This is a genomic window from Kitasatospora sp. NPDC017646 (assembly GCF_044329365.1).
Taxonomy (GTDB): domain Bacteria; phylum Actinomycetota; class Actinomycetes; order Streptomycetales; family Streptomycetaceae; genus Kitasatospora.
Map to the genome: position 1 here is coordinate 111,643 of NZ_JBIRJC010000018.1, position 50,444 is coordinate 162,086.

A 50,444-nucleotide genomic window follows, 5' to 3' on the forward strand; every position below is an offset into this window, starting at 1 on the left:
TCGGCGTTGGTGCCGACGGCGATGCCCGGCGCCAGCCGCCCGCCGGGGTCGGCCATCCGCACCGGGCCGCCCCAACTGCCGTCCGCCTGGCGCCAGTAGGTGTAGAGGCCGTCGGCCCGGACGACGAAGACCTGCGGCCGGCCGTCCTGGTTCAGGCGCGACGACCTGCATGACCAGCGGTCCGGCGCCGGTGACCGTGGGCGGCCCGACGGCCGCAGTGGCGCGGGTCGCCGTCCCCCGGGTGAGGACGGGCGCGGTGAGGGCGGAGAGCGCGACGGAGGCGAGGAGTTGCCGTCGTCCGATCGCCATTGTGTTTCCCCCCGGTTCGAGATCGGGATGTGATCACGCCAAGAGGAGGCTAAACGGAATGGGGAACCGGCAAACGGCATTGACGGCATTCCGCAATCGTGTGGCGGAAAACGTCAGTTGACGTGCGATCGAGCTCGTCCGCCATTTCCGCGCAGTTCCGGATCCGGTTCAGCTGGGGTCGGCGTCGAGCACGGCGCTGGTGATCCGCCCGATGACCCGGTCGGCCGGTTCGAGGGTGGTGGCGGAGCGGCGGGAGGCCAGGAATTCGCGGGGCGAGCAGCCGACCATGCCGCGGAAGGTGCGGTGGAGGTGGGACTGGTCGTAGTAGCCGCAGAGCGCCGCCAGGTCGGCGCGCGCGAGCCGCTCGTCCGGGGCGGTCAGCAGGCGCAGCGTCCGCTGCAGCCGCAGGATTCCGGCGGCCTGTTTGGGCGCCAGCCCGAGCTGTTCGCGGAAGCGCTGCTCCAGTCGGCGGCGGCTCCAGCCGGTGCCCTCCACCAGTGCGCCGACCGGCACCAGGCCCCAGGAGCGCCGCAGTTGGTGCCAGGCCCAGGCGACGTCCGGCTCCCAGGCCGGTCCGTCGGCCAGCAGCGCGGTGAAGTGGTCGTCCAGCAGGGCGAACCGGGCCGGCCAGGTCGGGGCGTCGGCCAGCCGGGCGGCCAGCCGGCCCAGCCGGGGGCCCAGCACCTCCCCGGCGTCCGCCCACTGTCCGCCGAGTTCCCCGGCCACCGGTCCGAACGCGCGGAAGGCGCCCTGCGGGGTGAGCGAGACCGCCAGTCCGTGCAGCACACCGGCGTGCTCGGCGATCGTCGCGGTGCGGCGCAGTCCGGCGGCGATCGAGCCGAAGGAGATTCCGGGGGCGGGCGAAACGGCGTCGGTGAGCCGCATCGTGCCCTCGAAGGCGAGCGCCACCGTCACGACGTCCGTCGGCACCTCCAGCCGTCGGCGGGGGCGGTCCAGGGACATCCGGTAGCCGCGGTAGTCGAGGACGTAGCGGCGCAGCGGTGTGGCGGGCAGGCCGAGCGCCATCGTCGGACCGGCGGTCTGAAGGGTGTCCTGGGCCACGTCAACTCCCTCGCTCGGCCCGGCGGGTGGACGGGTGCACGGATCATCCTAGGCGGATCGTTCACCGCGCCGACCGTCTCATGACGTGGATTTTCCTTTCTCGGGAAGCGAGATGCGGGCACAATTGCGTACATGGGAAAACAGTACGAAAACATCAGCGGCCGACTGCGGCAGTTCATCGAACGCCAGCCCGTCTACTTCGTCGCCACCGCGCCGCTGGCGGGCGACGGACACGTCAACCTCTCGCCCAAGGGCCGCTCCGGCACCCTCGTGATCATCGACGAACTCACTCTCGCCTACCTGGACTTCGGCGGCTCGCAGGCCGAGACCATCGCCCACCTGCGGGAGAACGGCCGGATCACCCTGATGTGGTGCGCCTTCGACGGCCCGCCCACCGTGGTCCGGGTGCACGGCCGCGGCGAGCCCGTCTTCCGCGACGACCCGCGCTTCGCCGAACTGCTCGACCGCTTCGAGTCCGGCGTGGACGGAGCGGGCCTGCGGGCGATCGTCCTGGTCCGGGCCGAGCGGGTCAGCGACTCCTGCGGCTACGCCGTGCCGTTCATGGACTACCGCGCCGACCGCGACCTGCACGCCCAGTACTTCGAGCGCAAGGGTGAGGAGCAGTTCAGCGCCTACTGCGAGGGCAAGCCGCTCGTCAGGACCAGCATCGACGGTCTGCCCGCCCTTCCGCTGCCGCTCCCGTCCCGGTCGTCCGGCGGACAGACGGCCTGACGGCGTGACGGCCTGACGGCCGGTCGGGCCGTTGCCCGAGGAGGACCGTCGGCTACCCGTCGACGGGTGGACGTGGGCAACCGGCGAGAGCTTCATCGACCCGGGCGTGCGGCTCACCGGCAAGCGCTGGAAGGTCGACCCCCGGCGCGGGAGCGCTCCAAGGAGCTGCCATCATCGATCACATGACTGACCGTCATATGGAAACGGGAGCTTCCGTCATGCCGAACCACCCCGTCATCGCGCAGATCGAGCGCGCCGCCGCCACGACCGGAGCCCTGATCGCGGGCATCGGTGCGGAGCAGTGGAAACTCCCCACGCCCTGCGCGGACTGGGACGTCACCGCCCTGGTGAACCACCTGGTGGGCGGGATCCATCTGTACGTCGGCCGGCTGACCGGCACCGACCCCGGAAAGGCGCACGAGGACGACTGGCTCGGCGACGACCCGGTCGCGGCCTACCGGTCCGCGGCGGCCGCCGACCTCGCGGCCTGGCGCCGCCCGGGTGCGCTCGACCGCAGCGTCACCATCCCGCTCGGCGACCTGCCGGGCGAGTTCGCCGCCACCGTCCACCTGACCGAGCTGGCCGTGCACGGGGCGGACATCGCGGTGGCGACCGGGCGGGAGAACCTGCTGGACGCCGAGCTGCTGGAGGGTCTGCTGGCCGCGATCCGGCAGCTGGGCGTCGACCGGTACCGCGTCCCCGGCATCTTCGGCCCGGAGGCCACCGCCGCCGCCGACGCCCCGGTCCACCTGCGCCTGCTCGCCCACCTGGGCCGCACGGTCGCGGTCTGACGGCACCCGAGCCGCAGCGGCGGCCGGCGCTGTCGCCCTGAGTGCGGTCCGGGGCCCGACCGGACCGAGCGGGGCCGGTCCCCGACCACCGGGAGGTCGTGGCCGTGGCCCCGGTCCAGCAGCCGGCTTCGTCGGCAGGGCGGGGCGTGACGCGACGAAGCCGCCGCGCCCTTCGTGGGTGCGGCGGCCTGCGTGCGGTTGGCGTGCGGGCTCACTCGCCCAGGCCGGCCTTGCCGGGGCGGATCCACCCCGGAGGCCGTGTGGGGCCGCGCACGCGTCGACAGTGCGTGACGGCCCGGCCGGCCCCGCGTGCCGGATCGACGGCCCCGCCCGCCCTCCGGGTGGCCCGCACCACAGCCCTGACCCGGAGTGCCCCCGGCGTCCACTCCCGGTGGCGGGCATAGCCTTCGGCCCATGAACAACGAGAGCGATGCGGCGGACACAGGGGCCGTCGACGACGTCGGCCGACCGGACGGCGGTGCGCCCGGGGGCCGGGGCCCTGCGGAACGCGACGGCCACGAGCCGGCCGTCGCGCCGAGCGGCTTCGAGCTGGGGACCGACGGGCCCAAGGTGATCCTGGCGGGCCTCGACGGCTCCGACTCCTCCTGGCGCGCCACCGCCTACGCCGCCGGACTGGCCCGTCGGCAGGGCGCCCTGCTGGCCGTGGCCTACATCCAGCCGATACTCGGCGCCGCGACAGCCCTGGCCGGTGCCGCGGTGGAAGAGACCACCCAGGAGGTCGCCGACGAGCTACTGGTCGCGCTGCGCGAGGCCGAGCACCGGATGCGCGAGGTCTGGCGGGTGCAGTGGCGCTTCCTCACCATGCGCGGCGACCCCTATACGGGCCTCGCCAAGCTCGCGGACGAGCTGCGTGCCGACGCCGTGGTGGTCGGCGTCTCCGAACAGGCCGGGCACAAGGTGATCGGGTCGGTCGCGGTCCGGCTGGTGAAGGCGGGCCGCTGGCCGGTCACCGTCGTTCCGTAGCGGGCCCGGCACGGACCCGGCAGCGACGCGGCACGGGCTCGACGGGGAGCCGGTGCGGACCCGGTACGGGCTCGACCGGCCACCGCCCGCCGCACGGTCGGTAAGCGGCGGGTAGGGTGCGTGGCCATGACGGAAACGCCGGGCGCGCACCCCACCGAGCCGGCCCACCCGACCGGCAACGACCTGCACCTCGACCTGCCCGCCACCGGCGGCCGCCGTTCCGCGCTGATGGCCGCTCTGCGTGAGGCGATCCGCTCCGGCCGACTCGCCCCCGGCACCCGGCTGCCGCCCTACCGGGCGCTCGCCGCCGACCTCGGCCTGGCCCGCAACACCGCAGCCGAGGCCTACACCGAACTCGTCGCCGAGGGCTGGCTGACCGCCCGCCAGGGCTCCGGCACCACCGTCGCCGAACGCGCCGCACCCGTCCCGTCCGACCGGGCCCGCCGCCCCACCCGCCGGTCCGGGTCCGTGCACGACCTGCGCCAGGGCCAGCCCGACGCCGCCTCCTTCCCCCGCACCGCCTGGCTGGCCGCTGCCCGCCGGGCCCTCACCGCCGCGCCCAACGAAGCCTTCGGGCCCGGTGATCCGCAGGGCCGGCGCGAACTGCGGACCGTCCTCGCCGACTACCTCGCCCGCGCCCGCGGGGTGCGCACCGACCCCGACCGGATCGTGGTCTGCTCCGGCTTCGCCCATGCGCTGCGGCTGCTCTTCGACGGCGCCGCGGCCGTCCTGCCCTCCGCCGACCGGGGGCCGCTGGCCGTCGAGGCGTACGGGCTCGGCTTCCACCGCGGTCTGCTGGCCGCCGCCGGGGTCGCCACCGTGCCGCTGCCCATCGACGAACGGGGCGCCAGGGTGGACGACTTGGCACGGCACCCGGACCTCCGGGCGGTCCTGCTCACCCCCGCCCACCAGTTCCCGACCGGCGGCCCGCTGTACGCCGGGCGCCGCGCCGCCGTGGTCGACTGGGCGCGTGGGCGCGGCGGACTCGTCCTGGAGGACGACTACGACGGGGAATTCCGCTACGACCGCCAACCGGTCGGCGCCGTCCAGGGGCTCGACCCCGACCGGGTCGTCTACCTCGGCAGCACCAGCAAGAGCCTCAGTCCGGCGCTGCGCCTCGGCTGGATGGTCCTGCCGGACCACCTGGTGGACCGGGTGCTCGCGGCCAAGGGCGAACGCGAGGCCTGGGCCAGCGCGTTGGACCAGCTGACCCTGGCCGAGTTCATCGACTCCGGAGGCTACGACCGGCACCTGCGCCGGATGCGGCGGCGCTACCGGGACCGCCGGGACCAGTTGGTGGCCGCGCTGGCCGCGAACGCCCCGCACATCGGGGTGTCCGGCATCGCGGCCGGTCTGCACGCCGTCCTGCGTCTCGCCCCCGGCACCGAGCGCTCGATCCTCAAGGCCGCCGCCTACCGGGGCCTGGCGGTCGAAGGGCTCGCCGACTACCGCCATCCGGCGGTCACCGCGGAGGCGATGCCCGCCGTCGACGGACTGGTGGTCGGCTACGCCACACCGCCCGACCACGCCTACCCGGCGGCCCTCCAGGCGCTCTGCGACATCCTGCCGCCGGCGGCCTGAGGCGGCCTGAGGTGGCCCGAGCGCGGGTCGGGGAGCGGGGCGGCCAAGGATAGGCCACCAGCGGTTCCGCCGGGCCCGAAAGCGGTCGATCGGTCCCCGGCGTCCGCCCGCCGCTCCTCCACCCGTACGGCTTCGGGCGGAGCACGGTAACCGGGTCGGTGCCGGCCCCTACTCTCCTTGGACATGCGCAGAACACATCTGAGCCGTGCCGCGCTCGCCGCGGGTCCGGCCCTCGCCGTCGGTCTGCTCCTGCCCGCCGCACCCGCCCGGGCGGACAGTCCGCTTCCCCTGACGGCCGTCTCCGACCGGCAGACGACCGTCCGGGGCGGGGAGTTCACGCTGACCCTGACGCTCACCAACCCGTACGACACCCCGATCCAGTTCGTCTACCAGAGCGTCCAGGAGACCTACCCCACCAGCCTGGAACCGGGGCTGAAGTTCACTGCCACGGCCTGCGGCACCCAGACCAACGGCTGCAGCGACAACGTGCACGGCGGCATCGCCCGCTACGACGTGCCGCTCGCCCCCGGCGCCAGCAGCAGCTTCACCATCACCTACACGGTGGCCCCGGACTCCGCGTGCGGCGCGACCCGGATCGACTTCTACTCGTACCTCTACTACGAGTACAACGGCGGCCTGGCCAGCAACTCGGGCATCGTCGACATCCCGGGCACCCAGGTCGTCTGCGGCTGACCCCGCACCGGGCCCCCTTGCCGTACCACCCCGGCGCGGCCCCGCCGCCGCGCCCCCCGTACACCCGTCAGGTGCCGGCCACCCCCGTACCGGCACCTGACGGGCCTTCCGCGACTGTCGGAGTCGGGCGGCAGGATCGGGCCATGGACGCACGGATGCCGAACGACCCCGACCACCCCGCCGACTTCCCGGCGGGCGCGCCGGAGCGCCCGGCCCCACCCGCCCGGCCGGGCACCGGCCGCTGCTGCAGGTCGAGGGGTCGGCGGCGGACGCGGCCTGGGGCGAGCTGGTCAACGTCTCGGTCTGGATCACCGACGAGGACCTGGCGGCGCGTCGGTTCGACCGGGTGCGGCACGGAATGGAGGTCGCCTGAGCGGTGTGCCGGGTTGAGCACTCGGCGGCGGATGGGGGCTGAAAGCGGGAGATTCACCCTATCGGGGGGTAGTCGGTCACCGTACGGGCCCGGTCGGGTTCTGGTGATCTAGGGTTCCGGATGGGCCGCCGGGCGATGGCGGTCGCGCTCCCGACACACGCCAACTTCCCCACCAGCCAGCGGATCTGATGATCCGTTGTGGCTCGCTCCCGGGGCGGAGCGGTACGGCCCTGGACGCGTGATCCGACCACACGAATGGAGACCCTGCCGATGCCCGTGGACACGAGCCCGGAGACACAGCAGGACCGGCAGCAGAGCCTTGCGACGGCCGCTGCCCGCAATCTTGCCACCACGACCAAGTCCGCACCGCAGATGCAGGAGATCACCTCCCGCTGGCTGCTCAAGGTGCTCCCGTGGGTCGAGGCCCACGGTGGCGCGTACCGGGTGAACCGACGGCTCACCTACACCGTCGGCAACGGCGTGGTGGAGTTCATCAAGACCGGCTCCCAGGTCCGGGTGATCCCGGCGGAGCTGGGCGAACTCGCCCTGCTGCGCGGTTACGAGGACGAGGAGGTGCTGACCGCCCTCGCCGATCGCTGCCAGCAGCGCGACTTCGGCCCCGGCGAGGTGCTCACCACCCAGGGCGAGGCGGCCGACCGGATCTTCCTGATCGCGCACGGCAAGATCAACAAGATCGGCACCGGCAAGTACGGCGACGAGACCGTGGTCGGCGTGGCCGGTGACGGCGACCGCTTCGGCGACGACGCGCTGCTGAACCCGGACGCCGTCTGGGAGTACACGGCGAAGACCGCCACCGCCGGTGTCGCGCTCACCCTGAGCCGGGACGACTTCGCCCGCATCCGGGACAACGCGCCGACCCTCCAGGAGCACCTCCAGTCGTTCCTGGCCCTGCCCCTGCAGGCCCAGAACGAGCGCGGCGAGGCCGAGATCGCCATGTCGGCCGGTCACCACGGCGAGTACGAACTCCCCGGCGCCTTCGTGGACTACGAGCTGAAGCCGCGCGAATACGAGCTGAGCGTCGCGCAGACCATCCTCAAGGTCCACACCCGTGTCGCGGACCTGTACAACCACCCGATGAACCAGATCGAGCACCAGCTCCGGCTGACCATCGAGGCCCTGCGCGAGCGCCAGGAGCACGAGATGATCAACAACCCGGAGTTCGGCCTGCTCAACAACGCCGACTTCGATCAGCGGATCCAGACCCACTCCGGCCCGCCCACCCCGGACGACCTGGACGAGCTGCTCAACCGTCGCCGCGACCCCGACTACCTGCTGGCCCACCCGCGCACCATCGCCGCGATCGGCCGGGAGTTCAACGCCCGGGGCATCTACCCGCACCACGTCGACCTCGGCGGGCAGCAGGTGCCGGCGTGGCGCGGGGTGCCGATCCTGCCGTGCAGCAAGATCCCGATCACCAAGGAGAACACCAGCTCGGTCCTGGTGATCCGTACCGGGGAGGACAACCAGGGCGTCATCGGCCTGCACCAGACCGGCCTGCCGGACGAGTACCAGCCCTCGCTCTCGGTCCGCTTCATGGGGATCGACGAGAAGGCGATCATCTCCTACCTGGTCAGCGCCTACTACTCGTGCGCGATCCTGGTGCCGGACGCGGTCGGTGTGCTCGAGAACGTCGAGATCGCGCACCGCCGCCACTGAGCGCGGAGACCGGCGAGCGCGGGCCGTAACCGGTCGGCGCGAAGATCGTTTCACCTGATGACGGACGGCCCGCCCCGGTGGTGGGCCGTTCGCCTGATCGCGCCCGCACGCGCATGGTCGTGCCCGATCGATTCTGATCCGGATCCAACCGGGGCTGCCCGTTTCCGTCGGCCGGTCGACCGCGTCCGTCCCGTCCTCCCCAGGCGAACCGAGAGGTGTGTGGAGCCCATGCCGCAGCGCCGGCAGTTCCGACGGATACCGAAGCACGGCGGCGGCTCGGCGGGCCCCGGGCGGCGACGGGTGCGACTGATCGGCGCGGCGGTCGGCGTGGCGGCGATGTGCGCACTGGTCGGTGGCGCCACCGCCTCGGGCGCCGAGCGGCCCGGCGGGAACCCGTACGGCTCGGCCGTGGACACCTGCGTGTGCAGTGAGACCGACGTGTCCACCTCGGTGGGACCGGGCGGGAGCGTCGACGTCGGGGTGGACGTCGACGTCCAGGTCGGCGTCACCGTCGCCCCCGACGTCGGCCGCCACCACGACGACCGGCCCCCGCACGACCACCACCGGTGCCACGGGCGCGGTGGGCTCCACCATCACTGCCACCCGCACCCCTGCCCGAGCCCCACCCCGACTCCCACGCCCAGCCCGACCCCAACCCCTACGCGCACCCCCACGCCGACGCCGACGCACACCCCAGTGCCCACGCCGAGCGCGACACCCCCCGGCCCCACCCCGGTGCCCTCGCCACCGGCGTCCGTGCCGCCGCCGCCCGCTCCCCGGCCGGCCGCACCGCCCCCGCCGGTTCACCCCGCGCCCGCCGCACCCGCGGCTCCCGCCCCGCAGGCGGCTCCGCCCGCCGCGGCGCCTAGCCCGGTCCGCCCCAGCCCGCTGTGGCCGACACCCTCGGCGCACCCGGTGTTCAAGGCGTGGGCCGCCAAGCCGTCGGCGGTCGAGCAGCACCACCACGGTGCCTCGACGACCACCACGATGCTGCTGATCTTCGCCCCGGGCATCCTGGCGGCGGCCGCGCTGCGCCCGGGCCGTGGCGGAGGCCGCGGCCGTTCCGGATCCTGACGAGCACCCCGGTCCCCGGCCGCCCGGGGACCGCACGTCCCCGACGTGTCCCGGGCCCGACGCGCCCGTTGGGCGCCGGGTTTCCCCGTTCACGTCACGAGCCAAGCCAGAGAAGGGAGTTCCCATGTCCGAGTGGGTGGCGCTGGTCATCGCCATGGCGGCGGCCTGTGCCGTTGTGGTGGCGGTGGTGGTGCTGAGGCACCGCACCGCGGGCGTCGAGGAGAACGTCGACGAGACGCCCGACGTCATCGAGTACATCACGATGATGATCGGCGTGGTCTACGCGATCGTCCTCGGCCTCGCCATCGCGGGTGTCTGGGAGGCGCGCGGCGCCGCCCAGGACGACCTGTTCCGTGAGGCGCAGTCGCTGCGGGAGGTGAGCGACCGGGCGGTGGTCTACCCGGTCGAGTTCCGCGACCAGGTCCGGGCCGACATCGACGCCTACGTCACGTACGTGGTGAACGTCGAGTGGGACTACATGGCCAAGAACGGCGAGATCACCGACAAGGGCACCGAGTTGCTGGGCAAGGTCCAGAGCGAGGTGGCCGGCCGGGCGCCGGCCTCGGACCTGGAGTCCCAGGCCTACCAGCCGATCATGGACCGGATCAGCCAGGTCTCCGACGCCCGCAACCAGCGCGGTCAGAACGCCGGGCCGACCATGCCGGGAGTGGTGTGGTTGGGTCTGATCGGCGGGGCGGTGGTCACCATCGGGATGCTCTTCGCGCTGCAGATCAGGCGCACGCCGCGGGAGTTGATCCTGGCGGGCTGCTTCAGCGTGCTGATCGCCTTCCTGTTGTTCATGATCTGGGACTTCGACGACCCGTTCGCCCGGAGCGTCTCGGTCACCACCCAGCCCTTCGTGGACCTCTTCCCCTCGCTCGGCCTCAAGAGCTGAGCCGAAGGCGTGACGGGCACCGGTGGTCCCGTCGGGGCCACCGGTGCCCTGGACCAATATTCGCCGTCAAGGGTGTCCACCCCCTGGACCGCCCGGGGCGGCGGAGGACGGCGGACCGGTAGGTTGACCGGGACGGAACAGGCCCGCCGAACGGAGGACCGCATGGACAGTCAGGGCTGGGACGACCGCTACGCCGCGAGCGACCTGGTGTGGGGCACCGCGCCCAACCAGTGGGTGGTCCGCGAACTGACCGGCAGCACCCCCGGCCGCGCCCTCGACCTGGCCACCGGGGAGGGCCGCAACGCCATCTGGCTGGCCACCCAGGGCTGGGAGGTCACCGGCCTCGACTTCTCCGCCGTCGCCCTGGAACGCGCCGAACGGCTCACCGCCGAACTGCCCGACGAGGTCGCCGACCGGCTCACCTGGCGGCACGGCGACGCGCGCACCCAGGAGGGCCCGGTCGGCGGCTACGACCTCGTCCTGATCGCCTACCTCCAGCTCCCCGCGGAGGACCGCCGGGCCGCGCTGCGCGGCGCCACCGAGGCGCTCGCCCCCGGCGGCACCCTGCTGGTCGTCGGGCACGACCTGACGAACCTCACCGACGGCGTCGGCGGTCCCCAGGACCCGGCCGTGCTGTTCACCCCGGAGGACGTCCTCGCCGACCTCGCCGGGTACGGCCTGCGCACCGTACGGGCCGAGCGCGTCCACCGCACGGTGGGCGAGCCCGGCCACGGGGGCGGCCTGACGAGCGTCGCGATCGACGCGCTGGTGCGGCTGGAGCGGGGCGCCGAGTGACGGACCGACCCTCCCGCCGCGCGCTGCTCACCGGCCTGGTGGCCGCCGCCCCGCTGGTGCTGGCCGGCTGCTCCTCGGGCGGGAAGAAGGACAAGGCCGACAAGAACGGCCCGGTGGCCAGGGCCGGTGATCCGGGCGGCGCGGCCTTCGTGATGGTCATCCGGCACGGCGAGAAGCCCGACGGCAGCCAGCCCGGTCTGGACGAGAACGGCGAGCACGACGGCAAGTCCCTCACCCGGCGCGGCTGGGACCGGGCCAAGGCGCTGCCCACCCTGTTCGCCCCGCTCGCGGCCGGCCTGCGCACCCCGGCCCGGATCTACGCCGCCACCGACCAGGGCCCGCTGGCCGGGGCGCACCGGATGTGCCAGACCGTCACCCCGCTGGGAACCAAGCTCGGGCTCGCCGTGGACACCACCTACGCCGAGTCCCAGGAGTCCGAGCTGGCCGGTGCCGCGCTCGCCGGGGCGCAACCGGTGCTGATCTGCTGGGAGCACTCCCGGATCCCGCGGATCGTCGAGGCGCTCGGCGCCTCGGGCAGCGGGGTGCCGACCAGCTGGCCGGACCGGTTCGACCTGGTCTGGGTGTTCTCCCGGCCGGCCGGCGGGGCCTGGACGTTCCAGGAGGTGCGCCAGCACCTCCTGGATGGCGACGCCTGATCCGCCCGCGGGCGCGGTCGCCTGAGTGGGCCGGCGGCTACCCGGCGCTGATCGTCACCAGCGAGTACTGGGCGACGGTCAGCGGGACGCTGACGGTTCCGCGGTGACGGTGTACGGGGCGGGCTGCGGGGCCGGGTCGGTGCCGTCCGGGCCGGCGACGGTGACGGCGGTGACGCTCGCCCCGGCCGGGAAGGCGAACTCCGCGCGCTGTCCGCCCAGTTCGTCCAGGGCGCTGGGGGCCGGGCCGGTGATGACGACGGGTGAATCCATCGGTGTGCGGAGGCCGCCGGAAGTGAGGCCCGGGGGACGGGTGGGTAGGGGTCCCCCGGGCCGCTGTCCGATGATCGTAGGTTTCCCTGCGTGCGATAGGTTCGCGGCACGGACGGCGGTGGGAACGAGGAGGGCACGATGACCGTTTCGCTGGCCAAGGGGCAGAAGATCAGCCTGGAGAAGCCGGGCGGTGGGCAGTTGAGCCTGGTCCGGATGGGCCTGGGCTGGAAGGCCGTGCAGCGCAAGGGTTTCCTGGCCAAGCTGATGTCCGTCGGCCGGGAGATCGACCTGGACGCCTCGGCGGTGCTGTTCTCGCGGGGGAGGTCGGTGGACGTGGTCTTCTTCCAGCACCTGACCAGCAACGACGGCTCGGTCCGCCACAGCGGGGACAACCTGGTCGGCGGCTCCGGCGACGCGACCGACGACGAGTCGATCACGGTCGACCTGACCAGGGTCGGCGCCGAGGTCGACCAGATCCTGTTCACGGTCAACTCCTTCACCGGTCAGACCTTCCAGGAGGTCGAGGCCGCCTTCTGCCGGCTGGTGGACGAGACCACCGGCGCCGAGCTGGCCCGCTACACCCTCACCGGCGGCGGCCCGTACACCGCCCAGATCATGGCCAAGGTGCAGCGCACGCCGACCGGTTGGCAGATGGTCGCGATCGGCAGGCCGGCGAGCGGGCGCACCTTCCAGGACCTGATGCCGGAACTGGTCAAGCACCTGTGACCCGCTGCCGCCCCCTGACCCGCTGCGGGTTCCGGCGCCACGTCGCTACTCGACGTCCCGGCGCCGGAACCCGGCCAGGGCCAGCGCGATCAGCGCTCCCGCGACGAGGGTGAGCACCAACGGCGGCGTCCAGTCCATCCGGGCCGCCGGGAGCCGGGGCACCTGGCCGAACGGGGAGAACCGGTCCAGGCCCGCGGGGAACTTCAGCAGCGGGCCCAGGTAGCCGATCACGAACGCGTACGCGGGGACGGCCCAGGCCAGCGGCACCGCCCGGGGCAGCCAGCCGTGGACGGCCGCGGTGAAACCCACCGTCACCCACAGGGCGGGCACGAAGGCCAGCGCCGCGCCGGTCAGTCGCAGGAACGCGCCCTCGTCGCCGGTGGACAGCGCCCCGGCCAGGCCGAAGCCCGCGCCCGCCGCCAACATCACGGCGGTGGAACCCAGCAGCGCCGCCGAGAGGTGTCCGCCCAGCCAGCCGGAGCGCGACACCCCGGTGGCCAGCACCGGCACGGCCCGCCCGGCGCTCTCCTCGGCGTGCGGGCGCAGCGCCGCCAGCACCGCGTACACGCCGCCGACCACGGCGACCACCAGTAGGGTCAGCGCGGCGAAGGAGTCGGCGAGGGTGTGGCCGCCGACCCGGGCCAGCGCCTGCCTGACCTGGTCGACGTCCTTGAGCATCGAGTCGGCCTCGCCGAGCAGCGAGCCGTACATCGCGCCGAGCAGCAGCAGGGCGACCGCGAAGCCGCCGATCAGGCCGCGGTGCAGCCGCAGCGCCAGGCCCAGCGGGGTGCCCAGGGCCGGGCTGCCGGTGGCCGGGCCGGGGCGGGCGGCGCGCAGCCCCGCGCCGAAGTCACGGCGGGTGCTCAGCGCGAACCCGGCCGCGGCGGTGGCGGCGACCAGCGCCAGCGCGGGCAGCAGCGGCCACCAGCGGTCGTCGACGAAGGGGTAGCTGCGCTGCAGCCAGCCGATCGGGGAGGCCCAGGACAGGCGGCTGGTCCCGGCGTCCCCGGCGGCGCGCAACGCGTAGGCGGCGCCGAGCACGGCCAGGGCCAGCCCGGAGGCCGTCCGGGTGTGGGCGGTGATCTGCACGGTGACGGCGGCCACCGCGCCGAACAGCAGCCCACCGGCGGCGGTCGCGGTCCCGTAGAGCAGCGCGCCGCCGGCGGTCAGGCCGGGGACGCCGAGGCCGGGCAGTCCGAGGGCGAGCAGCAGGCCGAGCGCGAGGTCGGCGACGGCGGCGGTGGCCAGGGCGGCGGCGAGCTGGGCGTGCCGGCCGACGGCGGCCGAGCGGACCAGCTCCGCGCGGCCGCCCTCCTCCTCGGCCCGGGTGTGCCGGGTGACGGTCAGTACGCTCATCAGGCCGGCCACGACGACCAGCAGGCCGAGCAGCCGGTGGCCGAGCATCGCGCCCCAGGTGTAGTCGGTCAGGTAGTGGGCCGGGCCGGTCATGGCGAGCAGGGCCGGGTTGTCCGAGCCGTGCGCGATCGAGGCGCGGTCGGCGGGGGTCGGGTAGACGGTGCGCACGCTGTTGGCGGTGGCCAGGGTGACCAGCCCCAGGCCGAGCACCCAGGTGAGCAGCCGGACCCGGTCGCGGCGCAGTGCGAAGCGCAGCAGGACGGCGGTGCCGGTCAGGGTGGTGCGGTCCCCGGCGCGGCCGGGGTCGCGGTGCGGGGCGGTGGGGGCGGTGGCGGTGGCGGTCATCGCGCGGCCTCGCCGTCGGTCCGGTGCCCGTTGGCGGCGAGCTCGTCGCCGTAGTGGCGCAGCATCAGCTCCTCCAGGGTGGGCGGGTGGCTGACCAGGCTGCGCAGCCCGGCCTCGCTGAGGGCGCGCACGGCGGCGTCGAGCCGGGCGCCGTCCACGGCGAAGCGCACGCGCAGGCCGTGGGTGCGCAGGGCGTGCACGCCCGCCAGCGCGTCCAGTCCGGTGACCGGGCGGCTGGTCTCCGCCTCGACGGTGGTGCGGGTGAGGTGGCGCAGCTCGCCGAGGGTGCCGCTCTGCACCAGCCGGCCCTGGCGGATGATGCTGACCCGGTCGCCCAGTTTCTCCACCTCGTCCAGGACGTGACTGGACAGCAGGACGGTGCGGCCCTGTTCCTTGGCCTGCCGGACGACGTCCTGGAAGACCACCTCCATCAGCGGGTCCAGGCCGGAGGTCGGCTCGTCGAGCAGCAGGAGCTCGGCGTCGGAGGCGAGCGCGGCGACGATGGCGACCTTCTGCCGGTTGCCCTTGGAGTAGCTGCGGCCCTTCTTGGTCGGGTCGAGGTCGAAGCGGTCGAGCAGTTCGTCCCGGCGGCGCCGGTCGAGTCGGCCGCGCAACCGGGAGAGCAGGTCGATGGCCTCACCGCCGGTGAGATTGGGCCAAAGCTCGACGTCGCCGGGGACGTAGGCGAGGCGGCGGTGCAGTTCGACGGCGTCGCCCCACGGGTCCCTGCCGAGCAGCCGGGCGCTGCCGCCGTCCGCCCGCAGCAGGCCGAGCAGGACGCGGATGGTGGTGGACTTCCCGGCTCCGTTGGGGCCCAGGAACCCGTGGACCTCGCCGGTCTCGACGGTCAGGTCGAGGCCGTCCAGCGCGGTGGTCCGGCCGAAGGACTTGCGCAGGCCGGACAGGATGATGGCCTTGGTCATGCTTTTGAAGCTACCGTAGTTTCAGAAAAACGTGAATATTGGGAAGCGTTAAAGTTCGACCTGGGGGCGGATGATCTCTGGAAAGGGGAGAGCGGTGGAACAGGAGCCGGAGCAGGGGCAGGGGCAGGACCCTCGGGCCGTGGGGGACTTCGTGGAGCGGTTCGCGGCCGAGCTGGTGGTCGCGGGCATGGGTCGGATGCCGTCCCGGATATTCTCCTGCCTGATGGCCGAGGAGAGCGGCGTGCTGACCTCCGCCGAACTCTCCGAGCGGCTGCGGATCAGCCCGGCGGCCGTCTCCGGGGGGATGCGCTACCTCATCCAGGTCGGACTGGTCGCCAAGGAGCGCGAGCCCGGATCCCGGCGTGACCGCTACCGGGTGCTCAACGACGTCTGGTTCGAGTCGCTGACCCGGCGCGACGAACTCCTGCTGCGCTGGGTCCGGGTGCTGAAGGAGGGGGAGGCGACCGTCGGGCCGGGCACGGCGGCGGGGGAGCGACTGGAGGAGAGCGCGGCCTTCTTCGAGTTCATGATCGACGAGCTGCACGGGATGCTCGGCCGCTGGCGCGAGCACCGGGCGGCGCGGGGCACGGGGGCGTAGGGCGGCCCTTCCGGGGGATGCGCGACGGCGGCAGCACGGTCCTGGGACCGTGCTGCCGCCGTCGGCGTTCTGTGCGGGGGCTACTTCTTCACGGTCGCCGAGGGCGAGGGCGACAGCGAGGAGCTCGGCGTGGCGTTCGAACCGGCGGACGGGGTGGCGCTGGGGGTGCCGCTCGGCGAGGGCGTCGGGCAGCCGGGGGCGGTCGGCGTGGCGGACGGGGTGGCGGACGGCGTGCCGGTGGGGGTCGCCGTCGGGGACGGCGTGCCGCTCGGAGTGCTGGTCGGGGACGGGGTGGCCGTCGGGCTCGCGGAGGCCGAGGGCGAACCGCTGGGCGTCGGCGTGCTGGTCGGCTGCGCGGACGGCGTCGTCGTCGGGGTCGGCGTCACCGGCGGCACGGTCGGCTGGGAGGTCGGCGTCGGACCGGTGCCCGTGCCGTCGTTGCCCGCCGGGGTGCCGCCCGAGGTGCCCGCCGTCGTGCCGGGCGGCCGGAGGAACGGCGAGGGCGAGGTGCCGGGCACGCTCGGGATGCCGGGGAGGTCCGGGACGGTGGTCACCTGGCCGCTGCCGAAGTGGGCCATCCAGTTGCGGACGGTGCGCAGGTACTCGGTGGAATCGTTGTAGCTGAGGACCGCCCGGTCCAGCTGGGCCGGATCGGAGAGGTCCCGGCCGCCCGCGCACAGGTAGCGGCCGGCGGTCTCGGCCGCGTCGAAGATGTTGTTCGGGTCGGCCGTGCCCTTGCCGGTGGCGTCCACGCCCCAGGAGGCCCAGGTCGACGGGATGAACTGCATCGGGCCGACGGCGCGGTCCCAGCGCGGGTCGCCGTCGTAGCGGCCGCCGTCGGTGTCGGGTATCGCGGCGAAGCCGTTGCCGTCCAGCACCGGCCCGAGGATCGGGGTGAGCGTCCGGCCGGAGGCGTCCACCTGACCGCCGTCGGCCTGGCCGGACTCGACCTGGCCGATCGCCGCCAGCAGCTGCCAGGGCAGGTGGCAGCCCGGCGAGCGCTGCGCCAGCGAGGCCTCGGCCTGGCGGTAGGCGGCGAAGACGGTGGCGGGCAGCGCCGCGCCGGTGGCGGTGAACGGGCCGGCCGCCGGCAGACCGGGCTGGGTGCCGGGCGGCTGCGGCAGCTGGACGGCGCTGCCGCCGTCGGCCGCGGTGCCGGGAACGCCGGGTATGCCGGTCGCGGGGCCGCCGAACGGGGTGGAGGAGGAGCTCGACCCCTGGGCGGCCGCGCCGTCCTGCGTCGGGCCGGCGTCGGCGGCCGCGACCTGTGCGAGGCCGAGGCCCGATACCTGAGAGCCGGTCAGGGCGGCCAGCGCGGCGAAGGCCGCCGCCGTCCCCGTGACCCGCTTGCCGAGCCGAACCTTGCTCCCGCCCTTGGCGCTGCCGAACCTCGCCGCCATCTGCTGCCCCTCCCCGTCGCCGTCCGGATCTTCCCGGAACGGTTGATCCGTCGTCATCGTGCCCGCCCACCACTCGGCGGCGCCCGCCGCCCGGACGATTAGTATCACGACGATCTGACAGGGACAGGATGGACGGCAGGTGGCCCGCCGCCCCCGAGGGGTTGACGCAGCACCTCAGCCCCGGTCCCGCGGGCCCGAACCCGCGCCGTGGAATTCACGACCTTCTCATCTTCCCTGCCACGGGCGGGAGTTCGCCGAGCGCCCGATGTCGGGGGTACGGGCGCCCCGGCGGTCGGACAGGCGGTTCGAGGCGCGGGGGTGGTACGTGGGCGTTGTTCCGGGCTCCCCGGCGGCGCCCGTTGGCGACCCCTCTGACCTGCCCGGATGTCCGGCGGCGCGGCGGGCCTCCCTAGCAGGGCGGGCCGGCCGGCACCAGGGGGCGTCCCCAACTCGGCCCTGGACGGATGACGTTCAGGTGAAAGTGGGCATGCCAGGAAGTCCCGTCCGGCATGCTGTGCCGCGTGACCATGTGGATGGAGGCCAAAGCCGTGAGCGTGAACCTGCCGGAGACCGTCGCCGACGGGGCGGTGGTCCTGCCGGCACCCCCTCGGGTGGTGGACGACCTGGCCCGTGACCTGACCCAGGCCGCCGCCGCCGTCCGGGCGGTGTCGCGCGGCGACCGCACCACCGGCGGCGATGTCGCGGTCGCCGCCTACACCGCCGTGGTCTGCACCGGGCGTTCGGCGGCCCGGGCACTGGAGGAGGCGGCCGCCTGGTGCCGGCAGGCCCCCGGGGCCGAGGTGCACTCGCTCGCCTGGGCGCGGGTGCCGGGGCACCGTCACGACGTCTTCGAGTACCGTGTCACCATGGCCGTCAGCTTCCCCGACGACGAGACCGGCGAGCACCTCGGCGACACCCACCACTCCTGCCGCTGAAGCCGTATCATCGCCGACATGACTGATCGGGATACGAACGAGATGGCCGGCGACGCGCCCAATGACGCTGCGCTGAACAGGACTTCCGGCGACACCGGCGAGGGCGGCGGCCCGCGCGAGCTGTCCCGGGCCGCCGCCGTCGGCGCCACCGTGCTGGCCGTCCTCTGCGGCTGCGCGGTGCTGCTGGCCATGTTCCACTGGCTGGGCTGGGCCGTACCCGGAGTCGGCTGGATCGTCGCCAAGGCCGGGATCAAGCTGGCCGTCGGCGGCTTCGCCGGGCTGGCGGTCGCCGCCGCCTGGCTGCGCACCAAGTTGAGGACGACGCACCACGGTTGACCGGCGCCCCGATCAACCGGCCGACGAGGCCGGGCAGGTCAGGTCGTGCTCGGGCACCCGGCCGTCCAGCAGGTAGCGCTCGACGGTGTCGGTGACGCACGGGTCGGAGCCCGGGTACTGGCCGTGGTTGCCGTTGCTGGTGACGGTGACGAGCTTTGAACCCCGCAGCGCGCGGTGCGCACCGACCGCCGACTCGTAGTACGTCGCCGGGTCGTGCAGCGAGTTGAGCATCAGCACCGGTGGCAGGTGGGCACCGGTCACCTTGACCTTGGGCGCCGGATCCGTCGGCCACAGCGCGCAGACCGAGCTGAAGGCGAGCGTGCGGGCGCCGACCAGCGGGTAGCGGGCGGTGTTCTCCGCGCCGCGCCGGACCCAGGTGTCCATGTCCCTGGTCCACTTGGTGTCCCCGCACGTCACCGAGAAGAACTCGGCGAGGAACTCCGGGCTGAGGTACTGGCCGAACAGCTGGCGGGCGGTCTGCTTGGCGGCCGGGTCGGCGACCTGCCAGTCGTCCAGCGCGGTCAGCGCCCGGGCGAGGGCGGGGAAGGCCTTGTCGCTGTAGATCGCGCTGATGGTTCCGTTGTCCAGCTGGTTCGGGCCGAGCGTCAACGAGCCCTCGGTGATGGGCTGGTCGTGCAGGGCGGCGCGGCGCTGCTCCCAGTGGGCCTTGACCTGCTCGGGCGTGGTGCCCCAGTGGTACGTGGCGTCCCGAGCGGCCATCCAGGGCAGGAAGTCCTGGTCGAAGCGGCGCTGGAAGCTCATCGGCTGGCCCAGCTCGTACTGTTCCCAGGTGCCCTCGAAGCCGACGTTGCTGTCCAGCACCATCCGCTCGACCCGGTGCGGGAAGAGCGTGCCGTAGTAGGCGCCGATCATGGTGGCGTAGGAGGCGCCGTAGTAGCTGATCCTCTTCTCGCCGAGCAGCGAACGGAACAGGTCCATGTCGCGGACGGTCTGCTCGGTGGTCAGGTAGGGCAGCAGATCGCCGCTGTGCTCCACGCAACCGGCGACCAGCTCGCGGGAGTCGGCGATGACCCGGTCGACCGCCTCGGGGGACTGGTCGCGCCAGTCCCCGGCCAGGAACTGCTGGAACTGCTCCGGGGTCTGGCACTGGGCGTGGGTGCTGCGGCCGACGCCGCGCTGGTCGAAGCTGACGATGTCGTACGCGTCGGCCACCTCGGGGGCGCCCTGGGCGAGGTCCATCGGCCGTAGCAGGCCCTGCCCGCCCGGACCGCCCGCGGCCTCCATCAGCGTGCCCTTCCGGTGCGGCCGGTCGGTGGTGCGGTGCCGGGAGACGGCGATGGAGAGGTCCGGCCCGGAGTCGGGGTGGTGCCAGTCGCGCGGGACGGCCATGGTGGCGCAGTCGAGCGCCGGCTGCCCGTCACAGGGCTGCCAGTCGAGCTTCTGCGCGGCGTAGCGGGCGGGCACGCGCTCGGCGTCGCCGGGGTCGCGGCCGGAGTCGGCGTTCGCCGTGGCGGGCAGGGCGAGGCCGGCGAGGACCGCGGTGGCGACGACGGCGGCCGCGCGGCGGGTGCGGGATGCGGTGGTGTTCACGGGAACGATCCTGCTCGACGGCGGACCTGACGCACGATGACGCAGGACCCCGTCTTCGGGGTGGTGCTGGATACACCCCTGGGCGGGGGGGTATCCAGCACCACGGCCGCCGGCGGACGTTCGGCAGCCGTGGGCAGCCGTGAGCGGTCGTCAGTAGCCGGCGGTGAAGCGGGTGCGGCGGTGGACGGGCTGCTCGGCCTCGTCGAGCAGGACGATGGCGAGGTCCTCCATCGAGATCGCCGAGTTGCCCCCGGAGTCGACCAGCAGTTCGTCCCGGCCCAGCCGGAAGCGGCCGGTGCGCTCGCCGGGTTCGAGCATCGCGGCCGGGCTCAGGTACGTCCAGTCGACCTCCTCGTCCGCGCGGTAGAGGTCCAGCTGCTCGCCGCAGGCCAGCGCGATCGGCCGGATCTCGTCGGGGAAGCCGGGGGAGTCCACCAGGATCGTCCCGCCGGTGCCCGGCACGATCAGGTTGCCCGCGCCGCCTACGGCGAGCAGGCGCACGCCGGTACCGGCCAGGCCGGTCAGCAGGCCCCGGGTGGCGGCGGCCAGCTCGTGCTCGCGGCCGGGCGCCGGGCGGGTGGCGGTGATCACCAGGTCCTGCCCGGCGGAGATCCGGGCGACGTCCTGGGGGTTGCTCGCGTCGCCGACGGCGACGGTGACGGTGGGCGGCAGGCCGTGCGGCCTGGCCGGGTCGCGGACGACGGCGGTGACCTCGTGGCCACGGGCGAGCGCCTCGGACACGACCCGGCGGCCGACGTTGCCGGTGGAGCCGAACACGGTGATACGCATGGGTGGTTTCTCCTTGGATCTTCGAGCGGGTGGAACGTGGGCCTGCCGCGCCGTCAGGCGTTCTCGCGCACGGCGGCCGCCGGGACGGGGGTGCGGGGCCGCTGGGTCTGGGCGACGATCAGCGAACCGAGCACGACCACCGCGCCGAGCGCCTGCAGAGGGCTGAGGTCCTGCCCGAGCGCCAGCCAGCCGGCCAGGGTGGCGACCACCGGGCTGAGCAGGGAGAGGAAGGACAGCGAGGTCGGCGGCAGGGCGCGCAGGCCGCGGAACCAGATCGCGTAGGTGAGGGCCGCGCCGATCAGGCAGAGGTAGGCGTAGCCGAGCACGTTGTCGACGGTGTAGTGGGTGGGCGGGGCGCCCTCGCCCACCAGGGTGACCGGCACCAGCAGCAGACCGCCGGCGGTGAGCTGCCAGCCGGTGGTGGCCAGCAGCGGCGCGGGGGAGATCCAGCGCTTGGAGAGCACGACGCCGAAGGCCATCACCACCGCGCCGCCGAGCGCGGCGGCCACGCCGATCGCGTCCAGCCGGGCGTTGGCGCGCAGCACCAGCAGGCTGACGCCCGCCACGCCGGCGATGCCGGACAGCACGGTCCGCAGGGTGAGCCGGTCGCCGAGCAGGGCGGCCGAGAGGCCGGCGGTGACCAGCGGCTGGACGGCGCCGACGGTGGCGGCGATCCCGCCCGGGAGGCGGTAGGCGGCGATGAACAGCAGGGCCTGGAAGCCGCCGATGTTGAGCGCGCCGAGGACGAGCGCGCGCCACCACCAGCCGCCCTTGGGCAGGGTGCGGGTGAGGGCGATCAGCAGCAGTCCTGCGGGCAGGCAGCGGATGACGGCGGCGAGGAGCGGACGGTCGGGCGGGAGCAGCTCGGTGGTGACGAGGTAGGTCGTCCCCCAGGTGGCGGGGGCGAGGGCCGTCACCAGCACGACGGCGAGGCGATTGCTTAGCACTAAGCCAATGTATCTCAGCGCTAAGACATCTGCAGGGAATTTCACCGGTGACGTGGCTCACAGTTACCTCATCGCTAAGGAAATCCCCCGGCATCGCCTACCCTGAACCCGTGGCAGATCATCTCGACCGCGTCGTCGCGCAATGGGGCGCCGAGCGCCCTGACCTGGACGTCTCCCCGATGGAGGTGTTCGGCCGGCTCAAGCGCCTCTTCCGCCTGGTGGACACCGAACTCAACCGCACCTTCGCCGAACACGGCCTGGACGCCCCCTCCTTCGATGTCCTGGCCACCCTCAAGCGCAGCGGACCGCCGTACCGCCTCACTCCCACCGGCCTCATGGAGTCCGCCATGGTCACCTCCGGCGCGATCACCCAGCGCCTGGACCGCCTGGAGGCCCGCGGCCTGGTCACCCGCACCCGCAGTGACCAGGACCGCCGCAGCCGCGACGTCGAACTCACCCCCGAGGGCCACGCCCTGATCGACCGCGCCCTGCCCGCCCACGTCGCCAACGAGCACCGCATGTTGGCCGGCCTCGACGAGGCGCACAGGGCCGCCCTCGTCGACGGGATGCGCGCCCTGCTCGCGAACCTCGGCGAGGGCTCCGGCTGACGGGCGGTCAACCGGCCGCTCCACCCGGCGTCAACCGTTTGCCCGGCCGGCCGACGTCCCCTTGGATGGCGGCCATGGACGACCTGCACTGGGATGCGCTCCCCGCCGGGGCCCGCCGGGCGGTGGACGAGCACCTCGCCGCCGGGCGCCACGTCTACGCGATCAAGGCCGTCCGGGACGCGTCACCGGATCCGCCGCCCGGCATCCGCGACTGCATGGACGTGATCACGGACCGGATGGCGGAACTCGGACTGCTGCCGAACGCCCCGACCCCGCCGCCGGATCCGGCGGCGGCTGCGGCGGCTGGTGGTAGCCGGGAGCCCCGGGCGGCCTACGGGTTGACCGCCACCGCCTTGAAGAAGGTGTAGTGGAACGTCCCGCCCGGCTCGGCCGCCCGGCGCAGCTCCGCGATGCCGCGGTCGAAGGCCTCCGCGGTGGTCAGTCCGGCGGCCAGGGCCTCCGCCCGGACGGCCTCGACCATGGCGACGAAGGTCCGCAGGGTGAAGCCGTCCACCAGCGCGGGGCGGCCGCCGTCGGCGTAGACCGTGCGGGGGCGGACCGTCACGTCCGCGAAGCCGGCCGCTGTCAGCAGCGGGTACAGCCGGCGGCCCAGCAGGGCGTCGCCGCCCGCGTCGGCCTGGAGCCGCACCAGGTGGTCGACGGTGCGGCGGGCCGCCGGGGTCTCCGGGTGGAAGAAGGCCGAGCCGTGGTCGCCCTCGATCACGGTGATCGTCCCGCCGGGCCGCAGCACCCGCCGCAGTGCGGCCAGCCCGGCCGTCGGGTCGGGCAGGTGCTCCAGCACGAAGCACAGGAAGACGTGGTCGAACGCGCCGTCCGGGAAGGGCAGTCGGTGCAGGTCGCCGTGGTGCCAGACGACCCGGGCGGTCGGCGCCACGGCGGCGATCCGGGCCCGGGCCCGGGCCACGGACTCCGCCGAGACGTCCGCCGCCGTCAGCAGCACGCCGGGGCTGGCCGCCAGCAGGTGCGCCGTCTGCGCGCCCACGCCGCAACCCGCTTCCAGGACCCGGCTGCCCGCCGGGTAGGCGGTGCCCGCGTGCAGCAGCTCGGCGAGGGTGTCGGCCTGGTCGCCCAGGCGCTGCGCCTCGGTGTCCGAGTAGCCGTGGACGTAGGGGGCGGGGCGGGGGCCGGGGCCGGTGGTCGTGCCTTCGGTGGTGATGGATCCGCTGGCGATGGATCGAGCGGTGGTGGCTTCGGCGGTGGTGGCTTCGGTGGTCATGGCTCAACCCTCGCGCCACTATGGACCGGTGAACAGATCCAAAGAGAGTGGTGAAGACAGGTCCAAAGAGGCGGGCGGGCCCGGGGAGACCGGCGCCGACTTCCTCCAGCTCGACGCCTCCGACGCCCAGCCCGGCGGACTGACCGACTGGCTGGCCCGCCGGCTGCGCGAGGCCGTCACCGACGGACGCCTCCCCGCGGGCAGCCGATTGCCCGCCAGCCGGGTGCTGGCGGCCGAACTCGGTGTCTCCCGAGGGGTGGTGACCGATGCCTACCGGCGCCTCGCCGAGTCCGGCCAGCTCGCCGGGCGCGGTCGTGGCGGCACCGTCGTCGTCGCCGTGACGCCCGCTGCGCCGGGCGATGTCCCGGATGACGCCCTGGCCGCCGCCCCGCCCTCCCGGCCGGTGCCCGTCCTGTTCCGGGACGATCCCGACCCCGAGGTGTTCGACCACCTGCGCGCCGCCCCCGCCCGGATCGACCTCACCCCCGGCGTGCCCGACCTCGCCGCCTTCCCCCGCGCCGCCTGGCTGCGCGCCGAACGGGCCGTCCTCGACGGCCTCGCCGCGCACGACCTGGGCTACGGCGACGTCCGAGGCACACCCGCACTGCGGCAGGCCGTCGCCCACTGGCTCGCCCGCAACCGGGGCATCCGCGCCGACCCCGAGGAGGTGCTCGTCGTCGCCGGGACGGCCCAGGCGCTCGCCCTGCTCGGCCGCGCCCTCGAACGGGCGGGCATCACCGAGGTCGCCGTCGAGGATCCGGGCTCGCTCGGCGCCCGCCAGCACCTCGCCCACTGGCTCGCCGCCACCCCGCCCGTCCCGGTCGACGCCGAGGGCATCCGGGTCGACGCCCTGCGCACCACCGGCGCCCCCGCCGTCCTGCTCACCCCCGCCCACCAGTACCCGACCGGCGTCGTCCTCGGCGGCGAGCGGCGGCGCGGACTGCTGCGATGGGCAGCCGAAGGAGGGCTGGTCATCGAGGACGACTACGACGCCGAGCACCGCTACGACCGCCCGCCCCTGCCCGCCCTGCGGGCCGAACTGCCCGACCGGGTCTGCTACGCGGGCAGCATCTCCAAACTGCTCGCCCCCGCCCTGCGCACCGGCTGGCTGCTGGTGCCCCCGCGACTGCGCGACGCGGTGCTCGACGCCAAACGCTTCGCCGACCTCGGCAACCCGGTGCTGTCCCAGCTGGTACTGGCCCGGTTGATGGAATCCGGCGAACTGGAGCGCCACCTGAGGTTGTTGCGCCGCCGCCACCGCCGTCGCCGGGATGCGATGATCGCCGCCATCCGCACCCACCTGCCCACCGCCACGGTGCACGGAGCGGCCGCCGGACTGCACCTGATGCTCACCCTCCCGGAGGAACTCGGGTGCGACGACATCGAGTTGGCCACCGCCGCCCTCGCCCGCGGGGTCAAGGTGCAGCCGCTGTCCTGGCACGCCCGCCTCCCGTACCCGTCCGGTCTGGTGCTCGGCTACGCGGCGCGCTCCCCGGGCGAGATCGCCGAAGGGGTCGCAGCCCTCGGGGAGTTGGTGCGGCGCGCGGGCCGTCAGCCGACCTCGCCGTGGTCGCGGCCCGCCTCCGGGACGGTGAGGAACTCGGCGACCGGGCCGACCGGTCGGCCGTTCCCCGCCTCACCCGCCCGGACGGGGTAGCAGCCGTCGCTCAGGCTTTCCGCCGCCACCACGGGTCGGCTTCGATCCGGGTCAGCTCGGCGTCGTACTGGTCGGCGTCGAAGGCGTACTCCAGCGGGCGGGCGGCGTCGGCGGGCACCAGCCAGTCGGACCAGAGGACGACGTTCTCGCTCCGCTGCACGACGGCGGACAGGTAGCCGCAGCAGCCGCCGGTGCACTCCGGCTGGCCCAGTTGTACCCGGTGCGGCTGCCCGCCCGCCCGCAGCGGGCTCGGGCGGTCGGCGGGGAAGACATCGTCGGAGAACGGCCCGCAGCCGCCCGGGCCCACCGCCGGCTCCACCACGTCCTCGCCGTTGACCCGGAACCGCAGCTGCGGCGCGTAGCGGGGCCCCCGGGGCAGCACTCTGATCTCCAGGTGATCGAACATCCGGTCACCGTAGCGTCGCGGGATGGAGAAACGTTACGGCTTTTCCCGGGCTGCCGGATGGCCGGGGCCTGGGTACGCTGACCGCCGTATGCCGTTACCGATCCGGGAGGCGTGATGGCCCCGTTCCGGCATGTTGCCCAGTTGGCCTCGGTGCTGCTGGTGGTGGGGGCCGCGTTGGGGCCGGTCCCGGCCGGGTCGGTGACGCACCGCGGCGGTGCCCAGGCCGAGAGGACCGCACCGATGACCGTCCGGCCCCAGGACTCCCGCGAACTCGCGGGGCGTCGGATCGTGCTCTCCTACCCGGGCCCGACCCCGCCGCCGGAGACGCTGGAGGCGATCCGCGGGGGCCGGGCCGCCGGGGTGATCCTGTTCGGCGAGAACGTCACCAGCCCGGCGCAACTTGCGGAGGCCGTCGCGCAGTTGAAGCAGGCCGCCGCCGAGGCCCCGCACCCGCGACCGCTGTTGCTGATGACCGACCAGGAGGGCGGCGAGGTCCGCCGCCTGCCCGGTGCGCCCGAACTCTCCGCCCGCCGCACCGGCGCGGCGCCGGACGCGCTCGCCGCCGCCGTCGGGTCCGGCACCGGCGCCGCCGGGACCCTCGCCGATGCCGGGCTGAACGTCAACCTCGCCCCCGTGCTCGACGTCTACGACACACCGGACAACTTCATCGACCACCACGAGCGCTCGTACGGCCAGGACCCCACCCGGGTGGGCGAGTTGGGCAGCGCCTTCCTCGTCGCCCAGCAGAGCCGGGGCGTGGCGGCCACCGCCAAACACTTCCCCGGCCTCGGCGCCGCCGCCCGCGACGAGAACACCGACGCCCGCCCCGTCACCCTCCCCGTTCCGCTGGACCAGCTGCGCACCCGCGGCGAAGCCCCGTACCGCGCCGCCATCGCGGCAGGCGTGCGCCTGGTGATGGCCTCCTGGGCCGTCTACCCGGCACTGGACCCCGACCGCCCGGCCGGGTTCTCGCCCGCCGTGATCCAGGGCGAGCTCCGCGACCGGCTCGGCTTCCGGGGCGTCACCGTCACCGACGCTCTCGAAGCCGACGCCCTGACCCCGTACGGCCCCACCGGCCCCCGCGCCGTCGCCGCCGCGGCGGCCGGCATGGACCTCATCCTCTGCTCCGGCCGCGACCCCCGGCAGGGCGAGGACGCCACGGCCGCCCTGGCCGCCGCCCTAGACTCCGGTGGCCTCGACCGCGAGGCCTTCGCGGCGGCCGTGGCCCGGGTGGACGCGCTGCGGGACGGCCTGGGCTGATCGGGGCCGACGGGCCGGGCTGTTGCGGGTGTCGGCTGCTGTTTCGGCTGCCGCGCTGGGACGTGTGGGCGGCCGCCCACCTCATCGGGGGCGGGTGCTCGGACGACTCCTTCGTGGGCTTCCGGGCGGGCCTGATCGCCTTCGGCCGGGACTGGTACGAGCGGGCAGCCGATGCGCCGGAAAGCCTGGCGGAGCACCCGTCGGTGCAGGCGGGAGCGGCGGACGGCGGTCAGTGGCTCGGTCGACGGCCAGGCCGGCGACCCGGTCAGCGGTTCAGCAGGGTGCGCAGGTCGATGATGCGGTAACCGCGGGCGCGGGCGCCGTCGATGATGCGGGGGAGCGCTTCGGCGTCGAGGCAGGTGTCGGGGCCGCTCTCCTCGCTGGCGCCGACGTGGAGCTGGAGGACGGCGCCCGGAGTGAGGGCGGTGAGGGCGCGCTCGACGGCGCGGTCGGTGGTCATGCCGTGGCCGGGGCCGAGGTAGCCCTTGGTGTCGGCGGTGAACTCCAGGTCGGCGTAGCCGAGGTCGTTGACGGTGGTGATGGCCTGCGGGCTGGTGGCGCTGTAGGGGAAGCGGAAGAACGGCAGGGGTTCGGTGCCGGCGGCGCGGCGGATCGCGGTGTCGGCGCGGCGCACCTCGCTGCGGGCCTGGTCGGGGCTGAGGGTGGTGAAGTCGGGGTGGCTGTACGAGTGGTTGCCGAGGCCGTGGCCTGCGGCGGCGATGGCCCGCAGGGCGCGGGGGTGGTGGTCGGCGAAGTCGCCGGTGGGAAAGAACACGGCCGGTGCGGCGCGGTCGCCCAGGACGGCGAGGACGGTGTCGAGTCCGGTCTCGTTCCAGGCGGCGTTGAAGGTGAGGGCCAGAATGCGCTCCTCGGTCGGGATCCTGCGGACCTCGGAGCCGAGCAGCGACGCGGGCGCCGGGGTGACGCCCAGGAGGGCCGTGAGGGCCGTGAGCGCGAGCAGCGCCCCGCCGAGCCGGGCGGCGGCGGTGCGGAGGCGTCCGCCTTCGAGGGCTGAATGAGATGTCATGCGTGAAACGCCTTGCTGTGAGGGGCGGCGGACGGCCGCCCGGCCGGACCGGGCAGGGAGAAGCCTGTCCGGTCCGGCCCCGGCCCCGGCGGATCTGCCGGCATGGCGTGGACGGACCGTCACCCGGATCACCGAGCCGGGGAACTGGCAGCGCCCCGGGCGTGGTCCTCCGCGCGGTCCACCGCGCGTCCCGGCTCGGCCGGCGGTGTGGGGGTGGTCACCTTCCGCTGTGACGACTTGAAGAAATCTTCATCCGTCGCGATGATGCCAGTCGGCCGCGGCACGGAACCCGCCCGGCCGGACGACCACCGAGCCGGATTCGAGGGAGGGAACGGGCGATGCCGGTCCCGCTGTACCAGGCCAAGGCGGAGTTCTTCCGCACCCTCGGCCACCCCGTCCGGATCCGGGTCCTGGAACTGCTCCAGGACGGCCCCCGGCCGGTGCGCGAGCTGCTGGCGGAGATCGAGGTCGAGCCGTCCAACCTCTCCCAGCAGCTGGCGGTCCTGCGCCGCACCCAACTGGTCACCGCCACCCGCGAGGGCAATACGGTGGTGTACGCGCTCAGCACCCCCGACGTCGCCGAGCTGCTGCGCGCGGCGCGCCGGATCCTGACCGAGCTGATCACCGACCAGGGCACGCTGCTCAGCGAGCTGCGCGCTTCCGGCAGCCGGTCGCCCCGCTGAACCCGTGGTCCCGCGCCCGTCGTCTTCGGCCCGCAGCCCGCAGCCCGCAGCCCGCAGCCCGCAGCCCGCAGCCCGCAGCCCGCAGCCCGCAGCCCGCAGCCCGAAATCCGCAGCTCGCGGCCGTGCCCATCCCGCCCACGCCCGCGTCCGACCCGAGGAGAGCCGCACCATGAGCGACAGCGCCCACAGCCCGGTGAAGGGCGACGGTACGAGCGAGGAGAAGCGCCGCCGCAAGGCGATGCTGGTGCGCGCGGGGATCTACGTCTTCGCGACGCACCTGTTCGCGGGCTTCGTCCTGCTGCTGTTCGCGCTCGGCGGCCGCAAGTAGGCACGACCCCGAGCAACGAGCAGCGGGGAGCGCGGCGACGACCGGCGGGGCCGGGGCTCAGCGCCCCCGGTCGCCCGACACCAGGTAGCGGTCGCTGGTGCTGGTCCAGGCCTGGACGCCGGCGACCAGTTCCCGGGTGCCGTCCAGGTACCAGCGCCCCGCCGGATGCCGGCGGCCGAGATCGCGGCGCAGTTCCTCGTTCTCCTGCCGCAGCCGGTCCACCCGGGCGCGGACCGCGCGGACGGCCCGGCTGCGGGTGCAGCCGCGGACCCGTTGCAGGGTGAGGACGGTGTTGAAGGCGGCCGCGCTCTGGCGTTCCTCCCGTTCCAGCGAGTAGAGGTCGTTGATCAGCGTCGCGGCGTCGGCGGTGTTGGCACGCAGGCGGTGCAGTGCGGGCTCCGCGTGCAGGGCGGTGGGGGCGTCGGCGCCGTGGACCCGTTCCAGTATGTTCATGAACGGGTAGAGGCAGCTGCCGTGGCGGCGCAGCCGCATGGTGTCCGCCAGACCGAGGCCGAGGGCGGGGACGGTGCCGCGGGCGCGGTGCTCGGCCTCGGCGGGGAAGGTGGCCAGGCAGGCCCGCCACTCGCGGGCCGCCCTGGCGCGCCAGGCGGGGGAGGCCGACTCGCTCTGGCGGTGCCACAGTTCCCGCCAGGCGGCGAGCAGCCGGTCGTCCGGGGTGCCCGGGCGGGCGTCGCCGTCGAGGGCGGAGATCAGCGGGTCGACCAGGGCGTGGGCCTCGCTGGGGCGGCATCCGGGCGGCCCGTCGAAGCGGTCGTCCAGGACGGTGAACCAGCCCAGCATGTCGACCAGCAGGTCCAGTTCGGTGCCCCGGGCACGCGGGAAGGCGTGGCCGATCAGCTCGTGCAGCGCGTAGGCCTGGTAGCCGGGCAGCTCGGCGGGGGTGAGCAGGCCGTGGCGCACCGTCCAGTCGGCGTGCCGGTCGGCGGCGGCACGCAGTTCGGCGGGCGGCAGCGGGTTCGGTCCGGGGGCGGCCGCGGTGCCCGTGAAGGGGCAGCCGGCGGGGAGCGGCCGCTTCACCGGCTCGGTCGGGGCGGGGCTCTCGGCCACCGGGACGGCGGCCTCCGTGCGGGGCGCCAGCCGCACCCGCAGTCCCTGGGCCTGGACGGTCGTCCACACCACCTCCCGGGCCCGCGCTCCCGGCACCGCCACCGGCCGCCAGCGGCGCAGGATCGCGGCGGCCGCGACGGTCAGCTCGGCCCAGGCGAAGGCCTCGCCGATGCACTTGTGCTTGCCCGCCCCGAACGGCAGGAAGGAGGGCCGTCCGAGCCCGCCGCCGTCCTGCCAGCGCTCGGGCCGGAAGCTCAGCGGCTCCTCGTAGCGCACCGGGTCGCGGTGCAGCGCGGTTAGGCTGTACAGCAGCTCGGTGCCGGCCGGGATCCGGTAGGGGCCGAGGTCCACCGGCACCTCGGCGGTGCGCATCAGGAAGGCGTTGGGCGCGTGCAGCCGCACCACCTCCTGGGTGACGCTTCGGGTGTACGTGAGCCGACCGAGCGCCTCCGGGGTGGGGGCGGTGCCGGCGGGCAGGTGCTCGTCCAGCTCGGCGAGGACGCGGGCCTCCACCTCGGGGCGGCGCAGGAGTTCGTCCAGCAGCCAGGTGAGGGTGGTGGAGACGGTCTCGGTGCCGGCGCCGAACATGGTGATCGCCTCCGAGCGGACGTCGGCCTCGGTGAGCGGACGGCCGGTGGCCGGGTCGGTGGCGGCCCGCAGCAGGGCCGGCAGGGTTCCCGCGCCCCGGTCCGAACGGGCCTTCCCCGCAGGGCCGTTGACGGCCTGGTCGACCACCCGGTTGAGCACCCGTACGGCGGCGTCGAAGCGCCGGTTGACGGGCAGCGGCAGCCGGGCGAACGCCGGGTGGGGGTAGAGGGACTGGACGATCTGGCCCTTCACCAGGTCAGGCAGGGCCCGGTGGAAGGCGAGGGTGGCGTCCTCGCTGAGCCGGGCGCCGAACAGGGAGCGGGTGACGATCTCCAGCGCCAGGTGGTTCATCTCCTTGGCCACGTCGAGGACTTGGCCGGGCCGCCAGTTTCCGGCCCGTTCCTCGGTGACCTGGTGCATCACGGCCAGGTACCCGGCCATCCGGTCCGGCCCGAAGGCGGGCTGGATGACCCGGCGGCGGTCGCGGTGGGCCTGGCCCTCGGACATCAGCAGGCCGTCACCGAAGGCCGTTTTCAGGGTGTCCTGGACGGCGCCGCGCGGACAGTCGTGGGCGAGCGCGACGAGCAGGGTGTGGACGAGCCGGGCGTCGGTCACCACGCAGACGGTGCGCGGCCCGAGCCGGATGCGGACCACGCCGCCGAGGCGGGCCAGCGAGCCGAGGAAGCCGAGCGGATCGCGTAGCAGGGCGGCGGCGTGGCCGAGGCCGGGCAGCGCGCCGGGGGCGAGCGGGGGGACGGCGGCGCGGACGGTGGGGACGGGGGGTGGCGTGGTTCTCGGGGGGACGATCCGTTTCCGTGTCTCTGCCAGCAGGGCGTTGGTCGGCAGGACCATGACACTTCCTCTCACCAGGAGGACCGGGGCGGGCGGTACCGGGGGAAGGCACCGGCCGACCGGCCGGGAGGCGGGGGACCGGCGAGCGCGGGCCCCGCGTGCGCCGGGGGGGCAGAGGGCGCACGCCATGGGAAACGCGCCGGTCCGGTGGGCGTTGCGCCGAACGCCCCCGGATCACTCCAACGGCCGATTCGCTCGCTGTCGTCCGTCCGTCCGTCCGGATCGTCGTCACGTCCGGCTGTACGTCCAGCGGCATCGGTCCGACCTGCGGGGATGCCTCCGCCCGACGGTTCCCGCACCGCCCTGACAGCAGGGTCTTTGGACCCTCGCCCGTACGGCCGTGCGAGGGCCAGCATGGTCGGCGGAGAAGGAGGACCCCTGATGACCCGTCCGCGCCACCGGCCGCTCCTGGCGTCCGAGCGGAGATCCGCGGCGAGCCGCCGCGCACGGCACGCGATGCAGAATACGCCCGGCGCCGGGGCGATCCACCGCCGCCACGGGGGCACTGCGGTCATGACGGCCGGATAACGCCGGTAGTGGACGGCTGCCGCGGGGCAGGAGTCCCCTCGGTACAGGACCGACCCGAGAGGCGATCCACCGGCTCGACACTCCGTCACCTCCGGACGCACCACCTCCAGAATCCACCCTTCGGATTCGACCACCTCCAGCTCCGCCAACTCCACGACAGGGGACCGGGACCATGGACTGCGACGACGAGGTCATGCTGACCGTCCGGATCACCGCTGCCGAACGGGCGCTGCTGCGGGACCTCGCGCGCGGCCACGGCGGCGACGTCTCCGGGGTCGCGGTCGACGGACTCCTGGAGGTCATCCCGGCGCTGCACGACGACGGTTCGGTGCTGCCGCTGCTGCGGGTCCTCGCCCGGCCCGCGCCCTGCGCGGTGACCCTCTGGCTGCCCGCCCCGGTCGCGGACCTGCTGCCGCTGCTGGGCGAGCGGCTGGCGCGCGTCGGCGGGTCGGCGGTCGGCCCGGCCAGTGCGGCGCTCTCCGCGGCGCTGCGGCTGTGGCTCGCCGGGGACCGAACGGTGCTCGCCGCCGGGCTGGCCCGGCTGCACGGCGGCTGCGGGGTGGCCCGGATCGAGGTCGCGGCCTGAGCGCACGGGTCGAGGCGACCGACCGTCATATGCCTGACGGCGATGGCATGTCCGAGGCGGAAACTTCGCTGTTCAGGGCACTGGTCGCGCCCTGTCGAGAGGTCTGGCATTCGTCACGGCCGACGGAGCCGCAGGCCCCGGGCTCCGGCCGGGTGGCCGCCACCACCCCCTGCCGGGGAGCGCGTACCCCCCGAGTGCGCTCCCCGGCACTTTCATGCCCGCCTTCGCCCTCGCTCCGCCGCCCTCGCGGGATGCCGAGGCGGCCGTTTCGAACGAGTCCGTGAATTTCGCAAGCGGTTTCTGTTATCCCCGACCGTTCCCCTCGCTCTCCCTTGTGTCGGAAGGTCCGAGCCCCGCACCACAGGGCGCGGACCGTCGCACGAGGAAAGGAACGCGATGGGACACCGGAGCAGCGAGCTCCGTCGGCGCAGGCGCCGCAAGCTCACCCGCAGGAGCACCCTGGTCGCCGTGGCGGTGGCGGCCGGACTGGTCGCGGGAACCCTGGGCCTGCGCGTCGCGCTGGAGCCGGGGGCGGTGCACAGCGCCGTCGCGGTGGCGGACGTGCCGGTCGACGCGGTCGCGGACGACGGCGGGTCGGGGGAGACCGGCACCGCCGAGGGCGCTACCAGGGCGCCCGCCCCGAAGCGGGACGAGAAGGCCGCCCCGCCCAAGGCGATACCCAAGGACCAGCCCGATCGCGGTCTGGTCTACGCCGGGTTGAGCCTGCCGACCGGCGACCGTTGCGGCAGCATGCTGGAGGTCACCGGCAGCACCCAGTGCAGCCACGGCCCGGACGCGCCGCCCAAGGACGTGGACATCCGCAAGGACGTCCCGCCGGTCGCCGCCCCGGCCGCCCAGGCGCCCGCTCTCACTCCGGCGGCGGGAGTTCAACCTCCCGCTGCGGCAGACCTGTTGAAGGGCGGCGCGCCCGTCCTCGACGCCGCCCAGAAGGCGCTGCTCGGCGACTCCGGCACCGCCGCCGCGCCGCAGGGCGCCGGGGCCCCGGCCGCCGGATCAGGCCTGGTCTGCGAGGGTGACGGCAGCAGCGGCAACCGCGTCCAGGTGGTGTACGTGCACACCCCGGGCAACGACCGGTTCGCCCAGTACCTGTCCTCGTTCAAGAAGTGGGCCGCCGACGTCGACGTCATCTACAACGCCAGCGCCGCCGAGACCGGTGGTGTGCGGCACGTCCGCTTCGTCACAGAACCCGACTGCACCGCCTCGGTGTTGAACGTGCAGATCTCGGACGCCGAGATCCAGGACTTCAACGCGAGCAACCGCGCGCTGGCCGCGCAGGGGTTCAACCGCAAGGACCGCAAGTACATGATGTTCACCGACGCCAAGGTGTACTGCGGGATCGGCACCTTCGCCGGGGACGAGCGCTCCGGCCAGGACAACCTGAGCAACTTCGGTCCCTCGTACGGCCGGACCGACTCCGGCTGCTGGAGCGGATCCACCGCGGCCCACGAACTCGGCCACAACCTGGGCGCGGTGAACAACAGCGCGCCGAACTCCAGCAAGGCGGGCCACTGTACGGACGAGTGGGACATCATGTGCTACTCGGACGCCCCCTACTACCCGCAGATGCGGACCGTCTGCACGGACCGCGCCCATGACGACCGGCTCGACTGCAACCACGACGACTACTACAACACGAACCCCGCGCCCGGAAGTTACCTGGCCACGCACTGGAACGTCGCGAACAACCGCTTCCTCATCGCGGGCGGCGGCACCGGCCCGAACCCCACGCCCACCCCGACTCCGACCGCGAGCCCGACGGCTACGGGCACGCCCACCCGCACGCCCTCGCCGTCCCCGACGCCCACCGGCGGCCCCACCGCCACGCCGACCGGGACCCCGTCGCCGACCGCGACCCCGACCACGGGCGGCGCCGGGCCTGAGGTGACGGTCAGTCAGATCACCCAGACCTCGGTCATGCTGAGCTGGAGCCCCGTCCCGTCCGCCGCCGGCTACGACGTTCAGCTGAACGGCCAGACCATCGGCACCGTCCGCTCGACCGTGGTCGGCGTGGTCCGACTCGCCCCCGGCACCGGCTACACCGTGGCCGTCGCCGCGCGCGACGCGGCCGGAAAGGTCGGCAAGGCCGGCCGTCAGGCGAGCTTCCACACCCTCGCCGACGCCGGCCGCCCGCAGCCCGGTACCCACTACACGATGGTCAACGGCCTCACCGGCCAGGCCGCCGACCTGTGGGGCAGCTCGATGAACGACGGCACCGTGGCGATCGGCTACCAGCGCACCGGCTACGCCAACCAGAAGTGGCTGTTCGAGGACGCCGGCAACGGCGCGGTACGGATCAAGTCGGCGCGCTCCGGCAAGTGCCTGCAGCTCGGCGGCACGCCGGTGGCCGGTCAGTACGTGGCGCAGCAGCCGTGCGCCGACGCCGCCGCGCAGAAGTGGCAACTGAGCGCCGCAGAGGGCGGGTTCACCCTCACCGCGGACGGTTCCGCCCTGGTGCTCGGGCTCAGCGACCGTTGGTACTACGGTGGTTGGCTGCTGGAGCTCCAGCAGCCCAACGGCCGGCCGTACCAGAACTGGTCGTTGCTGAAGACCTCGTAGGTCCGGAAGTCAGCTCCACCCCGCGCACCTCGGGTGCGGCCGCCACCAGCCGAGGGCGGCCGCACCCCGTGCCACCGCTCCCCGCACCCCCACCGTCCGAGGACCGCCCGTCATGCGAATCCGCACCCGCCCGCTGCTCTCCTCCCTCGCCCTCGCCGCCGCGGCCGTCCTGTCCACCGCCGCGCCGGCCGCCGCCCACGGGGACACCGTCCACATGGACGTGGCCGGGCAGCGGGACGGCCGGGTCAGCGCCGTCGCCACCTGGGAGAACGACCACGACCCGGTCACCGAGGACTTCGCGGGCACGCTCTCCGCGACCGCCGCCGACGGCCGGACCGTCGGCCCCTGGCGGCTGGTCCCCGTCCCGGACCTGCCGGGGACGTACACCACCCGCGAACTGCTGCCCGCCGGGCACTGGAAGGTCGCCGTCGACTGCGCCTTCCCCTCGCTGGGCCACGGCGAGCGCGAACTCGACGTCGAGGCCGCCGCGATCAGGGATCCGGCGCCGATGGACGCGACCGTCGCCGGCCCCCCGACTCCCGCCGCCGGCGCTCCGACTCCCGCCGCCGGCGCCCCCACGCCCGCGGCGGTCGCCGCGGTCGGCAGCGCCACGGCCACCGCCGCCGCGCCCGTCCACGAGACCACCGACGACGCCACCACCTGGGCCGCCGTCGGCACCGCCACCGCGGCCGTCGTCCTGGTCGCCACCGGCTTCCGGCTGCGCGCCCGTGGCCGCCGCTGACGGGCCGTGAACCGGCCCCCGCCCACCGGCCTTCGAGTGCCGACGCACCGCCGGGCGGGAACCGACCGTGCACCGAGCACGTCCCAACTATCACCGGGCGCCACCGGACGCCCGGGCGATCGCAAGGGAGCAACCGCGCATGAGGAAGGTCCTGATCACCGGCGGTGCCGGCTTCATCGGCAGCACCGTGGCCTCGGCCCTGCTCGACCGGGGCATCACCCCGGTCGTCCTGGACGACCTGTCCGAGGGGCGCGCCGAGTTCGTGGAGAACCGGGTCTTCTACCGTGGGGACGTCGCCGACGCCGCCCTGCTGGAGCGGATCTTCACCGACCATCCGGACATCGACGCCACCGTGCACTGCGCGGCCAGGATCGTCGTCCCGGAGTCGGTGGCCAAGCCGCTGTTCTACTACCGGGAGAACGTCGCCAAGACCGTCGAACTGCTGGACGCCCTGCAGCGCCACGGCTGCACCCGGGTGGTCTTCAGCAGCTCCGCCTCGATCTACGCGCCCACCCCGGACGGCCGGGTCGACGAGAGCTCCGCGGTCGAGGCGAACAGCCCGTACGCGCGGACCAAGCTGATGATGGAGCAGGTGCTCCGGGACTGGACCCGGGGCGAGGGGGCAGAGCGACAACGGGTCATCGCCCTGCGGTACTTCAATCCGATCGGCGCTGACCCGCAGCTGCGCACCGGCCTGCAGAACCCGAACCCCAGCCACGCCCTCGGCAAGCTGATCGAGGCGCACACCCACGGCACCCCGTTCACCGTCACCGGCGTCGACTGGGCGACCCGGGACGGCTCCGGAATCCGCGACTACATCCACGTGCAGGACCTCGCGGAGGCGCACGTCGCGGCGCTGCTCCGGTTCGACGAGGTGATCGCTCCCGGTGCCGCCGACCGCTACCGGGCGCTCAACGTCGGGACGGGCGAGGGCACCACCGTCCGGGAGCTGGTCGCCGCCTTCGAACAGGCCGTCGACACCGAGCTGGACGTCCGCGAGGCCGGGCCGCGCCCGGGCGACGTGATCGGTTGCTACGCCTCCGTGGACGCCGCCCGCGAGCTGCTCGGCTGGACGGCGAGGCGCAGCCTCGCCGAGGGCGTCGCCGACGCGCTGGCCTGGCGCGCCCAGTGGACCGCCCGGCTCGGCGTCGGCTGACCGGTGCCGGCGCCTACTTCACGGCCTCGCCGGAGCGGGCCCAGTTGTCGTGCAGGCGGTCCAGGTAGGACTGTGCCTGCGAACCGATCTTGACGCCCCGGGCGAACGCGAGCATGTTGCCCGCCCCGGCGTTGTAGCCGAGGGCGAGCAGCTCGTCCTTGTCCAGCGGGGCGCTCACCCGGACGGGGATCTGGCCGGCGAGGTCGTGGAGGTGCCAGGCGGCGGCCTGGATCGCCAGGTTGCGGTCGTCGGGCAGCTCCTCCCAGCGGCGGGAGGCGAACGGGCGGCCCGGCTTGGTGTCGTCGAAGGCGGCCCGGTGCATGTTGGCGATGCCGAAGGCGGCGTCCGGCTTGTTGCGCTGCCAGGCCCGTTCGAAGTCCGGGTCGTGCGGTTTGTACGCCTCGTTGTAGAGGATCGCCATCAGCAGCTGGGGGTTGACCCCGGCCTCGGCGGCGTACTGGCGCACGGGCGCCGCGTAGTCGGCCGGCTCGTAGGAGCCGGAGGGCTTCGACGGCGGCGCGGACGACACGCCCGGGGCGGCGGAGGACGCCGGCGCGGCGGAGGACGGGGACGCGGAGGGCGCCGCCGACGAGGCGGCCGGCTCGTGGCCGCCCCCGCGGACGATGCCCCATCCGGCCGCGGCCAGGACACCGATCACGATCCAGCGCCCCCAGCGCGGTCCCTTCTGCTCCTCGCTCACCGCTGCCGACCCCTCCCCGTTCGTCCGTCATCCCGTTCGATCGCCGTACGGTCGACCGTGCCTCGCGAGAGGCCCGTCCGGCCCTATTCGGCGGACCTCTGGTCCCCGTCGAGGTTGCGCAGGAAGTCCTTCGCCTTCTCGACGCCGGTGTCGATCTGCCCGCTGTACTTGCCGTCCGTGCGGTCGTCGACCACGTCGCCGACCTTCTCCAGGCCCTGCCCGAGCACGTCGCTGTGCTCGCGGGCGAGGTCGGTGGCCTTGTCCGCGAGGTTCCTCAGACTCTCAAACATGGTGACGCTCTGCTCCTCTGGCGCGTTCCTGTTGGTGTGCCGACGTGGCGGGGATCATGGTCATCCTAACGAGGGCAGGAAAGGCGGTCCGACGTCGCGGAAAGGCGCCGGGTGACTCTGCTGAAATGGGTTCGTATGGTCCACACCAGCTTCTACAGACCTGTAGACGGCAGGAACTGCCACGGGACCGGTGGCGTCCCGGCACGAGCGGTGGCGTGGTCGCGCCGCCGCGGCCGAAACGATCGAGGGAAGTGCGCATGGCCGGCCAGCGGGCGAGAACGTCGTACCAGGACGCGGGAACCCGCACCGGGGACCCCGCCGTGCCCGCCCAGCGCTCCCGCGGGGCCGGTGGTGGTACCGGCCCGTCCCGGGAGGGCCGTTCGCAGCGGGGCGCGGCCTCGCGCCGCAGGCAGCAGGCCCGTCGGCGCGGCGGTCTGGTCGCCGCGCTCGCGGCGGTCGGACTGCCGCTGCTCGGCGGGATCGCGGACGAGCTGGGCGGCCCCGGCGTCGGCATCCTGTTCGCGGTCGGCGCGGTGCTCGGCACCGGCATCGCGGCCCTGCTGTGCAGCCGGACCGGCCGCTGGTGGGTGGTGACCGCCACCCCGGTGGTGGTGCTGCTCACGGCTTCGGGCGTCGAATACGTGGCCGATCCCGACCGGTACCAGGGCAAGGGCCTGGGTACCGGTGCGGTGCGCTGGGTGGTCGGGGCGTTCCCGGTGATGGCGGAGGCGGTGGCCGTCGCGCTGCTGGTGATCGTGGTCCGGACGGTGCTCCAGCGCCGACGGCCCGTCAGGGCGGGTGCCCCGAGCGGAAGGGGGCGCCGTGGCTGAGCGAGGCAACCGCCCGCGCGGCCGGGCCCCCCGCCGCGGCGCCGCCCCGTGGCGCATCGCCGACCCGCTGACCATGGCCGGTCGCACCCTGGCCTGCACCGTCTCGGTCGCCGTGCTCGGCGCCAGCGGCTTCACCTGGTACGAGTACCGCAGCCTGGACGACGGCATGATCAAGTCCACCGCGCTGGCCGACGCCAAGCGGAACGCCCCGCCGCACCTGGACAAGTCCGTCAACCTGCTGCTGATCGGCCTCGACAGCCGCAAGGACATGGACGGCAACGATCTGCCCAAGCAGTTCGTCGAGGGCGAACTGCACGCCGGCTCCAGCGAGATCGGCGGCTACAACACCAACGCCCTGATCGTGCTGCACATCCCGGCCAACGGCGGCAAGGTCACCGCGCTGTCCGTCCCGCGCGACGACTACGTCCAGACCGTCGGCGCCGACGGCAGGATGCACAAGATCAAGGAGGCCTACGGCATCGCCAAGGAGGCCGCCGAGGCGAAGCTCAACGGCAAGGGCCTCTCCAAGTCCGAACTGGAACGGCAGAGCCGGGAGGCGGGCCGCTCGGCCACCATCCAGACCGTGCAGAGCTTCCTGGACGTCCCGATCGACCACTTCGCGGAGGTCAACCTGATCGGCTTCTACGACATCGCCAAGGCGGTCGAACCGATCCAGGTCTGCCTCAACCACCCGGTCGACGATCCGATCATCGCCCGGACTGCCACCCACGAGGGCGGTGGCACCGGCCTCAAGCTGCCCGCCGGGATCAGCTCGCTCGACGCGGCCCAGGCGCTGTCCTTCGTCCGCCAGCGCCACCACCTCACCAACGGCGACCTCGACCGCACCCACCGGCAGCAGGCGTTCATCTCCTCCGTCGAGTACCGGCTCAAGCAGCAGGGCATCCTCAACGACTTCGGGCAGTTGCAGAAGCTGTTCGGGGTGGTGAAGAAGGACGTCGTGATCGACAACGAGTGGAACGTCCTCGACTTCGCCCAGCAGGCGCCCAACCTCACCGGCGGCAACGTCGAGTTCAACACCCTGCCGATCACGGGGTTCAAGACCATCAGCGGGCAGGAGGTCAACACCGTCAACCCGGACCTGATCAAGAAGATCGTCCGGCAACTGTTCGACCGCGACCAGGCGCTCGCCGCCCCGTCCACGGAGCCCGGCTCCGCGCCGGGCGAGACGGCCGCGCCCACGCCCTCGCCCTCGCCGAGCGCCGCGCCCAAGTCCGTGGTCGACGTCAACGCGGCGGCGGGGGCGGGCGCGGCCGCCACCGAGTCCAAGGCCCTGGTCGCACTCGGCTACCAGGCGGGCCGGATCGGCGACGCCCGCCCCCGGACCCGCGCCACCACGGTGGCGTACGGCAGCGGTGCCAAGGCCGACGCCCAGGCGGTCGCCGCCCGCTACGGTGTCACCGCCGTCCCGTCCTCGGCGGTCGCGGCGGGCCACGTCCTGGTCACCCTCGCCGCCACCCGCACGCCCAGCCCGACCCCGGCCGCACCCTCCGCGCGCGCGTCGGCCCCGGCCGACGGCTCGGCCGACCCGGCCGCCGGGCTGCCGATGCAGGGGCCGGCGGTGAAGGCCGGCGGGATTCCCTGCGTGGACTGAGTCCGGTGACGGGTGGTCACCGGCCCTGTCGGTCGGGCCGGTGACCGCGCTGTTCCCGCGGCGGCCGGCGCTGGTCCCGCTAGGCCCGCTGGTCCCGCAGGGGCTCGCGGCCGAGCACCTCGACGTACGTGATCCGGCCGTCGACGACGTCCAGGATCAGGGTGCCCTGCGCGGGCAGCAGTGGCACGCAGCGATGGCCCGGGCCGTAGGGCTGTCCGGCACGGTGGGGCTCGGTGCGGAAGCTCTGGCAGAACCCGTCGCCGCAGCCGCAGTCCGCGACCAGGCGCAGATCCCGGGCGCCGGCGGCGAGTTCGGGCTCGCCCTCCGCTTCCAGGAGGGCCGTCAGCTCGCGCACGAGATCGGGGAAGACCTCGCGGACGAGAGGGGCGCCGGTCACGGGCGCGGCGCCTTCTCGCCGTGGACGGCGGTGTACTCGGCGGCGAGCCAGGGGGCCAGGTCGTCGATGAGGGCGGCCAGGACGGCGCGGTCGGTGGTGGGGGTACGGGCGACGGTCGCGGCGAGGCGCATCTGCTCGGCGCGGTCGGGGTAGCGGACGGCGAAGGCCTCGGCGGAGGCGGTGAGGTCGCTGGTCCAGCCGTTCCAGCGGGGCATCACCAGGGTGAAACCGGTGCGGACGAGCCGGCGGGAGACCGCTCGGCTGAGCGCCGTGAGATCGGCGGCCGAGTCGGTGGCCTCCGGGGTGGCGGCCGCCAGTCGCTCGCGCCAGCGGGGGAGGGCGAGCGCGAGGTCGCCGTTGGTCTCGCGGGCGAGCAGGGAGGTCGGGCGGTAGCGGGGGAGGTGCTCGGCGAGGTCCTCGCCGAGCAGCGGGGTGCACAGGCAGGCGACGAACCAGCCGAGGTCGTGCCGCTCCAGCTCACTGAGCAGCGTGCCCGTGTCGAACAGGAGCACGCCGACGCCGTTGACCTGCGGGAACGCCGAATCCAGGGCGGCTTCGAGGGCGTCGGCCTCGGCGCGGTCGTCCGCGGTGGGCTCGCGGTGCAGGGCGAGCAGCAGGTCCAGGTCGGAGACGCCGGGGACCGCGGTGCCGCGGGGAATGCTGCCGTACAGGTAGCCGCCGTGCAGCCGGGCGGGGCCGAAGGCGGCGGCGATCCGCTCCCGGGCGGCGTCGACCACCGGGGCGAACTCCGCCGCCACGCGGCCCAGCGAGCCCTCCCGCGCGATGTACCCGTCCTCGTCCAGTCCGTTGCCGATCACGGTGGCACTCTGCCCGGTCCACGCGTCGTCGGCCACCGGTTATTCGTGGAGGCGCGCGGCGGACGGGCGGGTGCCCGGGCCGGAGGACGCACAGGTGCCGCTGTCCTGGGACGCGCCGGCGCCACCGGCCGACGGGGCGGACGGTGGCGGCGGGGAGCCGGGCCGGACCTGCGTCAGGGCGTGGTCCCGGTCGTGGCGGACGACTTCGGTGCGGTGGTGCCCGGAGTCGTCGAGGTGCCGGCGCCCGTCGTCGTGGTCCGGTTGGTCGGAGGCTGACTGAGCGTCGAGCTGCTGGTGGTCGTGGACGTCGCCGTCGAGGCGGACGAGCCGTTCGTCGTCTCGGTGCTCTCGGACGGTCTGCCCGAACTGGTCGAGGAGGTGGCCGAGCCCGTCCCGGTGGACGGCTTGGAGGACGTCGCGCCGGAGGACGTCGCGCCGGACGACGTGGCGCCCGACGACGTGGCGCCCGACGACGTGGCGTGGGACGAGGTGGCACCCGACGAGGTGGCACCCGAGGAGGTCGCACCGGAAGACGTGGCACCCGAGGTGGTCCCCGAACCCGGCCTGGAAGTCGCGCCGGAGGTCGGGGCCGTCGCCGTCGGGCCGGTCGGCCTCCACGGGGCGGGCGGCGGGATGCCCGGCACCAGCGGTCCCTTCGGCGGGTCGACCCGCTTGTCCACCACGTCGACCCGCCCGGTCAGCCGGACGAACCAGCCGCCCGTCTCGACGTTCACCAGGACGATCTCGGACACCGGCTGCGGCGCCGGCACCACCACGACCAGCGTGTTCGGCTCGAAGCCCGTCCAGGCCTTTCCCGTGTACTTGGCGTTACTGACCAGCACCGGCGGCTTCAGCGGGTTGCCGCAGGCACACCGCACCCGGGGCACGCCCCGGGAGTCCACCAGGACGGCGGTGCCCGCCTGCAGCACCGACTGGTACTCGACCACGGCGCCGCTCTTGTAGCTGTGGTTGGTCACGCGGGTGTCCACCCGCAGGTACGCCGAGGTCAGCGAGCGCAGGTAGGACGGGATGGCGGACTGCTCGATGCCCGCCGCCGAGGCCCAGGCCCGGCCGGTGTCGCCGCTGCTCACCATGCCGATCAGCCGCTCGGTGTCACAGCTGGGCTTGCTCATCGTTCCGCCGTACAGGCCGGCGGAACTGCCCTGCACGCTGTGCAGGACGGCCGTGGGACTGCTCGTCGCCGAGCCGCCCGGCTGGGCCGGTGCGGCGGTGGGTGCGGGAGCGCTCATGCCGTGGGTTTCCACCGATGGGGTGAACGGGGCGGGCCCCGGGTCGGCCGGGGTCTGGAGGGCGACCTCGTTGGCGGTCGGAATGGCTTCGTTCTTCCCGCCCTGGTTGTTGATGACCAGCACGGCGGCCACCACGGCCGCCGCCACCACCGCAGCGGCCACCGCCAGGCCCTTTCCGGAGCGCCACCACGGCCGGTGCGGCCCGCGGCCGCCCGCGCCGGCGGCGGAGGACCCGGACGGGCCCGAGGGCGGCGGTGGTCCGGTCGCGCCGCCACCCGACGGCGGGCCGGCCAGCGGGCCGGACGGGGGACCGGAGGGCGGGCCGTAGGGCGGCTCGCCCGGCTGCCCCGGGCTTGGCGGTTGGGAACTCATCGAGGCTCCGTTTCGCAGGCAGCCGGCGTGAACGGCCGGCGCGGGAAGCTCCTGCCACTGGGACCCATTTCTCCCCCGGCGCCCCGTGCGCCGCAACAGCAGGTGCCGTCGCCGTCGCCGAGCGTGCCCGGCCCTGGTCGGTCACGCTGGGAACGGACCAGGCCCGCTCGAACCAGAGGGAGGCGGCATGCAGCAGCGCACCACCGGGCCCGCCGGCCCGCCCGGAGCCGTCCGCGGCTGGCTGGACGCGCTCGCGGTCGTGCTGGCCGGGCTCGTCGCGATGGCGGCGGTGGCCGCGCTCGGCCTCTGGCTGGCCGGCGCCGACGACCTCCCGGAGGGCGGCTTCCCGCCCGTGCTCGCCGCGACGCTGGCGCTGGCCGTCGGCGGATCCGTCCAGCTTGACGGCGGCGCGGGCAACTTCGCCGCCGTGGACGCCGGGGTCGACGCGATGCCGCTGACCGTCTCGCTGGTCGGCGCGGTCGTGATGGCCGAGGTGTTCCTGCGCCAACTGCGCTTCCGCGCGGTCGCCGGGGGCGGTGAACTGCTCGGCCGGATCATCCGGACGGTGGTGCTCTGGCTGATCGCCCTGGTGGTGATCACCGTCACCGCGAAGCACACCTTCGTGATCCAGCTCGGCGGCAGCCTGGCCCAGACCATCGGCGGCGCGCTCGGGCTCACCCCCGAGGTCGGCTTCCACGCGGAGGGAGCCACCACGATCGGCATCGGGCTGGCCTGGCTGCTGCTGGTGCTCGCGGCCACCTTCGCGGTGTCCCGGCGGGCACCGCTGCCGCGCGGCCTGCTTCGCTACCAACTCGCCGTCCGCCCGGCCGCGTTCGCGCTGTGGACGGTGCTGCTGGCGTACGTGGTGATCGGCGCGGTCGCCGGGATCGTCACCGCGATCACCCACGGGAATGCCCGGCAGACCATGGCTGTGCTGCTGCTCGCCCTGCCCGACCTGGCCTGGATGGCCTTCGGCCTCGGCCTCGGCGCCGTGTGGCACGGGCGGTTGGTCGGTGCGCTCGGCCTGCCCGTGCCCGAGCCGCTCAGCGCGGTGCTGCGCGCCCCCGGCGGGAAGGAGGCGACCATCGACCTCGGCACCCTGGCCGACCACGACTCCCGCACCTGGTGGCTGCTTCCGGTGGCCGCCGTGCTGCTGCTCGCCGCCGCCTTCCTCGCCGCCCGCCGCTCCCCGCGCACCGTCCGCCTCTGGCAGCACGCCGTCCGCTTCGCCCTGGCCACCGCCGTCACCGTGCTGCTGATCGGCCTGTGGACCCGGATGGACGCCGACTACGGGCTGTCCGTGCTGGGCGTCGGCCTGGGTCAGGGTGGGCTGGGGGACCTGCTCGGCGCGGTCCTCGGTGGCAGCAACCCGCTGGCGGCGCTGGGCAGCGGCAGCCTGACGCTGCGCCCGGCGCTGTGGCCGTCGGTGCCGTTGGCGGCGGCCTGGGGGCTGGTGACCGGGCTGATCGGGGCGCTGCTCGCGGCGCGGGTGCAACGCCGCGGCGAGGTCACCCAGGAGGCGGGCGGCTGAGCGCTCCCCGGGTGGCGGGGCCCGGGCCGCCCGGCCTCAGAACGCCTCGGCGATCAGGATGACCACCGCCGGGACGGCCTGGCCGAGGGCTCCGCGCCACAGCTTCGGCTCGGAGACGAACAGGGTGGTCCCGCCGGCCACCATGAAGGCGGCCACGTAGAGGATCACCGGGCGCCCCGACCCGGCGTGCCCGGTGTGCAGCAGGGCCAGGCCCGCGACCAGCCCGAGGGCCAGGAACAGGTTGTAGAAGCCGACGTTGAAGCGCCACAACCGGACCTCCGGGGCGTCCGCGGTGCTGCCGGTGAGCAGGTAGCGCACCCGTGGATGACCGTACAGGTAGCTCTCCAGCGGCCACACCACGAGGTGGATCGCGGCGGCGAGCATGGCGAAGACCTGGCTCACGGCGTTCATGTTCGACGGCTCTCCCTAACGGTCCCGGAACGGCGGGTGGACGGCCGGGCCGGCCCAGGCGGGCGGGTCCGGGACGCCGACCGGGGCGGCGGGGGCCCGGGCGACGGCCGGGACGGCCCGGGTGGGCGGGCCGCCGCCGCTCCACGGAGCGGGCCCGGTGGCGGCCCGCAGCTCGGCGACGAACTGCAGGCAGCTGGGGTAGCGCTCGCCGGGCGCCTTGGCGAGGGCGCGGGCGACCACCGCATCGACCGCCTCCGGGAGGTCGGGCCGCTGCCCGCGCACTTCGGGCGGCGGGTCGTTGAGGTGTGCCCAGAGCAGCGCGAGGTCACTCTCCCGGCGGAACGGCGGTGCGCCGGCGAGCAGTTCGAAGACCACGCAGCCCAGGCCGTACTGGTCGCAGCGTCCGTCCAGCGGCTTGCCGGAGATCTGCTCGGGTGCGGCGTAGTCCAGCGTCCCGACGATCTGGCCGACCCCGGTCAGCCCGCTGAGCGACAGGGACTTCTTGGTCAACCCGAAGTCCGCCAGGTACAGGTGCTCGGGGTGCTCGCTGTCCGTGCCGGCGGCGACCAGGACGTTGCCGGGCTTGACGTCCCGGTGCACCAGCTCGTGTTCGTGCGCGGCGTCCAGCGCGGAGGCGATCTGCAGGGCCAGCCGGGTGGCGCGCTCGATCGGCAGCGGGCCGTCCCGGTTGATCAGGGCCCGCAGGTCGCCGCCCTCGACGAAGCGCATCGCCAGGTAGAGGATGCCGTCGTGCTCCCCGGCCTCGAACACCGGGATGATGTGCGGGTGGTCGATCCCGGCGGCCGCCTCGGACTCGTGCATGAACCGCTGTCGGAACACCTCGTTGCGGGCCAGCTCGGGGGCCAGCAGCTTGATCGCGACGGTCCGGCCGAGCCGCAGGTCCTTGGCCCGGTAGACGACGGCCATCCCGCCGCGCCCGATCTCCTTCTCCAGCCGGTACCCGGCCACCTGCCGCCCCACCAGGCCGGCCGGCAGGCTCGGTGCCGAGGGCGGCTCGGCGGGGATCACGGCTCGCCGGTCCGGGTGGGCGCGTACGAGCTGTGCACGGGTGCCGCGGTCGGGGACGGCGCCGGAGACCCGGGTGCCGCGGTCGGGGACGGCGCCGGAGACCCGGGTGCCGCGGTCGGGGACGGCGCCGGAGACCCGGGTGCCGCGGTCGGGGGCACCGGGGAGACCGGGGTGGACACCGGCGCGGGCGGCGGCCGGTCGGTGGCGGCGTAGGTCTGCAGCTGCAGCCCGTCGCAGTAGCACCAGCGGTCGTGCACCGGATCGAACACCCAGAGCGCCTCGCCGTCCGCCACCAGGCCGATCCGCAGCCCGCGGGTCTGCTCCCGGAAGGCCTCCAGGTCCAGCGTGCCCGCCGCGAGGTCCTCCAGCAGGGCGCGGTGGCGGACGAGCGCGGCTTCGGCCTCGGCGAGCGCCGGGCGCGGGTCGGCGGTGCGGGCGGGCGGGCCGCCCGCTGCGGGCGGCGGCTGGGGCAGTGCGACCAGCAGCCGACCGTCCACCCAGGCGGTCCAGCCGTTGGAGCAGAGGACCTGTGCCCAGTCGCCCTGTCGGGCGATCAGCCGGACCGGGAGCAGCGGGTCGAGCCGGGTGGACGGCCGCGCCGGATCCGGGGCCGTCCAGGTCGCCAAGCCGTCCGGCGGGGCGACGTGGGTGGGGCGGAACGCGAACTCGTCCATGGGCGGGTGGATTCCCTCCGCCGCGCGAGCCGGAGCCGGTGGCCGGAGCCGGTGGCCGGGGCTGCGTGCGGCACTGTCACCGCAGGTCCGTTTCCACTCTACCGGCGGCGGCCCGGGCGGCTACTTGCGCATGATCGTCGGCTCGCGCCGCCGCAGCAGGGCGAGCACCGCCAGCCCGTACGCCACCGCGAGGACGAACAGGGCGGCCATGTCGATCAGCCAGCCGGTGGGCTCGTGGCGGAACATCGGGTCCTCGGTGATCGGGCTGGGCGCGACGAGGCGGCTCAGGTCGACGGTGCGGGCCATCGCGGCCAGGCCCCACCGGGACGGGATCAGCCAGGCGAACTGCTCCAGTCCCGGTACGCCGTGCAGGGTGAGCATCAGGCCGCTGAAGACGACCTGGACGATCGCGAGGAGCACCAGCAGCGGCATCGTGGTCTCCTCCTTGCCGACGGACGCGGAGACCACCAGGCCGAGCACCATCGACGTGAAGGCGAGCATCGCGATCGCGAGGATCAGTTCGGGCAGCTGGGGCATCAGCACCCCGCTGGTCACCGGAGGCGGGGCGTTCGGCCGCGGCTGTGCGGTGAGCGTCACCCCGGCCAGGCCGACCACGGTCAGCACCGCGGACTGGGCCGCCGTGACGAGGCCGAGCACCACCACCTTCGAGACCAGGTACGCCGATCTGGACAGCCCGACCACCCGTTCGCGCCGGTAGATCGCGCGCTCCTTGACCACCTCGCGCACCGCGTTGGCCGAGCCGATGAGCACACCGCCGAGGCAGAGCGTCAGCAGGCAGTTGATGGCGTTCTCGTCGGTGAGCCGTGAGCCGGCCATCGCCCGGCACATCACGCCGATGATGAACGGCAGGGCGATCATCACCGTGAGGAACAGCCGGTCGGCGGCGAGCACCGCGGCGTACCGGCGCACCAGGGTGCCCAGCTGGGAGAACCAGTTCTGCGGCTTCTCCCGGCCGATCACGGGGGAGGAGGCCGCCGGTGGCTGCGCCGGGTGCGCGGCCTCGGCCGTCACGTACCGCCGGTACTGCGGCGAGGCGCGGAACCGCTGCTGGCAGACCCCCTCGGAGTCGCTCTCGAAGGTCTCGAAGGCTTCCGGCCACTCCTCCTCGCCGAAGTACGCCAGCGCCTCGGTCGGCGGACCGTAGTAGGCCGTCCGGCCGCCGGGGGCGAGCATCAGCAGGCGGTCGCACACGTTGAGGCTCAGGACGCTGTGCGTCACCACGACCACCGTGCGGCCGTCGTCGGCCAGTCCGCGAAGCATGCGCATCACCGAACGCTCCATGCCCGGGTCCAGGCCGGAGGTCGGCTCGTCGAGGAAGAGCAGCGAGGGCTTGGTGAGCAGTTCCAGCGCGATGCTGACCCGCTTGCGCTGGCCGCCGGAGAGGCTCGCGATCACCTGCTGGTCGCGCTGCTCCAGCCCCAGTTCCCGGATCACCTCGCAGACCCGGGCCTCGCGCTCGTCAGCCGCGGTGTCGCCGGGGAAGCGCAGTTCGGCCGCGTAGGACAGGGCGCGGTGGACGGTCAGCTGGGTGTGCAGGATGTCGTCCTGAGGGACGAGGCCGATCCGGCTGCGCAGCTCGGCGTAGTCGTGGTAGAGGTCGCGGCCGTCGTACAGCACGGTGCCCTCGTCGGCGGGGCGCAGCCCGGTGAGCGCGTTGAGCAGGGTGGACTTGCCGGCGCCGCTCGGGCCGGCCACCGCGAGCAGCGTCCTCTCGGCGAGCGGGAAGCCGACGTCGTCCAGCAGCACCCGGTCGTCCGGGCCGACCCGTACGACCAGGTGCTGGACGTCCAGGGAGACCTCGCCGGTGTCGATGTACTCGACCAGCCGGCCGTCGACCAGGCAGAACTCGCAGTGGCCGATGCCGACGATGTCGGCCGGGCCGACCGGGGCGTGGCGCACCGGGCGGCCGTCGACGTAGGTGCCGTTGTGGCTCTCCAGGTCGACGATCTCGTGGCCGCCACCCGGCAGTTCGCGTAGTTCGGCGTGGTGCCGGGAGACCAGCAGGTCGTCCAGGACCAGGTCGTTGTCGCTCGAGCGGCCGATCCGTACGGTCGGCCCCGGCAGGTCCATGACGGCGCTCGGGCTGCGGAAGACGCTGGAGCTCTCCGGGACGAGCAGGGTCGGGTGCTCGCCCGAGGCCGGGCCGGCGGGGCCGGGCAGGCCGGCGAAGGTCGCGGACGGGCCGTCGGCCGGGTCGCCGAAGCGCAGCCTGGTGCCCGGGCCGACGTCCTCGCGGTCGACCCGGCGGCCCTGGTCGTAGGTGCCGTTGGTGCTGCCGACGTCCTCCAGCAGCCAGTGGCCCTCGGCCGTGCGCAGCACGGCGTGGTGCCAGGAGACCCGGGGGTCGTCCAGCACGATCTCGCTGGTCGGGTCGCGGCCCAGGTGGTAGGCCCGGGTCGGGTCGATCAGCCGGGAGTCGCGGTCGGTGACCAGGACGAGGGGTGGCGCGGTGGGCGCGCCGGGGCGCTGTCCCATGCAGCGCATTCTATCGTCGGGGGCCGCCGTCGTGCTTCGGGAGAGGCCTTCGCGAATGGTGACATTGGACTGGACCACTGCCTCCGTGCGCCACTATCGTTCGGCGTGCCCGCCCACGAGCGTAGGGGTCCCATGACCGTCTGGCCGCAGTTGCGCAGTTCCCGGACCGTCCGAGCCGGGCGCGCCGACGGGCGGACGCTGCGCCTCGGGCCGATGGACACCGTGCTCGCGGACCTCTCCGTCTCCGTCGTGCTCTGCCGGCCGCTGGGCGCGGACCGGCTCGCCGCCGGACTGGCCCTCGCCCCGGACCGGGTGCCGGTGTTCGCCGGACGGCTGCGCGCCGACCGGGACGCGCTGCGGGCGGTCTGCGACGACTCCGGCGTGCCGCCGGAGGTCTACACCGTGGACCGCCGGCTCGGGGCACTCAGCCTCCTGGTGCAGCCGTGACCGGTCTCGCGCTGTGGCTGGTCGCCACCGACCAGCCCGAGGAGGTGGTCGCCGGGTCGCGGCGGACGCTGGACGCCCGGGAGCGGGCCCGGGCGGTGCGGGCGGGGGAGCTGCGGCGCGACCGGTTCGCCGTGGTGCGCGGCGCCGTCCGCCAGCTACTGAGGTTTTCAGGGCGGGGTCGGTGGGGTGAGTGAGAGGCCGGTGCCGGCCAGGCATCCCTCAATGAGGGTGGATCGAAGTTGGATGTGCCGTAGCCCGCGGCGGAGGGTGTGAGTGAGGTGGTCGGCGTCAGTAAAGGCGGTGTTCGCCATCGGGCCGCGCCGCAGGAGTGACCAGAGGCCTTCGACCGGGTTGAGGTCCGGTGCGTATGAGGGCAGCTGGAAGACGGTGAGCCAGTCGTGCTCGGCCGCGTACCGCTTCATGCCGGCGGACAGGTGGACGTTCAGGTTGTCCCAGACCAGGACGATGGGGCCGCCGAGCTGGATG

53 protein-coding genes (1 of these 53 running past the window's edge) are annotated in these 50,444 nt (G+C 74.2%); 30 read left to right on the top strand and 23 right to left on the bottom strand.

Annotation, left to right across the window (positions count from 1 at the left end):
- Both ACH4J0_RS26230 and ACH4J0_RS26235 read right to left on the bottom strand, forming a co-directional pair.
- Window positions 1–56 carry the start of a hypothetical protein gene (locus ACH4J0_RS26230; RefSeq protein ID WP_396243025.1) on the bottom strand. 775 nt of this gene lie to the left of the window's left edge, so the window shows 56 of its 831 coding nt (coding positions 1–56); the start codon lies at window positions 54–56; the stop codon falls past the left edge of the window.
- Between the two features lie 421 nt (window positions 57–477).
- A complete protein-coding gene (locus tag ACH4J0_RS26235) occupies window positions 478–1,371 on the bottom strand; it encodes a helix-turn-helix domain-containing protein (protein WP_396243026.1) in 894 nt (297 codons plus the stop codon).
- A 132-nt stretch (window positions 1,372–1,503) separates the two neighbouring features.
- Here ACH4J0_RS26235 and ACH4J0_RS26240 point away from each other — a divergent pair, with 132 nt between their 5' ends.
- The 10 genes from ACH4J0_RS26240 to ACH4J0_RS26285 all read left to right on the top strand — a co-directional run bounded on the left by ACH4J0_RS26240 (window position 1,504) and on the right by ACH4J0_RS26285 (window position 11,622).
- Window positions 1,504–2,103, top strand: coding sequence for a pyridoxamine 5'-phosphate oxidase family protein (locus tag ACH4J0_RS26240; protein WP_396243027.1), 600 nt, complete (start codon window positions 1,504–1,506; stop codon window positions 2,101–2,103).
- Between the two features lie 218 nt (window positions 2,104–2,321).
- Window positions 2,322–2,894: a TIGR03086 family metal-binding protein gene (locus ACH4J0_RS26245; RefSeq protein ID WP_396243028.1), complete on the top strand. Its 573-nt coding sequence runs from the start codon at window positions 2,322–2,324 to the stop codon at window positions 2,892–2,894.
- A gap of 414 nt (window positions 2,895–3,308) precedes the next feature.
- The gene (locus ACH4J0_RS26250; RefSeq protein ID WP_396243029.1) at window positions 3,309–3,878 is read left to right on the top strand and encodes a universal stress protein; all 570 of its coding nucleotides are present in this window, start codon (window positions 3,309–3,311) and stop codon (window positions 3,876–3,878) included.
- Window positions 3,879–4,004: 126 nt separating this feature from the next.
- Window positions 4,005–5,459, top strand: a complete 1,455-nt coding sequence (locus tag ACH4J0_RS26255) for a PLP-dependent aminotransferase family protein (RefSeq protein ID WP_396243030.1) — start codon at window positions 4,005–4,007, stop codon at window positions 5,457–5,459.
- 183 nt (window positions 5,460–5,642) lie between these two features.
- Window positions 5,643–6,152 carry a hypothetical protein gene (locus tag ACH4J0_RS26260; RefSeq protein ID WP_396243031.1) on the top strand — a complete coding sequence of 170 codons (510 nt, stop codon included), beginning with the start codon at window positions 5,643–5,645 and terminating at the stop codon, window positions 6,150–6,152.
- A 643-nt stretch (window positions 6,153–6,795) separates the two neighbouring features.
- Window positions 6,796–8,202: a family 2B encapsulin nanocompartment shell protein gene (locus ACH4J0_RS26265; protein ID WP_396243032.1), complete on the top strand. Its 1,407-nt coding sequence runs from the start codon at window positions 6,796–6,798 to the stop codon at window positions 8,200–8,202.
- Window positions 8,203–8,430: 228 nt separating this feature from the next.
- Window positions 8,431–9,276, top strand: a complete 846-nt coding sequence (locus tag ACH4J0_RS26270) for a hypothetical protein (protein WP_396243034.1) — start codon at window positions 8,431–8,433, stop codon at window positions 9,274–9,276.
- Window positions 9,277–9,400: 124 nt separating this feature from the next.
- Entirely contained in the window at window positions 9,401–10,171 is a 771-nt protein-coding gene (locus ACH4J0_RS26275; protein WP_396243035.1) for a hypothetical protein, read from the top strand.
- 162 nt (window positions 10,172–10,333) lie between these two features.
- Complete coding sequence (locus tag ACH4J0_RS26280; RefSeq protein ID WP_396243036.1) at window positions 10,334–10,966, top strand: class I SAM-dependent methyltransferase; 633 nt, start codon at window positions 10,334–10,336, stop codon at window positions 10,964–10,966.
- On the top strand, window positions 10,963–11,622 hold the full coding sequence (locus ACH4J0_RS26285) for a hypothetical protein (RefSeq protein ID WP_396243037.1): 660 nt from the start codon (window positions 10,963–10,965) through the stop codon (window positions 11,620–11,622). Before ACH4J0_RS26280 ends, ACH4J0_RS26285 begins: the two co-directional genes overlap by 4 nt.
- 78 nt (window positions 11,623–11,700) lie before the next feature.
- On the opposite strand, the gene ACH4J0_RS26290 is transcribed toward ACH4J0_RS26285, so the two are convergent.
- Window positions 11,701–11,892: a hypothetical protein gene (locus ACH4J0_RS26290; protein WP_396243038.1), complete on the bottom strand. Its 192-nt coding sequence runs from the start codon at window positions 11,890–11,892 to the stop codon at window positions 11,701–11,703.
- Between the two features lie 138 nt (window positions 11,893–12,030).
- On the opposite strand from ACH4J0_RS26290, the gene ACH4J0_RS26295 reads away from it, so the two are divergent.
- Window positions 12,031–12,618, top strand: coding sequence for a TerD family protein (locus ACH4J0_RS26295; protein ID WP_396243040.1), 588 nt, complete (start codon window positions 12,031–12,033; stop codon window positions 12,616–12,618).
- Between the two features lie 45 nt (window positions 12,619–12,663).
- Here ACH4J0_RS26295 and ACH4J0_RS26300 read toward each other — a convergent pair whose 3' ends face one another.
- Both ACH4J0_RS26300 and ACH4J0_RS26305 read right to left on the bottom strand, forming a co-directional pair.
- The gene (locus tag ACH4J0_RS26300; protein ID WP_396243041.1) at window positions 12,664–14,319 is read right to left on the bottom strand and encodes an ABC transporter permease; all 1,656 of its coding nucleotides are present in this window, start codon (window positions 14,317–14,319) and stop codon (window positions 12,664–12,666) included.
- Complete coding sequence (locus ACH4J0_RS26305; protein WP_396243042.1) at window positions 14,316–15,242, bottom strand: ABC transporter ATP-binding protein; 927 nt, start codon at window positions 15,240–15,242, stop codon at window positions 14,316–14,318. Before ACH4J0_RS26305 ends, ACH4J0_RS26300 begins: the two co-directional genes overlap by 4 nt.
- A gap of 70 nt (window positions 15,243–15,312) precedes the next feature.
- Between ACH4J0_RS26305 and ACH4J0_RS26310 the strand changes: the two genes are divergently transcribed.
- Window positions 15,313–15,840, top strand: a complete 528-nt coding sequence (locus ACH4J0_RS26310) for a GbsR/MarR family transcriptional regulator (protein WP_396243043.1) — start codon at window positions 15,313–15,315, stop codon at window positions 15,838–15,840.
- Window positions 15,841–15,920: 80 nt separating this feature from the next.
- On the opposite strand, the gene ACH4J0_RS26315 is transcribed toward ACH4J0_RS26310, so the two are convergent.
- A complete protein-coding gene (locus ACH4J0_RS26315) occupies window positions 15,921–17,240 on the bottom strand; it encodes a hypothetical protein (RefSeq protein ID WP_396243044.1) in 1,320 nt (439 codons plus the stop codon).
- Between the two features lie 521 nt (window positions 17,241–17,761).
- On the opposite strand from ACH4J0_RS26315, the gene ACH4J0_RS26320 reads away from it, so the two are divergent.
- Entirely contained in the window at window positions 17,762–18,175 is a 414-nt protein-coding gene (locus ACH4J0_RS26320) for a hypothetical protein (protein WP_396243045.1), read from the top strand.
- 18 nt (window positions 18,176–18,193) lie between these two features.
- Window positions 18,194–18,511 (top strand): hypothetical protein, encoded by a 318-nt coding sequence (locus ACH4J0_RS26325; RefSeq protein WP_396243046.1) that lies wholly within the window; start codon window positions 18,194–18,196, stop codon window positions 18,509–18,511.
- A gap of 12 nt (window positions 18,512–18,523) precedes the next feature.
- On the opposite strand, the gene ACH4J0_RS26330 is transcribed toward ACH4J0_RS26325, so the two are convergent.
- From ACH4J0_RS26330 to ACH4J0_RS26340, 3 genes are all read right to left on the bottom strand, one after another.
- Entirely contained in the window at window positions 18,524–20,062 is a 1,539-nt protein-coding gene (locus ACH4J0_RS26330) for an alpha/beta hydrolase (RefSeq protein ID WP_396243047.1), read from the bottom strand.
- 150 nt (window positions 20,063–20,212) lie between these two features.
- Window positions 20,213–20,851: an NAD(P)-dependent oxidoreductase gene (locus tag ACH4J0_RS26335; protein ID WP_396243049.1), complete on the bottom strand. Its 639-nt coding sequence runs from the start codon at window positions 20,849–20,851 to the stop codon at window positions 20,213–20,215.
- Window positions 20,852–20,904: 53 nt separating this feature from the next.
- Window positions 20,905–21,798, bottom strand: coding sequence for an EamA family transporter (locus ACH4J0_RS26340; RefSeq protein WP_396243050.1), 894 nt, complete (start codon window positions 21,796–21,798; stop codon window positions 20,905–20,907).
- 110 nt (window positions 21,799–21,908) lie between these two features.
- Here ACH4J0_RS26340 and ACH4J0_RS26345 point away from each other — a divergent pair, with 110 nt between their 5' ends.
- Together ACH4J0_RS26345 and ACH4J0_RS26350 are read left to right on the top strand one after the other, a co-directional pair.
- Window positions 21,909–22,406: a MarR family winged helix-turn-helix transcriptional regulator gene (locus ACH4J0_RS26345; protein WP_396243051.1), complete on the top strand. Its 498-nt coding sequence runs from the start codon at window positions 21,909–21,911 to the stop codon at window positions 22,404–22,406.
- A 74-nt stretch (window positions 22,407–22,480) separates the two neighbouring features.
- Window positions 22,481–22,774: a hypothetical protein gene (locus ACH4J0_RS26350; RefSeq protein WP_396243052.1), complete on the top strand. Its 294-nt coding sequence runs from the start codon at window positions 22,481–22,483 to the stop codon at window positions 22,772–22,774.
- Here ACH4J0_RS26350 and ACH4J0_RS26355 read toward each other — a convergent pair.
- The gene (locus ACH4J0_RS26355) at window positions 22,738–23,643 is read right to left on the bottom strand and encodes a methyltransferase domain-containing protein (protein ID WP_396243053.1); all 906 of its coding nucleotides are present in this window, start codon (window positions 23,641–23,643) and stop codon (window positions 22,738–22,740) included. The two genes, ACH4J0_RS26350 and ACH4J0_RS26355, sit on opposite strands and share 37 nt — an antisense overlap.
- A gap of 28 nt (window positions 23,644–23,671) precedes the next feature.
- On the opposite strand from ACH4J0_RS26355, the gene ACH4J0_RS26360 reads away from it, so the two are divergent.
- Window positions 23,672–25,300, top strand: coding sequence for a PLP-dependent aminotransferase family protein (locus ACH4J0_RS26360; RefSeq protein WP_396243054.1), 1,629 nt, complete (start codon window positions 23,672–23,674; stop codon window positions 25,298–25,300).
- Between the two features lie 10 nt (window positions 25,301–25,310).
- Here the strand turns inward: ACH4J0_RS26360 and ACH4J0_RS26365 are convergent, their stop codons facing one another.
- A complete protein-coding gene (locus ACH4J0_RS26365; RefSeq protein WP_396243055.1) occupies window positions 25,311–25,706 on the bottom strand; it encodes a hypothetical protein in 396 nt (131 codons plus the stop codon).
- A gap of 114 nt (window positions 25,707–25,820) precedes the next feature.
- On the opposite strand from ACH4J0_RS26365, the gene ACH4J0_RS26370 reads away from it, so the two are divergent.
- Both ACH4J0_RS26370 and ACH4J0_RS26375 read left to right on the top strand, forming a co-directional pair.
- Entirely contained in the window at window positions 25,821–26,966 is a 1,146-nt protein-coding gene (locus tag ACH4J0_RS26370) for a glycoside hydrolase family 3 N-terminal domain-containing protein (protein WP_396243056.1), read from the top strand.
- 47 nt (window positions 26,967–27,013) lie between these two features.
- On the top strand, window positions 27,014–27,271 hold the full coding sequence (locus ACH4J0_RS26375; RefSeq protein WP_396243084.1) for a DUF4240 domain-containing protein: 258 nt from the start codon (window positions 27,014–27,016) through the stop codon (window positions 27,269–27,271).
- On the opposite strand, the gene ACH4J0_RS26380 is transcribed toward ACH4J0_RS26375, so the two are convergent.
- A complete protein-coding gene (locus tag ACH4J0_RS26380; protein ID WP_396243057.1) occupies window positions 27,232–27,993 on the bottom strand; it encodes a polysaccharide deacetylase family protein in 762 nt (253 codons plus the stop codon). The genes ACH4J0_RS26375 and ACH4J0_RS26380 overlap by 40 nt on opposite strands.
- Window positions 27,994–28,331: 338 nt before the next feature.
- Between ACH4J0_RS26380 and ACH4J0_RS26385 the strand changes: the two genes are divergently transcribed.
- A complete protein-coding gene (locus ACH4J0_RS26385) occupies window positions 28,332–28,676 on the top strand; it encodes an ArsR/SmtB family transcription factor (RefSeq protein WP_396243058.1) in 345 nt (114 codons plus the stop codon).
- A 169-nt stretch (window positions 28,677–28,845) separates the two neighbouring features.
- A complete protein-coding gene (locus ACH4J0_RS26390; RefSeq protein ID WP_396243059.1) occupies window positions 28,846–29,004 on the top strand; it encodes a DUF6126 family protein in 159 nt (52 codons plus the stop codon).
- 57 nt (window positions 29,005–29,061) lie between these two features.
- Here the strand turns inward: ACH4J0_RS26390 and ACH4J0_RS26395 are convergent, their stop codons facing one another.
- The gene (locus tag ACH4J0_RS26395; RefSeq protein ID WP_396243060.1) at window positions 29,062–31,512 is read right to left on the bottom strand and encodes a cytochrome P450; all 2,451 of its coding nucleotides are present in this window, start codon (window positions 31,510–31,512) and stop codon (window positions 29,062–29,064) included.
- Between the two features lie 700 nt (window positions 31,513–32,212).
- Here ACH4J0_RS26395 and ACH4J0_RS26400 point away from each other — a divergent pair.
- The 4 genes from ACH4J0_RS26400 (at window position 32,213) to galE (ending at window position 37,101) form a co-directional block, all read left to right on the top strand.
- Entirely contained in the window at window positions 32,213–32,626 is a 414-nt protein-coding gene (locus ACH4J0_RS26400; RefSeq protein WP_396243061.1) for a hypothetical protein, read from the top strand.
- A 396-nt stretch (window positions 32,627–33,022) separates the two neighbouring features.
- Window positions 33,023–35,203, top strand: coding sequence for an RICIN domain-containing protein (locus tag ACH4J0_RS26405; protein ID WP_396243062.1), 2,181 nt, complete (start codon window positions 33,023–33,025; stop codon window positions 35,201–35,203).
- A 112-nt stretch (window positions 35,204–35,315) separates the two neighbouring features.
- Entirely contained in the window at window positions 35,316–35,945 is a 630-nt protein-coding gene (locus tag ACH4J0_RS26410) for a hypothetical protein (RefSeq protein ID WP_396243063.1), read from the top strand.
- Between the two features lie 139 nt (window positions 35,946–36,084).
- Complete coding sequence (gene galE, locus ACH4J0_RS26415; RefSeq protein ID WP_396243064.1) at window positions 36,085–37,101, top strand: UDP-glucose 4-epimerase GalE; 1,017 nt, start codon at window positions 36,085–36,087, stop codon at window positions 37,099–37,101.
- Window positions 37,102–37,114: 13 nt separating this feature from the next.
- On the opposite strand, the gene ACH4J0_RS26420 is transcribed toward galE, so the two are convergent.
- Together ACH4J0_RS26420 and ACH4J0_RS26425 are read right to left on the bottom strand one after the other, a co-directional pair.
- The gene (locus tag ACH4J0_RS26420; protein ID WP_396243065.1) at window positions 37,115–37,801 is read right to left on the bottom strand and encodes a lytic transglycosylase domain-containing protein; all 687 of its coding nucleotides are present in this window, start codon (window positions 37,799–37,801) and stop codon (window positions 37,115–37,117) included.
- 83 nt (window positions 37,802–37,884) lie between these two features.
- Window positions 37,885–38,091, bottom strand: coding sequence for an antitoxin (locus tag ACH4J0_RS26425; protein ID WP_396243066.1), 207 nt, complete (start codon window positions 38,089–38,091; stop codon window positions 37,885–37,887).
- A gap of 257 nt (window positions 38,092–38,348) precedes the next feature.
- Here ACH4J0_RS26425 and ACH4J0_RS26430 point away from each other — a divergent pair, with 257 nt between their 5' ends.
- The gene (locus tag ACH4J0_RS26430; protein WP_396243067.1) at window positions 38,349–38,921 is read left to right on the top strand and encodes a DUF6542 domain-containing protein; all 573 of its coding nucleotides are present in this window, start codon (window positions 38,349–38,351) and stop codon (window positions 38,919–38,921) included.
- Complete coding sequence (locus ACH4J0_RS26435; RefSeq protein ID WP_396243068.1) at window positions 38,914–40,533, top strand: LCP family protein; 1,620 nt, start codon at window positions 38,914–38,916, stop codon at window positions 40,531–40,533. The genes ACH4J0_RS26430 and ACH4J0_RS26435 overlap by 8 nt, the downstream gene beginning before the upstream one ends.
- Window positions 40,534–40,612: 79 nt before the next feature.
- Here ACH4J0_RS26435 and ACH4J0_RS26440 read toward each other — a convergent pair whose 3' ends face one another.
- From ACH4J0_RS26440 to ACH4J0_RS26450, 3 genes are all read right to left on the bottom strand, one after another.
- Complete coding sequence (locus tag ACH4J0_RS26440) at window positions 40,613–40,930, bottom strand: hypothetical protein (RefSeq protein ID WP_396243069.1); 318 nt, start codon at window positions 40,928–40,930, stop codon at window positions 40,613–40,615.
- On the bottom strand, window positions 40,927–41,784 hold the full coding sequence (locus ACH4J0_RS26445; RefSeq protein WP_396243070.1) for a nucleotidyltransferase: 858 nt from the start codon (window positions 41,782–41,784) through the stop codon (window positions 40,927–40,929). The genes ACH4J0_RS26440 and ACH4J0_RS26445 overlap by 4 nt, the downstream gene beginning before the upstream one ends.
- Before the next feature lie 137 nt (window positions 41,785–41,921).
- The gene (locus ACH4J0_RS26450; RefSeq protein ID WP_396243071.1) at window positions 41,922–43,370 is read right to left on the bottom strand and encodes a DUF6777 domain-containing protein; all 1,449 of its coding nucleotides are present in this window, start codon (window positions 43,368–43,370) and stop codon (window positions 41,922–41,924) included.
- A 187-nt stretch (window positions 43,371–43,557) separates the two neighbouring features.
- Between ACH4J0_RS26450 and ACH4J0_RS26455 the strand changes: the two genes are divergently transcribed.
- The gene (locus ACH4J0_RS26455; protein WP_396243072.1) at window positions 43,558–44,901 is read left to right on the top strand and encodes a streptophobe family protein; all 1,344 of its coding nucleotides are present in this window, start codon (window positions 43,558–43,560) and stop codon (window positions 44,899–44,901) included.
- A 36-nt stretch (window positions 44,902–44,937) separates the two neighbouring features.
- Here ACH4J0_RS26455 and ACH4J0_RS26460 read toward each other — a convergent pair whose 3' ends face one another.
- The 4 genes from ACH4J0_RS26460 to ACH4J0_RS26475 form a co-directional block, all read right to left on the bottom strand.
- Window positions 44,938–45,312 carry a DUF1304 domain-containing protein gene (locus ACH4J0_RS26460; protein WP_396243073.1) on the bottom strand — a complete coding sequence of 125 codons (375 nt, stop codon included), beginning with the start codon at window positions 45,310–45,312 and terminating at the stop codon, window positions 44,938–44,940.
- Window positions 45,313–45,327: 15 nt separating this feature from the next.
- Window positions 45,328–46,338 carry a serine/threonine-protein kinase gene (locus tag ACH4J0_RS26465; RefSeq protein WP_396243085.1) on the bottom strand — a complete coding sequence of 337 codons (1,011 nt, stop codon included), beginning with the start codon at window positions 46,336–46,338 and terminating at the stop codon, window positions 45,328–45,330.
- Entirely contained in the window at window positions 46,338–47,015 is a 678-nt protein-coding gene (locus ACH4J0_RS26470) for a hypothetical protein (RefSeq protein WP_396243074.1), read from the bottom strand. Before ACH4J0_RS26470 ends, ACH4J0_RS26465 begins: the two co-directional genes overlap by 1 nt.
- A 120-nt stretch (window positions 47,016–47,135) precedes the next feature.
- Window positions 47,136–49,511: an FHA domain-containing protein gene (locus tag ACH4J0_RS26475; protein ID WP_396243075.1), complete on the bottom strand. Its 2,376-nt coding sequence runs from the start codon at window positions 49,509–49,511 to the stop codon at window positions 47,136–47,138.
- A 132-nt stretch (window positions 49,512–49,643) separates the two neighbouring features.
- Between ACH4J0_RS26475 and ACH4J0_RS26480 the strand changes: the two genes are divergently transcribed.
- Window positions 49,644–49,958, top strand: a complete 315-nt coding sequence (locus tag ACH4J0_RS26480; RefSeq protein ID WP_396243076.1) for a hypothetical protein — start codon at window positions 49,644–49,646, stop codon at window positions 49,956–49,958.
- Window positions 49,955–50,152, top strand: coding sequence for a hypothetical protein (locus ACH4J0_RS26485; protein WP_396243077.1), 198 nt, complete (start codon window positions 49,955–49,957; stop codon window positions 50,150–50,152). The genes ACH4J0_RS26480 and ACH4J0_RS26485 overlap by 4 nt, the downstream gene beginning before the upstream one ends.
- On the opposite strand, the gene ACH4J0_RS26490 is transcribed toward ACH4J0_RS26485, so the two are convergent.
- A partial coding sequence (locus tag ACH4J0_RS26490; protein ID WP_396243078.1) for a transposase occupies window positions 50,126–50,444 on the bottom strand: 319 nt, incomplete at its 5' end. The genes ACH4J0_RS26485 and ACH4J0_RS26490 overlap by 27 nt on opposite strands.

What these genes read in the sequence shown, in the direction of transcription:
- ACH4J0_RS26240 (WP_396243027.1), top strand. Translation starts at nt 1,504, where the DNA reads ATGGGAAAACAGTACGAAAACATCAGCGGCCGACTGCGGCAGTTCATC.
- ACH4J0_RS26245 (WP_396243028.1), top strand. Translation starts at nt 2,322, where the DNA reads ATGCCGAACCACCCCGTCATCGCGCAGATCGAGCGCGCCGCCGCCACG.
- ACH4J0_RS26250 (WP_396243029.1), top strand. Translation starts at nt 3,309, where the DNA reads ATGAACAACGAGAGCGATGCGGCGGACACAGGGGCCGTCGACGACGTC.
- ACH4J0_RS26255 (WP_396243030.1), top strand. Translation starts at nt 4,005, where the DNA reads ATGACGGAAACGCCGGGCGCGCACCCCACCGAGCCGGCCCACCCGACC.
- ACH4J0_RS26260 (WP_396243031.1), top strand. Translation starts at nt 5,643, where the DNA reads ATGCGCAGAACACATCTGAGCCGTGCCGCGCTCGCCGCGGGTCCGGCC.
- ACH4J0_RS26265 (WP_396243032.1), top strand. Translation starts at nt 6,796, where the DNA reads ATGCCCGTGGACACGAGCCCGGAGACACAGCAGGACCGGCAGCAGAGC.
- ACH4J0_RS26270 (WP_396243034.1), top strand. Translation starts at nt 8,431, where the DNA reads ATGCCGCAGCGCCGGCAGTTCCGACGGATACCGAAGCACGGCGGCGGC.
- ACH4J0_RS26275 (WP_396243035.1), top strand. Translation starts at nt 9,401, where the DNA reads ATGTCCGAGTGGGTGGCGCTGGTCATCGCCATGGCGGCGGCCTGTGCC.
- ACH4J0_RS26280 (WP_396243036.1), top strand. Translation starts at nt 10,334, where the DNA reads ATGGACAGTCAGGGCTGGGACGACCGCTACGCCGCGAGCGACCTGGTG.
- ACH4J0_RS26290 (WP_396243038.1), bottom strand. Translation starts at nt 11,892, where the DNA reads ATGGATTCACCCGTCGTCATCACCGGCCCGGCCCCCAGCGCCCTGGAC.
- ACH4J0_RS26295 (WP_396243040.1), top strand. Translation starts at nt 12,031, where the DNA reads ATGACCGTTTCGCTGGCCAAGGGGCAGAAGATCAGCCTGGAGAAGCCG.
- ACH4J0_RS26300 (WP_396243041.1), bottom strand. Translation starts at nt 14,319, where the DNA reads ATGACCGCCACCGCCACCGCCCCCACCGCCCCGCACCGCGACCCCGGC.
- ACH4J0_RS26305 (WP_396243042.1), bottom strand. Translation starts at nt 15,242, where the DNA reads ATGACCAAGGCCATCATCCTGTCCGGCCTGCGCAAGTCCTTCGGCCGG.
- ACH4J0_RS26310 (WP_396243043.1), top strand. Translation starts at nt 15,313, where the DNA reads ATGATCTCTGGAAAGGGGAGAGCGGTGGAACAGGAGCCGGAGCAGGGG.
- ACH4J0_RS26315 (WP_396243044.1), bottom strand. Translation starts at nt 17,240, where the DNA reads ATGGCGGCGAGGTTCGGCAGCGCCAAGGGCGGGAGCAAGGTTCGGCTC.
- ACH4J0_RS26325 (WP_396243046.1), top strand. Translation starts at nt 18,194, where the DNA reads ATGACTGATCGGGATACGAACGAGATGGCCGGCGACGCGCCCAATGAC.
- ACH4J0_RS26335 (WP_396243049.1), bottom strand. Translation starts at nt 20,851, where the DNA reads ATGCGTATCACCGTGTTCGGCTCCACCGGCAACGTCGGCCGCCGGGTC.
- ACH4J0_RS26350 (WP_396243052.1), top strand. Translation starts at nt 22,481, where the DNA reads ATGGACGACCTGCACTGGGATGCGCTCCCCGCCGGGGCCCGCCGGGCG.
- ACH4J0_RS26355 (WP_396243053.1), bottom strand. Translation starts at nt 23,643, where the DNA reads ATGACCACCGAAGCCACCACCGCCGAAGCCACCACCGCTCGATCCATC.
- ACH4J0_RS26365 (WP_396243055.1), bottom strand. Translation starts at nt 25,706, where the DNA reads ATGTTCGATCACCTGGAGATCAGAGTGCTGCCCCGGGGGCCCCGCTAC.
- ACH4J0_RS26370 (WP_396243056.1), top strand. Translation starts at nt 25,821, where the DNA reads ATGGCCCCGTTCCGGCATGTTGCCCAGTTGGCCTCGGTGCTGCTGGTG.
- ACH4J0_RS26380 (WP_396243057.1), bottom strand. Translation starts at nt 27,993, where the DNA reads ATGACATCTCATTCAGCCCTCGAAGGCGGACGCCTCCGCACCGCCGCC.
- ACH4J0_RS26385 (WP_396243058.1), top strand. Translation starts at nt 28,332, where the DNA reads ATGCCGGTCCCGCTGTACCAGGCCAAGGCGGAGTTCTTCCGCACCCTC.
- ACH4J0_RS26390 (WP_396243059.1), top strand. Translation starts at nt 28,846, where the DNA reads ATGAGCGACAGCGCCCACAGCCCGGTGAAGGGCGACGGTACGAGCGAG.
- ACH4J0_RS26395 (WP_396243060.1), bottom strand. Translation starts at nt 31,512, where the DNA reads ATGGTCCTGCCGACCAACGCCCTGCTGGCAGAGACACGGAAACGGATC.
- ACH4J0_RS26400 (WP_396243061.1), top strand. Translation starts at nt 32,213, where the DNA reads ATGGACTGCGACGACGAGGTCATGCTGACCGTCCGGATCACCGCTGCC.
- ACH4J0_RS26405 (WP_396243062.1), top strand. Translation starts at nt 33,023, where the DNA reads ATGGGACACCGGAGCAGCGAGCTCCGTCGGCGCAGGCGCCGCAAGCTC.
- ACH4J0_RS26410 (WP_396243063.1), top strand. Translation starts at nt 35,316, where the DNA reads ATGCGAATCCGCACCCGCCCGCTGCTCTCCTCCCTCGCCCTCGCCGCC.
- galE (WP_396243064.1), top strand. Translation starts at nt 36,085, where the DNA reads ATGAGGAAGGTCCTGATCACCGGCGGTGCCGGCTTCATCGGCAGCACC.
- ACH4J0_RS26425 (WP_396243066.1), bottom strand. Translation starts at nt 38,091, where the DNA reads ATGTTTGAGAGTCTGAGGAACCTCGCGGACAAGGCCACCGACCTCGCC.
- ACH4J0_RS26430 (WP_396243067.1), top strand. Translation starts at nt 38,349, where the DNA reads ATGGCCGGCCAGCGGGCGAGAACGTCGTACCAGGACGCGGGAACCCGC.
- ACH4J0_RS26450 (WP_396243071.1), bottom strand. Translation starts at nt 43,370, where the DNA reads ATGAGTTCCCAACCGCCAAGCCCGGGGCAGCCGGGCGAGCCGCCCTAC.
- ACH4J0_RS26455 (WP_396243072.1), top strand. Translation starts at nt 43,558, where the DNA reads ATGCAGCAGCGCACCACCGGGCCCGCCGGCCCGCCCGGAGCCGTCCGC.
- ACH4J0_RS26460 (WP_396243073.1), bottom strand. Translation starts at nt 45,312, where the DNA reads ATGAACGCCGTGAGCCAGGTCTTCGCCATGCTCGCCGCCGCGATCCAC.
- ACH4J0_RS26470 (WP_396243074.1), bottom strand. Translation starts at nt 47,015, where the DNA reads ATGGACGAGTTCGCGTTCCGCCCCACCCACGTCGCCCCGCCGGACGGC.
- ACH4J0_RS26475 (WP_396243075.1), bottom strand. Translation starts at nt 49,511, where the DNA reads ATGGGACAGCGCCCCGGCGCGCCCACCGCGCCACCCCTCGTCCTGGTC.
- ACH4J0_RS26480 (WP_396243076.1), top strand. Translation starts at nt 49,644, where the DNA reads ATGACCGTCTGGCCGCAGTTGCGCAGTTCCCGGACCGTCCGAGCCGGG.